General features: G+C 46.0%; 47 protein-coding genes and 1 riboswitch (1 of these 48 running past the window's edge). Of the genes, 29 read left to right on the top strand and 18 right to left on the bottom strand.

All coding sequences use genetic code 11. The annotated features are described in order from the left end of the window. Both QUA50_RS18265 and ntrB read right to left on the bottom strand, forming a co-directional pair. A protein-coding gene (locus tag QUA50_RS18265) for an ABC transporter substrate-binding protein (RefSeq protein WP_333265341.1) crosses the window boundary here: on the bottom strand, positions 1 to 1,181 show its 5' portion. 250 nt of this gene lie to the left of the window's left edge; 1,181 of the gene's 1,431 nt are visible here — the first part of the coding sequence; it begins with the start codon at positions 1,179 to 1,181; its stop codon lies beyond the left edge, outside the window. A 159-nt stretch (positions 1,182 to 1,340) separates the two neighbouring features. Further along, entirely contained in the window at positions 1,341 to 2,189 is an 849-nt protein-coding gene (ntrB, locus tag QUA50_RS18260; protein WP_333265343.1) for a nitrate ABC transporter permease, read from the bottom strand. Between the two features lie 99 nt (positions 2,190 to 2,288). Further along, positions 2,289 to 2,501, bottom strand: a riboswitch (cyclic di-AMP (ydaO/yuaA leader). A gap of 169 nt (positions 2,502 to 2,670) precedes the next feature. Here ntrB and QUA50_RS18255 point away from each other — a divergent pair. Then, positions 2,671 to 3,864, top strand: a complete 1,194-nt coding sequence (locus QUA50_RS18255) for a sensor histidine kinase (protein WP_333265345.1) — start codon at positions 2,671 to 2,673, stop codon at positions 3,862 to 3,864. 257 nt (positions 3,865 to 4,121) lie between these two features. On the opposite strand, the gene QUA50_RS18250 is transcribed toward QUA50_RS18255, so the two are convergent. Next, complete coding sequence (locus tag QUA50_RS18250) at positions 4,122 to 5,459, bottom strand: ArsB/NhaD family transporter (RefSeq protein ID WP_333265347.1); 1,338 nt, start codon at positions 5,457 to 5,459, stop codon at positions 4,122 to 4,124. Positions 5,460 to 5,665: 206 nt separating this feature from the next. Between QUA50_RS18250 and QUA50_RS18245 the strand changes: the two genes are divergently transcribed. Together QUA50_RS18245 and bchD are read left to right on the top strand one after the other, a co-directional pair. After that, a complete protein-coding gene (locus QUA50_RS18245) occupies positions 5,666 to 6,949 on the top strand; it encodes a HAMP domain-containing sensor histidine kinase (RefSeq protein WP_333265349.1) in 1,284 nt (427 codons plus the stop codon). A 34-nt stretch (positions 6,950 to 6,983) separates the two neighbouring features. Then, positions 6,984 to 9,092 carry a magnesium chelatase ATPase subunit D gene (bchD, locus tag QUA50_RS18240; RefSeq protein WP_333265351.1) on the top strand — a complete coding sequence of 703 codons (2,109 nt, stop codon included), beginning with the start codon at positions 6,984 to 6,986 and terminating at the stop codon, positions 9,090 to 9,092. A gap of 82 nt (positions 9,093 to 9,174) precedes the next feature. Here the strand turns inward: bchD and QUA50_RS18235 are convergent, their stop codons facing one another. Beyond that, positions 9,175 to 9,498, bottom strand: coding sequence for a PEP-CTERM sorting domain-containing protein (locus tag QUA50_RS18235; RefSeq protein WP_333265353.1), 324 nt, complete (start codon positions 9,496 to 9,498; stop codon positions 9,175 to 9,177). Positions 9,499 to 10,031: 533 nt separating this feature from the next. On the opposite strand from QUA50_RS18235, the gene QUA50_RS18230 reads away from it, so the two are divergent. The 4 genes from QUA50_RS18230 (at position 10,032) to ppk1 (ending at position 17,441) form a co-directional block, all read left to right on the top strand. Next, positions 10,032 to 10,760, top strand: a complete 729-nt coding sequence (locus QUA50_RS18230; RefSeq protein ID WP_333265355.1) for a Bax inhibitor-1 family protein — start codon at positions 10,032 to 10,034, stop codon at positions 10,758 to 10,760. Between the two features lie 246 nt (positions 10,761 to 11,006). Beyond that, positions 11,007 to 12,590 (top strand): tetratricopeptide repeat protein, encoded by a 1,584-nt coding sequence (locus tag QUA50_RS18225; RefSeq protein ID WP_333265357.1) that lies wholly within the window; start codon positions 11,007 to 11,009, stop codon positions 12,588 to 12,590. A gap of 9 nt (positions 12,591 to 12,599) precedes the next feature. Beyond that, positions 12,600 to 15,023 (top strand): HEAT repeat domain-containing protein, encoded by a 2,424-nt coding sequence (locus tag QUA50_RS18220; RefSeq protein WP_333298780.1) that lies wholly within the window; start codon positions 12,600 to 12,602, stop codon positions 15,021 to 15,023. A 237-nt stretch (positions 15,024 to 15,260) separates the two neighbouring features. Further along, positions 15,261 to 17,441, top strand: a complete 2,181-nt coding sequence (gene ppk1 / locus QUA50_RS18215; RefSeq protein ID WP_333265361.1) for a polyphosphate kinase 1 — start codon at positions 15,261 to 15,263, stop codon at positions 17,439 to 17,441. Positions 17,442 to 17,809: 368 nt separating this feature from the next. Here the strand turns inward: ppk1 and QUA50_RS18210 are convergent, their stop codons facing one another. After that, on the bottom strand, positions 17,810 to 17,980 hold the full coding sequence (locus QUA50_RS18210) for a hypothetical protein (protein ID WP_333265363.1): 171 nt from the start codon (positions 17,978 to 17,980) through the stop codon (positions 17,810 to 17,812). A gap of 213 nt (positions 17,981 to 18,193) precedes the next feature. Further along, positions 18,194 to 18,454, bottom strand: a complete 261-nt coding sequence (locus QUA50_RS18205; protein WP_333147807.1) for a hypothetical protein — start codon at positions 18,452 to 18,454, stop codon at positions 18,194 to 18,196. Between the two features lie 9 nt (positions 18,455 to 18,463). Here QUA50_RS18205 and QUA50_RS18200 point away from each other — a divergent pair, with 9 nt between their 5' ends. The 4 genes from QUA50_RS18200 to QUA50_RS18185 all read left to right on the top strand — a co-directional run bounded on the left by QUA50_RS18200 (position 18,464) and on the right by QUA50_RS18185 (position 21,358). Beyond that, positions 18,464 to 18,670 carry a hypothetical protein gene (locus QUA50_RS18200; protein WP_333298779.1) on the top strand — a complete coding sequence of 69 codons (207 nt, stop codon included), beginning with the start codon at positions 18,464 to 18,466 and terminating at the stop codon, positions 18,668 to 18,670. Positions 18,671 to 18,918: 248 nt separating this feature from the next. After that, on the top strand, positions 18,919 to 19,470 hold the full coding sequence (locus QUA50_RS18195) for a DUF2854 domain-containing protein (RefSeq protein WP_333265365.1): 552 nt from the start codon (positions 18,919 to 18,921) through the stop codon (positions 19,468 to 19,470). 211 nt (positions 19,471 to 19,681) lie between these two features. Beyond that, positions 19,682 to 20,752: an FAD-dependent monooxygenase gene (locus tag QUA50_RS18190; RefSeq protein ID WP_333265366.1), complete on the top strand. Its 1,071-nt coding sequence runs from the start codon at positions 19,682 to 19,684 to the stop codon at positions 20,750 to 20,752. 114 nt (positions 20,753 to 20,866) lie between these two features. After that, positions 20,867 to 21,358 (top strand): hypothetical protein, encoded by a 492-nt coding sequence (locus tag QUA50_RS18185; protein WP_333265367.1) that lies wholly within the window; start codon positions 20,867 to 20,869, stop codon positions 21,356 to 21,358. Between the two features lie 100 nt (positions 21,359 to 21,458). On the opposite strand, the gene QUA50_RS18180 is transcribed toward QUA50_RS18185, so the two are convergent. After that, complete coding sequence (locus QUA50_RS18180; RefSeq protein WP_333265369.1) at positions 21,459 to 21,803, bottom strand: DUF779 domain-containing protein; 345 nt, start codon at positions 21,801 to 21,803, stop codon at positions 21,459 to 21,461. Positions 21,804 to 22,016: 213 nt separating this feature from the next. Further along, positions 22,017 to 23,537, bottom strand: a complete 1,521-nt coding sequence (gene exaC, locus QUA50_RS18175; RefSeq protein WP_333265371.1) for an acetaldehyde dehydrogenase ExaC — start codon at positions 23,535 to 23,537, stop codon at positions 22,017 to 22,019. A gap of 301 nt (positions 23,538 to 23,838) precedes the next feature. Here exaC and QUA50_RS18170 point away from each other — a divergent pair, with 301 nt between their 5' ends. Together QUA50_RS18170 and QUA50_RS18165 are read left to right on the top strand one after the other, a co-directional pair. Then, a complete protein-coding gene (locus QUA50_RS18170; RefSeq protein WP_333265373.1) occupies positions 23,839 to 24,576 on the top strand; it encodes an A/G-specific adenine glycosylase in 738 nt (245 codons plus the stop codon). A 531-nt stretch (positions 24,577 to 25,107) separates the two neighbouring features. Beyond that, positions 25,108 to 26,292: a phytochelatin synthase family protein gene (locus QUA50_RS18165; protein ID WP_333265375.1), complete on the top strand. Its 1,185-nt coding sequence runs from the start codon at positions 25,108 to 25,110 to the stop codon at positions 26,290 to 26,292. Positions 26,293 to 26,663: 371 nt separating this feature from the next. Here QUA50_RS18165 and QUA50_RS18160 read toward each other — a convergent pair whose 3' ends face one another. The 4 genes from QUA50_RS18160 to QUA50_RS18145 form a co-directional block, all read right to left on the bottom strand. Beyond that, entirely contained in the window at positions 26,664 to 30,116 is a 3,453-nt protein-coding gene (locus QUA50_RS18160; protein WP_333380174.1) for an AAA-like domain-containing protein, read from the bottom strand. Positions 30,117 to 30,152: 36 nt separating this feature from the next. Then, complete coding sequence (locus QUA50_RS18155) at positions 30,153 to 32,456, bottom strand: AAA-like domain-containing protein (protein ID WP_333265381.1); 2,304 nt, start codon at positions 32,454 to 32,456, stop codon at positions 30,153 to 30,155. A 414-nt stretch (positions 32,457 to 32,870) separates the two neighbouring features. Next, a complete protein-coding gene (locus QUA50_RS18150; protein WP_333265383.1) occupies positions 32,871 to 34,250 on the bottom strand; it encodes a serine/threonine-protein kinase in 1,380 nt (459 codons plus the stop codon). Positions 34,251 to 34,279: 29 nt separating this feature from the next. Further along, entirely contained in the window at positions 34,280 to 36,853 is a 2,574-nt protein-coding gene (locus QUA50_RS18145; RefSeq protein WP_333265385.1) for an ankyrin repeat domain-containing protein, read from the bottom strand. A gap of 650 nt (positions 36,854 to 37,503) precedes the next feature. Here QUA50_RS18145 and fbp point away from each other — a divergent pair. The 14 genes from fbp (at position 37,504) to QUA50_RS18075 (ending at position 51,162) form a co-directional block, all read left to right on the top strand. Next, the gene (fbp, locus tag QUA50_RS18140) at positions 37,504 to 38,577 is read left to right on the top strand and encodes a class 1 fructose-bisphosphatase (protein ID WP_333265416.1); all 1,074 of its coding nucleotides are present in this window, start codon (positions 37,504 to 37,506) and stop codon (positions 38,575 to 38,577) included. Positions 38,578 to 38,772: 195 nt separating this feature from the next. Next, entirely contained in the window at positions 38,773 to 39,927 is a 1,155-nt protein-coding gene (gene tal, locus QUA50_RS18135; RefSeq protein ID WP_333265386.1) for a transaldolase, read from the top strand. 213 nt (positions 39,928 to 40,140) lie between these two features. Continuing rightward, complete coding sequence (locus QUA50_RS18130; RefSeq protein ID WP_333265388.1) at positions 40,141 to 40,947, top strand: hypothetical protein; 807 nt, start codon at positions 40,141 to 40,143, stop codon at positions 40,945 to 40,947. 3 nt (positions 40,948 to 40,950) lie between these two features. Then, positions 40,951 to 42,480, top strand: coding sequence for a glucose-6-phosphate dehydrogenase (gene zwf, locus QUA50_RS18125; protein ID WP_333265389.1), 1,530 nt, complete (start codon positions 40,951 to 40,953; stop codon positions 42,478 to 42,480). Between the two features lie 192 nt (positions 42,481 to 42,672). After that, positions 42,673 to 44,037: a glucose-6-phosphate dehydrogenase assembly protein OpcA gene (opcA, locus tag QUA50_RS18120; RefSeq protein WP_333265391.1), complete on the top strand. Its 1,365-nt coding sequence runs from the start codon at positions 42,673 to 42,675 to the stop codon at positions 44,035 to 44,037. Positions 44,038 to 44,421: 384 nt separating this feature from the next. Continuing rightward, positions 44,422 to 45,909, top strand: coding sequence for a cobyrinate a,c-diamide synthase (locus QUA50_RS18115; RefSeq protein ID WP_333265393.1), 1,488 nt, complete (start codon positions 44,422 to 44,424; stop codon positions 45,907 to 45,909). Between the two features lie 217 nt (positions 45,910 to 46,126). Then, on the top strand, positions 46,127 to 46,624 hold the full coding sequence (locus QUA50_RS18110; RefSeq protein ID WP_333265395.1) for an ureidoglycolate lyase: 498 nt from the start codon (positions 46,127 to 46,129) through the stop codon (positions 46,622 to 46,624). 93 nt (positions 46,625 to 46,717) lie between these two features. Beyond that, on the top strand, positions 46,718 to 47,638 hold the full coding sequence (locus QUA50_RS18105; RefSeq protein WP_333265396.1) for an FkbM family methyltransferase: 921 nt from the start codon (positions 46,718 to 46,720) through the stop codon (positions 47,636 to 47,638). A 62-nt stretch (positions 47,639 to 47,700) separates the two neighbouring features. Continuing rightward, a complete protein-coding gene (locus QUA50_RS18100; protein WP_333265398.1) occupies positions 47,701 to 47,907 on the top strand; it encodes a hypothetical protein in 207 nt (68 codons plus the stop codon). Between the two features lie 36 nt (positions 47,908 to 47,943). Further along, entirely contained in the window at positions 47,944 to 48,354 is a 411-nt protein-coding gene (locus QUA50_RS18095; protein WP_333265399.1) for a hypothetical protein, read from the top strand. 11 nt (positions 48,355 to 48,365) lie between these two features. Beyond that, the gene (locus tag QUA50_RS18090) at positions 48,366 to 48,818 is read left to right on the top strand and encodes a hypothetical protein (protein ID WP_333245796.1); all 453 of its coding nucleotides are present in this window, start codon (positions 48,366 to 48,368) and stop codon (positions 48,816 to 48,818) included. 98 nt (positions 48,819 to 48,916) lie between these two features. After that, the gene (locus tag QUA50_RS18085; RefSeq protein WP_333265401.1) at positions 48,917 to 49,378 is read left to right on the top strand and encodes a KGK domain-containing protein; all 462 of its coding nucleotides are present in this window, start codon (positions 48,917 to 48,919) and stop codon (positions 49,376 to 49,378) included. Between the two features lie 119 nt (positions 49,379 to 49,497). Beyond that, entirely contained in the window at positions 49,498 to 49,674 is a 177-nt protein-coding gene (locus QUA50_RS18080; protein ID WP_333123882.1) for a DUF4089 domain-containing protein, read from the top strand. A gap of 24 nt (positions 49,675 to 49,698) precedes the next feature. Further along, the gene (locus QUA50_RS18075; RefSeq protein WP_333265403.1) at positions 49,699 to 51,162 is read left to right on the top strand and encodes an AtzE family amidohydrolase; all 1,464 of its coding nucleotides are present in this window, start codon (positions 49,699 to 49,701) and stop codon (positions 51,160 to 51,162) included. An 11-nt stretch (positions 51,163 to 51,173) separates the two neighbouring features. Here QUA50_RS18075 and rpsU read toward each other — a convergent pair whose 3' ends face one another. The 3 genes from rpsU to QUA50_RS18060 form a co-directional block, all read right to left on the bottom strand. Beyond that, positions 51,174 to 51,368 (bottom strand): 30S ribosomal protein S21, encoded by a 195-nt coding sequence (gene rpsU, locus QUA50_RS18070; protein ID WP_006632476.1) that lies wholly within the window; start codon positions 51,366 to 51,368, stop codon positions 51,174 to 51,176. 172 nt (positions 51,369 to 51,540) lie between these two features. Then, a protein-coding gene (prfB, locus tag QUA50_RS18065; RefSeq protein ID WP_333265405.1) for a peptide chain release factor 2 occupies positions 51,541 to 52,675 on the bottom strand; the annotation gives its coding sequence in 2 pieces (ribosomal slippage) (positions 51,541 to 52,602 and positions 52,604 to 52,675; 1,134 coding nt in all). Positions 52,676 to 52,741: 66 nt separating this feature from the next. After that, positions 52,742 to 52,924 (bottom strand): hypothetical protein, encoded by a 183-nt coding sequence (locus QUA50_RS18060; protein WP_333265406.1) that lies wholly within the window; start codon positions 52,922 to 52,924, stop codon positions 52,742 to 52,744. 17 nt (positions 52,925 to 52,941) lie between these two features. On the opposite strand from QUA50_RS18060, the gene QUA50_RS18055 reads away from it, so the two are divergent. Then, positions 52,942 to 53,115, top strand: coding sequence for a hypothetical protein (locus QUA50_RS18055; RefSeq protein WP_333265408.1), 174 nt, complete (start codon positions 52,942 to 52,944; stop codon positions 53,113 to 53,115). Positions 53,116 to 53,135: 20 nt separating this feature from the next. Here QUA50_RS18055 and QUA50_RS18050 read toward each other — a convergent pair whose 3' ends face one another. Continuing rightward, entirely contained in the window at positions 53,136 to 53,354 is a 219-nt protein-coding gene (locus QUA50_RS18050; RefSeq protein ID WP_333055754.1) for a helix-turn-helix transcriptional regulator, read from the bottom strand. 299 nt (positions 53,355 to 53,653) lie between these two features. On the opposite strand from QUA50_RS18050, the gene QUA50_RS18045 reads away from it, so the two are divergent. Beyond that, positions 53,654 to 54,124, top strand: a complete 471-nt coding sequence (locus QUA50_RS18045; RefSeq protein WP_333265410.1) for a hypothetical protein — start codon at positions 53,654 to 53,656, stop codon at positions 54,122 to 54,124. A gap of 105 nt (positions 54,125 to 54,229) precedes the next feature. On the opposite strand, the gene QUA50_RS18040 is transcribed toward QUA50_RS18045, so the two are convergent. Both QUA50_RS18040 and QUA50_RS18035 read right to left on the bottom strand, forming a co-directional pair. After that, positions 54,230 to 55,618: a UDP-glucose/GDP-mannose dehydrogenase family protein gene (locus QUA50_RS18040; RefSeq protein ID WP_333265412.1), complete on the bottom strand. Its 1,389-nt coding sequence runs from the start codon at positions 55,616 to 55,618 to the stop codon at positions 54,230 to 54,232. A 221-nt stretch (positions 55,619 to 55,839) separates the two neighbouring features. After that, positions 55,840 to 56,778 (bottom strand): UDP-glucuronic acid decarboxylase family protein, encoded by a 939-nt coding sequence (locus tag QUA50_RS18035; protein ID WP_333265414.1) that lies wholly within the window; start codon positions 56,776 to 56,778, stop codon positions 55,840 to 55,842. Between the last annotated feature and the right edge of the window lie 893 nt (positions 56,779 to 57,671).

Genomic DNA, 57,671 nt, shown 5'->3' with positions numbered 1-57,671 from the left:
TGAGTCATCAACCAAATACTCTGAGACTGCCACATAAATGTTGAATGATTTCCCGGTATTTGAGGCAAATTCTTAGGAATGTCATAGAAAATAGTTGCATCTTCGGATTGCAGGGTGCGGTCTTTTCCGTCAAACCCTCCATAGTTGTAGTCGCCAACTATTGCCGGCCTCGTAAATTTGTCGATCGCCCCTTTTTTCGGTTTCGCCCCCGTAAACGATCTCTCAGTCAGCAGCGCCGATATTTCACTGCGATTTTCCGGGTTGCTGCAATACTGACAAGCTTCCACCATTGCCTTAACCAGCGAGTAATAAGTCTTCGGATTTTCCTCAATGAATGATTGCATTACTCCCAAAAGGCGATCGGGATGTCCCAGCCAAACTTCCTTGCCTTGCACGAAGGTAAAACCCACTCCCAAATTGCCTTGAATTGCCCGCGTATTCCAAGGTTCGGCCACCATGTAAGCCTGCATCGCGCCAATCCTGATATTAGTTACCATCTGCGGCGGCGGCACAATAATTACCCGAAATTCTTTGAACGGATCGACACCTGCCGCCGCCGATATGTAGCGGACAAAGTATTCGTAAATCGCAGAACTCAGCACCACTGCCCAAACCCTTTTTTCCGGCGGCTGACTGTCAAAAAAGGCTCGAAATTGTTTGCCAAATTCTTCCAAATTGCCGTTGTATTCGTGCCACGGGCGCAAACCGAAATCCCACATAGCTTTGTTCATCGTCATGGCGTTGCCGTGGCGGTGAATTGTCATTGCCGCGCACAGGGGTGCGTGGCGCGCTCCTTCTGCGCCAATTCGGGCGTTGGTGACGGCGCCGGATACGACAGGGGAGGCGTCGAGGCGGCCGAAGATTAGGCCGTCGCGGGATGTTGCCCAGCTTGCTTCGCGGTTGAGTTGGACGTTTAAACCGTATTTGCGGAAAAAGCCTTTTTTCCAGGCGATCGCAAATGGCGCACAATCGTTAACGGGCACGTATCCTACGGTTAAATTTGGTTTTTCTAAGGTTCGGGAATCGACAACCGGCTTTACGGCTGAGGCTTCTTCAGTGAGTCCTTTTGCCGATCGATCCGCGCTAATTGCACAACCCGATAAAGCTATTCCCGCCGCCGCCAAGCCCATTCCTTGCAAAAACTCTCGGCGCTTCCATTCATTGGAAAACTTGTCACTCATACAATTTTAGATTTTAGATTTTAGATTTTAGATTTGAAGTTGTAGTTGTAGGGTGTGTCGCCACCAACCATCACAAACAAAAATCGACCATCAATGAGCGACGCACCTTACAGTTAACAATTGATAGTTAACTGTTCGCTGCTGACTAATGACTAATGACTAATGACTCTGGATCGATCGATGCGTTACCAATTCCTGAACTTTGTCAACTGCCGCGTCGAGCAACAGTCCAGTTAAGCCAATTACAAACACCGCTAAAAATACCGAACTCAGGTTCAAACGGCTCCATTCATCCCAGACAAAAAAGCCAATTCCTACACCGCCTGTCAGCATTTCCACCGCCACAATCACCAGCCAAGCAATTCCCAAACTAATCCGCAAACCTGTAAAAATGTATGGCAAACTCGCCGGCAAAATTATTTTGGTAATCCGCCTCCAGCGCGGCATTTCCAACACTCGCGCCACATCCAGATAATCCTGGGAAACGCTAGAAACTCCCAAAGCTGTGTTGATAATTGTCGGCCACAAAGAGGTGATGAATATGACAAAAATTGCCGATGGTTCTGCTAAATTAAAAATCGATAACGCTATGGGCAGCCAAGCTAGCGGCGACACCGGTTTGAAGATTTGAATCAGCGGATTGAGCGCCATCATTGCTGGTTTCGACATCCCGATTGTAAATCCCACGGGAATCGCCACTGCTGCACCCAGGAAAAATCCCACCAACACCCGACGCAAACTCGCTAGCAGCAGCCAGCCAATGCCTAAATCTCCAGGCCCGCGCTGATAAAATGGATGGAATATGTAATCTAAATTCGCTATTAACGCCTGATACGGAGTGGGTATCAAATCTCTGTTGAAGCTGGCAACAATCCACCACACACCGAGAATTCCCAAAAAACCAGCCGCCGGCAACAAAACTGCATCTCGGATGACAACGGGTTTTACCCGCTTCCACGCTGCAACTCCTGCAACTGCGATCGCAGATAAATTAAGCTGTATGAACATTTCAAACTCCTTCAGAGTCAGGGCAGGTACAAGAATCTTGAACAATACCAACCTGAGACACTGACGAAGCCAAACTATCTTGTTCAGAAATTTGGCTTTTCAGTCTCTTCTCAATGCCTGCGAAGTTAGCTGACGGGCTAGGACTGAGAGATGTCCTTCTCCTTAGATTTCAAAATCAAAAATTCAACTCTAATTTGGCAATTTTTAACTTTGCTTTTTAATTCTGTAGAGATTCGCCCCGAAATTTGGTTCCTCCGCTCCAGCCACACGCTTGGTTCGATCGCGCGGTGCTCGATTAGGCTTGACTTTTTAAGCCAATTTCAATAATTTTAGCACGCGCATTTGATTTTGTCAATACGTCTTGAGGAGTAGCTATTGGCGATCGGCAAAGCTCAAAAGTTGAGAGAAAATTCAAAAAGTTAACTATTAAACTAACCTGGAGATATAAAATACGATCGCTTACTTGATTTATATAAAAGCAATGATAGATTTTAGCCAAGCGCTACAAGATAAAATTGACATAATTGTCCAAAACTGGATCGAAGCTGTTCGCGCTGACGAGCAAATCGAAACCGCCAAGCAACTCACCTACACTTCCGTGCGCGACAGCCTTCCCATCGCACTGCAAGCGATCGCAACTATGCTGTCCCAATCCCAAGACAGCGACATTATGACACTCGTAGAAAAAGGTCTAGAACACGGGACTGTCAGAGCAAAACAAGGCTACGATGCCGAAGAAATTGCGCGGGAATACCGCTTGCTGCGGAGGGTAATTTTCGATGCTTTAGAGCCAGAATTGCTAAAAGGCTCAGCCGCTGAAGTGAACCGAGCTTATCGCTTGATTGACAGCGCCCTCGACGAAGCAATTGCTGACTGTTTTCAAACCTATACCCAGGCAAGATTCCAAGAACTACAGGAGTTGCAAAACCAATTGCAACTTACAAATCAAGAGCTGAGTCGCTTACTTCGCGCCAGTCAAGAGAATCTATCTCACTTAGCTCACGAATTGAAAACTCCCCTCAACTCTATTATTGGTTATTCAGAATTGTTCTTGCGCCAAACAAACAATTCTCGACTTAAAGATTCTGCTCCCAATTTGGCACATATTGATAAAGTCCTCAGCAACGGCAGGCAGTTACTTAAATTAATTAACGATAGTCTCGAAATCTCGCGGTACGACGAGGGACGCATAAAATTGCAGTTAAGTGCGACAAATGTGCGATCGGCGATCGCCACTGTTGTCGAGATAATCGAGCCTTTGGCCAAAGCAAAAAATTTAGAGATCGCCCTTGAGTGCGATCCGGTTCTCGATCGAGTTATGACAGATTACTTGCGCTTGCAGCAAATTATCACCAACTTGGCGAGCAACGCCATTCGCTACACCCAAGCTGGTACTATTACCATAAAAACCGAATTATTGTCAGACAAACATTGGAGTATCTGCATCACGGATACAGGAATTGGCATTCCTTCAGAAGACTGCGATCGGATTTTTCAACCCTATTTTCGAGCCGACAACTCCCTGAGTTTTGGCATTCATGACAGCACCGGTTTAGGGCTGGCCATAGTCGCTCGATTGGTCAACCTTTTGCAAGGTAAAATCGAATTAGTTTCTCAAGTAGGAGTTGGCTCGTCCTTCACTGTAATTTTTCCCTTAGAATTGGATGTATTTTAGATTCAGGAATCACTTCAATCTCTATATTTAGGCTGCAACCTAAGCGCCTTACTCCTTCTTTATTCCTGTCGCAACAAAACTAATGACTAATAACTAATGACTGATGACAATTCCCGCATCCAGGATACCCGCCACGCGATTCATCCGTCCAGAAATAAAAAACCTGTATCCGATGAAACTTGCCGAACGTATTTATCCGTGCGGTCAATTCTAAAATCTAAAATCTAAAATCTAAAATCTAAAATCGATTGACTTCTTTAAATCAGAAACCGAATAGTTACATAAACAGCCGCAGCCACCAATTGCAACGCCATCACAGGAAATCCGTAACGCAGAAAAGTTTGAAAAGAAATCCGGCGCCCGTGCTGCTCGGAAATTCCCGCCGCCACTATATTAGAAGAAGCTCCTATCAAACTGCCATTTCCCCCTAAATTTGCCCCGTACATCATCGCATAAAATAGCGGCAGCACTTCGATTGGAAACTGCCCTGCAAAATCTGGAGCCAGGATTTCTGCCGGTGCGAACCCGACATTGACAACGTATTGTTTTAGCAGTGGCACCATCGCCACCACCAGCGGAATGTTGGGTACCACGCTCGACATCAAACCCACAACAAATAACAAACCTAAAGAACCCAAAAAAATATTTTTTCCTAAAATAACTGCTAAAAAACCTGACAGATGACCGATAATCCCGGTTTTTTCCAAACCGCCAATTAGCACAAAAAATGACATAAAAAATAGCAGCGTGCTCCAATCTAAATCCCGCAAAATATTATTAACAGAATCAATTTGGGAATGGTGAGCTAAGAGCATTGCCAATGCAGCCCCCAACAAAGCAACCGCCGCCGGTGAAATAGGCACGGGCAGAGACTCTCCTATTACAAAAAATGTCAGCACGAAAGCTATAATTACACCGCCCACTGCTAAGACTCGCTGGTGATTAATTTTTGGGTGCGGCAAGTTATCCAAATCTTCTAATTTTTTGTTCCAGATTTCGGGAAACAGCCAAGGTAGGATCGCCACTAAGACTGCTACTGAGATCGCCCCGCCCAAACTTAATTGAGCTAGGTAATCTGCAAAGCTCATGTTAATAGCATCGCCAACAATAAATGTCGCCGGATCGCCTACGATTGTCAGCAGTCCCGAACTGTTAGCCACAAATACCATTAAAATCAGTAAGGGTACAAAATCTACCCCGACTTCTTCGGCTATTGGCGGAATTAATGGTGCTAGCAGCATGACTGTCGTAGCATTGGGCAAAACTGCACAAATTGGCGTAGTAATTGCGACAATGCCCAGCAATAAATTTTTGCCTTTGCCTTTAGCCAAAATAACTATTTGAGTTGCCAAATATTCAAATACTTTGGTAGGCTCAAAGGCTCTCACCATTACCATGACTCCGAAAAATAAGCCCAGTGTTGCGTGACTCCGACTGATATATTCGATCGCGTTGTTTAACGTCATCACGTGGGTAAAAACCAGAATTACCGCTCCCAGAAATGCCGCAACTGTTAGGTGTATCCATTCTGTAATTATTAAGAAAACTACACATATAAATGTTGTTGCAGCAATCGCAGCTTGTACGTTTTCCATTTATTCCCCTGAAAAATTTAAAACTTAAAATTAAAAACTATTAGTGTGAGGCAATCTACTACTTTATGGCTCTTCTGTCAATAGGTTGAACGGCTGATTATTGTAGCAACAAGCTGGGATCGAGCCCTAGAGAGAGATCCGGCACTGCGAAAAAATCACTTCAAAACTACTTCTTTTGGCAGGGTCGCGATCGCCAGAAGTTTGGTATGGCAATCTGGCGAGCGCTCAACTACAATGAAGCATGGGCAATATCTGCCAAACTCAACCCCCACGCAGACATCATGGACTACAGCCAAGTGCTCGCCGAGAAAACCGATACTATCGTCAAGAAGTGGATTGAAGCAGTTCGTCAGGATCGGAAAATTGAAAGCGCTGACGCCTTACCGCACTCAGCAATCGAAAATCACATACCTCACTTGCTGGAGGCGATGGCCACTGTGCTTTCCCAATATCAACACAGCGAAATCAAACTAATAATTGAAGCCAGCTTAGATCACGGATTTCTCAGAGCAGAACAAGGCTACGACGCAGCAGAAGTAGCCCGGGAATACCACTTATTGCGTCAAGTAATATTCTCGCAGTTAGAATCAGAATTGCTAGCAGGAACCACCGCCGACGTATTCAGAGCTTTTAGGCTGATAGATGCCGTAGTAGACGAAGCAATTGCCCAGTGTTTCAACAGCTACGTCGCTCAGAGGCTGCAGGAACTTCAACAAATTCAAACTCAGTTAAAACTCACCAATCAAGAACTCGCTCGCCTCGTCAGCGTCAATCAAGAACACGTCTACCATTTGGCTCACGAACTCAAGACTCCTCTCAACTCCATTATTGGTTATTCCGAACTGTTTTTGCGCCAAGAAAAATGGCAATCTGAAATCAAAGATACCCTCCCCGGCATCGAACACATCGAGCGAGTATTGCGTAACGGCAGACAGTTGCTTCGCATGATTAATGACACACTAGAACTTTCTCGCGCCGAAGCCGGAAAAATTAAACTTAACTTGCGGCCAACTAATGTACGATCGCTAATTAACACCGTAGTAGAGATAATGCAGCCAATTGCTGATGCTAAAGGATTAAAGCTCGCTGTTACCAGCGACTGCCGGCCAACACAAGTAATCTCTGACTCTGGGCGGCTGCAACAAATTCTGATCAACCTGTTGAGCAATGCCATTCGCTATACAGAATCTGGTAGCATTGAATTAAGTTGCCGCCCTGCTGGAGAAGGAAATTGGGCGATCGCAATTACAGATACCGGCATTGGCATCGCCCCCGAAGATACAAAGCGCATCTTTGACCCCTTCTTTCAAGCAGGAGAAGCCGGCAAACAGCTCTTTCCCACCGAAAGCACTGGTCTGGGATTAGCGATAGTATCGCGGCTCGTCTCGCTGCTGCAAGGCAAAATCGAGTTAGTATCAGAAATAGGAGTTGGCTCAACTTTTACCGTGATTCTACCGCAAGAAGTTAAAATACTCCAAGAAGTAAGCTAAACATTAAGTTCAAATTTTTACATCCGAAAATCCTATGCCCGCAGCCAACCTTAGCCCTTCCACCACAGCCTTTCCCCTCACCGCCGTAGTCGGGCAAGAAGCAATCAAATTAGCCCTGCTGTTAGCAGCAGTCGATCCCGGATTGGGAGGAGTTGCGATCGCAGGCCGCCGCGGGACAGCAAAATCAGTAATGGCCCGCGCCTTGCACTCCTTACTGCCACCCATTGAAATTGTTAAAGATTCTTTTTGCAACGCCGAACCTCATGAAATTCTTGCAGAACAGGCATCAGGCTTGTTGCCAGAAAATGGCGGGCAAGATGCCCACACCAGCGATACTAATTCCCCAAATACAGAAATAATTCCCACACCCTTCATTCAAATTCCTTTGGGTGTCACCGAAGACAGACTCTTAGGTTCAGTCGATGTCGAACAATCAGTGAAATTCGGCCAAACCGTATTTCAACCCGGACTCTTAGCCCAAGCAAATCGAGGAGTCCTTTACGTAGACGAAATTAACCTCCTCGACGACAACATTTCCAACCAATTGCTAACAGTATTAACCGAAGGGCGCAACCAAATAGAGCGCGAAGGCATTAGCTTCCAACACCCCTGCAAACCTCTATTTATTGCCACCTACAACCCCGAAGAAGGGCCGCTCAGAGAACATTTGCTCGATCGGATCGCGATCGTACTTTCAGCCGACGCAGCACTCGCAATAGAAGAAAGAGTCTATGCAGTAGAACAAGCTTTATCCTACTCCAGCTCGCCCCAAGAATTTCTCAATCAATACAGCGAAGATACCGACAACCTCAAAACCCAAATCATCCTAGCCAGAGAATGGCTCAAAGATGTCAGCATTAAACGCGAACAAATTGCCTACCTAGTAGAAGAAGCCATCCGGGGTGGCGTTCAAGGACACCGCGCCGAAATATTCGCAGTCCGCGTAGCCATTGCCGCCGCCGCCATCGAGGGACGCACAGAAGTTAACGCCGAAGACCTGCGCCGCGCCGTAGAATTAGTCATCGTACCCCGCGCCACCATCATCCAAACTCCCCCAGACGAAGAAAACTCTCCTCCTCCTCCCCCCCCACCGCCACCGCCACCAGAACAATCGGAACAAGAACAAGAAGACGAGGAAGAAGAAGACAAAGAAGACGAACCTCCAGAAGAACAAGAAGAAACCAGCATTCCCGAAGAATTTCTCTTCGACCCCGAAGGCGTCATTCTCGACCCCGACGTGCTGTTTTTCGCCCAAAATGCCAACCGCCAAGGCAAATCGGGCAGCCGAAGCACCATTTTCTCCGAAGATAGAGGCCGTTACGTCAAGCCAGTATTGCCCAAAGGCCCCGTCCGCCGCATCGCCGTTGACGCCACCCTCAGAGCCGCCGCACCCTACCAAAAAGCCCGCCGCGACAGGAATTCTCACCCCCCCCAAGCTTCGGGGGGGCAACAGACGAGTCAACCCCCCGGTCAAGGGGGGGTTCAGCGCAGTGTATTTGTGGAACAGGGAGACATTCGGGCGAAGCGCTTGGCCAGAAAAGCTGGAGCTTTAGTCGTCTTTGTCGTCGATGCTTCCGGTTCGATGGCCCTCAACCGAATGCAGTCGGCCAAAGGTGCAGTCATGCAGCTACTGACAGAAGCTTATCAAAGCCGCGACCAAGTTGCTCTCATTCCCTTTCGGGGAGAACAAGCAGAAGTGCTGCTACCGCCGACTCGTTCCATAGCCTTGGCCCGCAAGCGTTTGGAAAGACTCCCCTGCGGCGGCGGTTCCCCCCTGGCCCACGGTTTGACTCAAGCCGTGCGCGTGGGAGTCAACGCGCGTCAGTCTGGAGATATCGGTCAAGTTGCGATTGTCGCCATTACCGACGGACGCGGTAATATTCCTTTGGCTCGTTCTTTGGGCGAACCGATTGTAGATGGAGAAAAGCCTGATATTAAGCAGGAATTGTTAGAAATTGCTGCCAAAATTCGCGGGTTGGGAATGCAGTTGCTGGTGATTGATACCGAGAGCAAGTTTATTTCGACTGGCTTTGCGAAGGAATTGGCCAAGACTTCTGGAGGGAAATACTATCACTTGCCGAAAGCTAGCGAACAGTCGATCGCAGCTATGACTAAAAATGCTCTGCGCGACGCGATCGGCTAAAATCCTGATATCCCGATTTATCTGCGTTTATCCGCGTGTATCTGCGGTTAAAAATCCAAAAATTAGACTTTGGGCAAAAAGTCTAATTTTTAACTCTCACTTTCCGGCGAGTCAGCGCCAGCGAACCCGCAACTAAACCCAACCCTACCACCGCCGAAGGTTCAGGAATTCTTGCCGGGAGAGGCTCCGGCTTTGCCGGCCCCCGGCTCGGTATTCGAGAATTTGCTTGGGTGAATTGCTCGGTATTTTTAGCCAGCAGCAAATTTTCTGAACCCTGCCCAGAAGTAGCGGTATAAACGGCTCGGACATTAGCTGCAACGGCAGGTTGACCGCCGGAAATAACGGCGGCAGCCAATAAAATTCCGGCTGTAGGTGGCAATAATTTGAGCTCAAAAAATGTGGGCATTGGACATTACCTATTTAGCAGTTTTTCGATAGAACTCGATCTATTCATTAATTTTCTGGGTATCCTCTTTCTGAGCTACCTTAGTAATTAACGGAAGCGCTTTTTGATTTTCGACGATTTTAAATTATTAAAGTTTCTGGTCTCTAGTTTAAACTAAGTCGCCAATCAAAAACCTAAAATTAACTGCGATCCCTGACTCTAGCATATACTCCTTAATCCCCAATCGTAAATCCCCCATCCCAAATGGATTTACATCCGCTATCTGCGATTTTATCGACTTTAAGGTAGCCCTTGACCGCAGATAGCGCCGACCGTTTAACCTCAATTATAGCTTTGCCGCGACGCGCAACGGTGCGAGAGGGCGACACGGCACAGACCTGTACGCAGTCGATTATAAACAATCGATCCCTGCGTTGGAGCGATTTCACCTCCGTTCTTTATCAAATCTTTAAACTCTTTCAGGTTTTGCAAACAAAGTGTAAAGCTGTCAAAATGATAGATAGCAATTCTCAGCCAAAATTAGGTAAATCCTCGTGAGTAACACTAGCAATTTCCGCGAAGCCGTGCGCGAGGCCAAAAACCACGCGCTGGTAGGCCCCAACGTCATCTCCAACGCTCTCCCCTTCGTGGGCGGCGGACTTGTCTTAACTGCTGTCGGCACCTACGGTGGCCTCGGAGTGATCCGCAACTATCCCGGAATCTTCTTTCCCACGTTCATTGCCGCGATCGTCGTAGAATTAATTCTATTCTTCGTCGCCCGCGGTGCCGCCGAACAAGGCAACAAAAACACCGCTTTGCCCCTCCTGGCAACCTACAGCCTGCTTTCGGGCTACACCCTCAGCGGATTGGTATTTACAGCCCTCAGAACCCAAGGCGTCGGTATCTCTGGCATCGCTTTTGCAGCCCTCGGCTGCGGCATTACCTTTATCGCCGCCCGCCAAATTGGCTCCAACCTTTCTGAACAAGACGGCATGGCCCTCACCAAAACTATCAGTTTAGGTGTGATTGCTTTGTTAGTCGTCGTTGGCGGCCAGTTTCTGCTCTCTCTATTTGGCGTCTACACCCCAACCTGGTTGGAAATTGGCATTTCTGGCATCGGCGTGTTTATATTTGCCGGCGCTGCGATCGTCGATTTTTACATATTACCCCGCAGCTACCGCGACGACCAGTATTTGCCCGCCGCTCTGTCGATGTACTTGACCTACATCAACTTGTTCATTTTCATTCTGCGCCTGCTGATTGCTCTCAACGGCCGGGATTAATTGAAACTTTAGCTTAAAAAAAACTGCGGCTCGATCGACATCCGGCCGCAGTTTTTTTTATTAAGATTTGGAATCAAGATAGTCGTCATCCCCTCGTCTGTAACTCATACAAAAAACTTATATCATGTTCGCAGCCTGCAGGCATAAGGTATAATCGTAGTTTTTAATCACTAAATCAAACCTCTTGTTATCTAATTGTGTCGATCGCGATTTCAATATTAATTACAAATTAATCGGGGAAAACTCATGTACTTAAAATATGAAGATATTAGGAGAGTCAGCGTAGAAATTACCTCCAGGTGCAATGCAGCTTGTCCCCAGTGTCCCCGCACCGGCAACCCGATTTTGCCGGGGGCAGAATTAAAGATAGAGGATATTGAGAGAATTTTCCCACAAGAGTTTTGCTCTCAGTTGGATTTGGTGTATATGTGCGGCAACTACGGCGATGCTATGACTAGCAATACCACAATTCCCGCGATCGAGTATTTGCACCGCATGGGAGTTCCTCATATCAGCCTGTACACCAACGGTAGCGGACGCAATCCCGACTGGTGGCAAGCCCTGGCAAAGGCGATGACAGGAGAACACGATCGCGTAATTTTTAGTATCGACGGGTTGGCCGATACTAACAGCATCTACCGCCAAAATACCAACTGGGACAGGATAATGCAGTCGGTTAATGCCTTTATCCAAGCTGGCGGAAAAGCTGTATGGCACTACTTGATATTTGAACACAACCAGCACCAAGTAGAATCAGCGCGGGATTTAGCCCAACAATTAGGATTTGTCGAGTTTGTACCGAAAGCTACTTCTCGTTTTGTGGCCAAAGAGATTTATGACAAAGAGTCAGCCAATCAACAGCCCCAGAAGGCAGAAAACTCTCAGGTACAAGCTAACAGCGATCGCCCAAACCAAACAGCAACAGCTAATGTAGCAGCCCCTCAGCATCAAGAACAGGCCGCGCTTCAGTTCCACCGACAAGCTGAGGAATGCTTGAAACAAGGAAAGCTCTCAGAGGCGATCGCCGCCAGCCAACAAGCCCTAAAAAATCAACCTAATTTTGCAGCAGCATGGAAAACTTTAGGCAATGCTGTTCAAGGTTTGGGGAAGATGCAAGCAGCAGCAGACTGTTACGCAAAAGCCCTCAAAATTCAGCCTAATTTTCCAGAAGTTTATGCTAATGTCGGCAGTCTTTATGCCCAACAGCAACAGTGGCAGCCAGCTAGTGCTTATTACCAAAAGGCGATCGAGCTTAAACCAAATTTTGCAGGAGCTTATCGCAATTTAGCTAAAGTTTTGACGCAGTTGGGGCAACCAGAAAAAGCCAATTATGCTTGGTATCAAGCTATAGCTATCGAAACGTCTCAAGCACCAGAAGCAACTCCTTCTGTCCCATCAAAGCCAGCCAGGGAAGAACTCCAACCCCCATCGTTGGAACAATATAAAAATCCCCAGGGAGACCAATTTATCCAAGCTGTAGAAACATTTGGTAGCCTAAACAATTACTACCGCAATGTAGAAATTAGCTGTCAAACTCAAGCCAGCAAAGAGATTTTCATCAGTTTTGAAGCGGAACTCTGGCCTTGCTGTTGGGTCAGCCATACTAAATACGCTGTTTACAACCACACTTACAGACCGCAAATGCTGGCTTTAATTGAAAAGTATGGAAATGGCTTTAATTCTCTCAGAACTCAATCGGTGAAAGATGCGATCGCCAGAGATTGGTTTCGCGAAGACCTCACCAAAAGTTTTTCCTGTTCCAAAAGGTTGGACGTATGCGCTCACGAATGCGGTAAAACTTTCAATTCAACAGGTTCGCAGTATATATAGCAATCCTAAATGAATCGTAAATTTTTTACCCCACCCCAACCCTCCCCTTATCAAAAGGTTTGTGTGTACACGCTAGCCTTAGCAAGGGGGGCTGGAGAGGATCTTTCTCAACAGCTACGCGAAGCATTAGCAGCATCGGGAAAAGAGCGAATTCGAGATTTAGTGAAAAATCCCCTGAGATGTTCCCTGCTGTGCGGCACTTCGCAGTCGTTCGATGGGGATTTACCGGATACTAAGGCGAAGCTTTATCAACGATTTGTGACAACTTTGTATCAGTGGAAAAAACCGCGCCTGAATTGGATTCAGCAGCAGGAATTGAATGCTGCTTTGGGGAAATTGGCACTTTCAGGGATGTTAAATGAAACGTCCCGGTTTCAGTTGCGAGAAAGTGCGGGATATCGGGTGATGGGTGGATCGCAGTTTGAGTTAGCTTGTCGTTTGGGTTGGCTGAATTTAGTGGCGAGGGATGCGGAGACGGCGGAGGGGATTTATGCTTTTTACCATCCGACGTTTCAAGAATATTTTGCGGCGTTGGCGGTTGAGAATTGCCACTTTTTCTTGAATCACATTCCTAAGAATCCGCAACATCCTGATGCTAGGTATCGCATTTTTGAGAAGCAGTGGAAAGAGGTTATTTTGCTGTGGTTGGGGCGTGACGATGTAGGGAAGGAGGAGAAGGAAGCGTTTATTAAGGCGTTGGTTAAGTTTAAGGTTGGGTGGGATAAATTTTATGGATATCGGGCATATTTTCTAGCGGCTGCGGGGATTGCTGAGTTTAAAGATTGTAGTCTTGCTGATGAGATTGTGTCGCAGATTGTTATTTGGGGATTTGGTTATTTTAATAAGCAAAAACAGGATTGGCGGACATTTGTCGATCCAATTGTCGAGAGGGCAAGGGAAGTTCTGAAAGAAACAGATCGCCAAAGGGCTATCTGCGCTTTAATCGAGTTAATCCGCAATTCAGGTGATGAATATACCCGGAGGGAAGCGACAAGAAGTTTGGGGGAAATCGGCAAAAATTGCCCAGACACGATCGCCGCTTTAGTCGAATTAATCAATACTTCTCAGGATGAAGTTACTCGGTGGCAAGCGGCAGATATCTTGGGTAAAATTGATAAAGATAGCCCAGTAGCGATTTCCGCTTTAGCAGAGTTAATTCACACTTCAGTTGAGAAAAACACCTGGAAGCGATCGGCATATAGCTTGGGGGAAATAGGAAAAGATAGCCCAGAAGCGATCGCCGCTTTAGTCGAACTAATCCGCAATTCAGTTGAGAACGGTTTCTACCCGGTTTTCGGGTGGTCTAACGTACCTACCTGTATAATAGTGGCATATAGCTTAGTGAAAATAGGCAAAAATAATCCAGTTGCGATCGCCGCTTTAGTCGAGTTAATCCGCACTTCAGATAATAAAGTTACTCAATGCTTCGCGGCAGAAATTTTAGGTAAGATAGACAAAGATAACCCGGTAGCGATCGAAACTTTATTGGATTCAATCCGCAACTACCGTCCTAAAGATAATCGTTATCAAGCGGCAGAAAGATTAGCAACAATCGGCAAAAATAACCCAGTTGCGATCGCTGCTTTAGTCGAGTTAATCAGCACTTCCTGCAATCAAGTTACCCGGTGGCGAGCCGCAGAATGTTTGGGGAAAATAGACAAAGGTAACACAGTAGCGATTTCAGCTTTAGGCGATTTGATCCGCAATTCAAACAATAAAATAACCCAGTCATCAGCAGCAGAAAGTTTAAACAAAATAGGCAAAAATAGCCCAGAAGCAATTTCCATTTTAGTCGATTTTATCCGCAATTCAGGTGATGACTTTACTCGGCGTTTAGCTGCAGGAAGCTTGGGGGAAATCGGTAAAGATAGCCCAGAAGCGATCTCCGCTTTAGTCGAGTTAATCGCTAATTCTCAGAATGAAAAGACCCGACGGCAAGCAGCAGAAAGCTTGGGGAAAATCGGCAAAGATAGCCCGGAAGCGAACACCGCTTTAGTCGAGTTAATCCGCAATTCAGGTGATGAACATACCCCGTGGGAAGCAGCATCTAGCTTAGGGACAATAGGAAAAGATAGTCCTGAAGCGATCGCCATCTTAGTCGAGTTAATCCGCAATTCAGGTAATGCAGATACCCTGTGTCGAGCGGCATCTAGCTTAGGGAAAATAGAGAAATATTACACAGTTGCGATCGCGACTTTAATAGAGTTGATTCCTAATTATCACCCTGAATATTCTATTTTTGACCCGGCAGATAGCTTACTGAAAATTGTGACAGGTAAACATTTCGCTACCGCAGTTTCAGGTTTAAAAAAATGCCTAACTTCCGAAATCTACAAAAATAATTTGGGTCGCAATGAGAAGTGCTACGGAGTCATCTGGGAGTGTGCCGAAAATATGACTTACCCAGAATTTTATCAAGCATGGCACGCTTAACCCACCGCTGGAATTGTCCTTAACAGGTTTTCCGCCAAATCAAGAGGACTTGCCGAATGCGGTACAGAATTGGATGGGAGGGATGGGTTCGCGATCCAGGGGCCGGACACGGCAATGCCGTTTCCCTACAGGTATTACAAAAACGTGCGATCAAAAGCAGATGCGAACCAATCCTTTAACCTACAATACTATTTTTAGAGATGCCATCACCGAGCCTCCCAAAGACTCCCCCAAACCATGCCCAAACCAAAAAAGACCCCCGCCAAAACCTACACTGAAATCAACCTCAGCGACCCCCAATATTACTTCAACCGAGAACAAAGCTGGCTAGAATTCAACAACCGCGTGCTTCACGAAGCTCTCGACCCCCGCACGCCCATCCTAGAAAGGCTCAAATTTCTAGCTATTTTTAGCTCCAACCTAGACGAATATTTTATGGTGCGCGTGGCCGCCCTCAAACAGCAAGTACAAGCAAAAGTCAGCAAATTGACTTCCGACGGCAGCACCCCTCAACAACAGCTAGATGCCCTTAACCAGCGACTTTTGCCAATGGTTTCTCAGCAACACTCTTATTTTGAGCAAACCCTGCGGCCGAAACTAGCAGCAAGCGGCATCTACATTCTTGACTACATTGACCTCAATCAAGAACAGCGGAATTACTTGCACCGCTACTTCAAAGAACAAGTATTTCCCGTACTCACTCCCCTAGCAGTTGACCCCAGCCACCCATTCCCCTACCTTTCCAATCTCAGCCTCAATTTAGCAGTAGTAGTCAGGGACCCCGACACGCGGGAAGAATTATTTGCCCGCGTCAAAGTACCGCAGGTTTTGCCGAGGTTTTTGCCGCTGCCGGGGGATTTGCAGTGGCAGCAGAGGGGCAAATCTCCGGTTTGGACTGGCGTGCCCCTAGAACAGGTGATTGCCCACAATTTAGAAGCTTTGTTTCCGGGGATGGATATTCAGGAATATCACCCGTTCCGCATTACTCGCAATTCCGATTTGACGGTGGAGGAAGATGAGGCGGAGGATTTGCTGTTGGCAATAGAACAGGAACTCCGCAAGCGCCGATTTGGAGGTTCTGCGGTGCGAATGGAAATTCAAGCGATTATGCCGCCTGCACTGCGAGATATGCTGATGGAGGAGCTGGATCTCGGTGAGCAAGATGTTTACGTCGTAGAGGGGCTGCTAGGCCTCAAGGATTTGATGTCTTTTGTGGGGCTGCCGGTGCCGGAACTGAAAGACCCGCCTTGGACTCCGGTTGTGCCGCCCCGTTTGCGGAACTCGGAATCACCAATGATTTTAGGCAAATTAATGTTGGATGCTGAGGAGGGCGAGGATATTTTCACCGCCATCCGTCAGGGAGATTTGATGCTGCACCATCCTTATCACTCGTTTGCGGCGACGGTACAGCGGTTTATTACTGAGGCGGCGCACGATCGCTCCGTGTTAGCGATTAAGATGACTTTATACCGCACTTCGGGAGATTCGCCGATCGTCAGCGCCTTAATTGAAGCTGCAGAAAACGGCAAGCAGGTAGCCGTTTTAGTAGAGCTCAAAGCTAGGTTTGACGAAGAAAATAATATTAATTGGGCTCGCAAGTTAGAACAAGCTGGAGTCCACGTAGTTTACGGTTTGGTGGGGCTCAAAACCCACACCAAAATTGTGATGGTAGTCCGTCGCGAGGACGATTACATCCGCCGCTACGTCCACATCGGCACCGGCAATTACAATCCCAAAACAGCCGGACTCTATACCGATGTGGGTTTGTTGAGTTGTCGCGAGGATTTGGGATCGGATTTGACGGATTTGTTTAATTATTTGACGGGTTATTCGCGGCAGGTATCTTATCGCAAATTATTGGTGGCACCGGTCAATATGCGCGATCGATTTTTAGCTTTAATCCGCCGCGAGGCAGAATTCTGCCGCTTGCAGGCCGAAGGCGGCACCGGTAGCTGCGGCCGCATTGTCGCTAAAATGAACGCTTTAGTTGACCCTCAAATCATTGTTGCTTTGTACGAAGCTTCGCAAGCGGGAGTGAAAATTGATTTGATTATTCGGGGGATTTGCTGTTTGCGTCCCGGCGTTGAAGGTGTTAGCGAAAATATCAGAGTTATCAGTATTATCGGCCGCTTTTTAGAGCATTCTCGGATGTTTTATTTTTTCAACGGTGGCGACGAAGAGGTGTATATTGGTTCGGCTGACTGGATGCAGCGCAATCTCACCAGACGGGTTGAGGCCATAGTTCAAGTGGAAGACCCGACAATTGCCAAGGAATTGCAAGAAATTTTGGGGGTAATGCTGGCCGACAACCGCCAAGCTTGGGATTTGCAGCCCTCCGGACACTACTCTCAGCGGCGGCCGCCTGCTAATTGCCCGGAGGTGAGTTCTCAGCAAATTTTGATGGATATGGTTCTGTGATGAATTAGTCATTAGTCATTAGTCAGTAGTCAAATTTGCAGTTAGCAGTGTAGGTTCTTGTTAGCTATTAAGCTGTACTGCATTTGATTTTAACTTTTTGGGCGGGCTAGAAGCCCACCCCACCAGATTTTTACTAACATGACTATAGCAATCCTTGCATGATTTGTGGGATGGGCTTCTAGCCCGTCCCTCCCAGTTGTGGGATGGGCTTCTAGCCCGTCCCTCCCAGTTGTGGGATGGGCTTCTAGCCCGTCCCGACTAGAAACCCAAACCACGTTTATAACTGACGAAATGATTGCTATGTGCAAATTAAATGCGCGACAGCTTAGCCAACCACTGACAACTAATGACGAATGACGAATGACTGCTTAACTGTTAAAAGTACGCTTGAATTCTTCTAAGAGATCGTCAATTTCTTCGATCGCCTGACTCACATCTATTCTCAGAGATCCCAAGTCCGATCGATCTAACAGCCGCACGAGGGATTCCCGCTTGACTTCGATCTCTGCTACGCGCTCTTTGAGTGTTTGTGCATCCATGATTTTTTGCCTTTGCTACTATTAACAAAAATATTTGACATTCCCCTCTGCGAACAGACGGAAATTCTTAATTCACCGACATACCCTTTTGGGCAAATCCTTCACTGTTTTTATATGGTAAGTGATGAACTTGCTCGGTTTTTTTGTCTGTGTTATAGTTTGATTGTACATCAAAACCTCAGCCAAACTTCAGCCACATTTTAGCGCAAAATTTTAGCGCAAAAAAGGCGGACGTTTGCTATCTGCGGGTTTATTTTTCATCATTCCAGCTAAAAATCGCTTCAGGGCTTTCTCCCGGTTTTTCATAAAAGCAGCCCAAAATCCCGGTTGATATTCATCCATTGTCTTGGCTAGAGCCCAGACATCGATCGCTAAGATATTATAAAGCCTTTCATCTTCGCGCTTGAGCGAGTTAATCTGCTCCAGAACCGCCTTGTTTGCTCCAGCAGTTTGCTTGTCTTCGTCTTTAATCATGTCCGAAAAATGGTTGAAAGGGCAAGAGTGTCGATCGCGATCGCCACTCTGTATACTTTGATGATACTGCCGATCTCGATTGCCTTATGGAACCAACGCCGCGCAATTAACACGGATATTTACCGATGGCGCGCCCGGGCGAGTCCGGCTGGATCGGCTTCTGAAGCTAGAGACAAGACTGTGGATGCACACTGCTCCCGCGCTCATAGATGCTAGCAGTTTTTGCAGGTCTTTTGGCAAAAAAACTAAATTTATTCCAGACTTTTTCACAATTCCCGCATCCAGGATACCCGCCACGCGATCGATCCGTCCATAAATAAAAAACCTGTATCCGATAAAGTCGCCGAACGTATTTATCTGTGGGGTCGCCTCTAAAATCTAAAATCTAAAATCTAAAATCTAAAATCGATTGACAGATAATAATTAAAGTATATTATTTCTGTCCGACTACTTACCTCACTAATATGTTACGCAAAATTTCTTTAGCAAACCTAGCCTTAGTTGTGGGCGGTATTATAGCAGCAGTCGGGTTCGGAGCCTACTTCACAGACAGACCTACCCTGAACCTAGCCGGTTTTTTTTATGGAATTCCGCTGTTGCTGGGAGGTTTGGCCCTGAAAGCGGCCGAACTCGAACCCGTGGAGTTCACCGAACCGACTTCTGGGGAAGTTCTTCTCCTGCGAGAAAGTCAGGCCACAGATACTCAAAACCAAGTCCGCAAAGATATCACCCGATTTCGCTACGGCCAACCCGCGCACTTAGATGATGCTTTGGAGCGCTTGGGCTTGGCGCCGACAGACGAGGAACGGCCCCTCCTGCAAGGGTTGAGGGAAGTTGATGTTGATGGTGCTTATGGGTTAATTTTAGAGTTTTATTCGCCACTACTGCCGATCGACTTATGGGAAGAAAAGCAAGACAAAATAGCTACTTTTTTTGGGCCGGGTTTGCGCGCAGAAGTGACTCAAAAGGCTGGTGACAAAATAGAATTGGCTCTAATTAAAAATACTCAAGCTTAAAGTCTTCTGAAGTTTTGAGTGCCAAAATTTTGCAGCCATCAATTAACAATTAATTCTGCACCGGATCGGATACTGATTTTAGCGACAGCGTGAAACCTGTCGCTATCAACAAAAGCTCAATCCGCAATTGAGCGATCGCCCAAACTTGATTTCCCTTAATTAAAATAGTAGTTGAGAACCGACCGGCAATCTTAAATCAGGAGAAGCACAAATGGTTTCGTCCCAAAGCAGGATAGGTATTATCGGCGCAGGAACATCAGGAGCTTATCTGGCAATTCTGCTCATTCAACAAGGGTTTCAAGTTGACTTGTTTGAAAAAGCACCCCATCCGCGCACCGATGGCTGCGGTATCCTGATCGTACAAGCAGGTATGGAAGCGCTGCATCAAGGAAATCCTCAACTCACCGAAAAAATTATCAACTCAGGCGATCCGGTTAAACTATTCGAGTTTCGCAACCTCCGCGGCGGTGTCATCAATTCCGAACCCGTCACCTACGAAGAAAATGAACTCCCAGGAATGCTGGTACACCGCAAAGCTATTCTACAAGCACTCCTCGACGAGTTACCGCCTGAGTGCATTCATTTTAATGCAGAATTAGCATCGATCGCCCAAACCGAGCACAGTGCGATCGCCCACTTTAAAGATGGCCGTAAATGGGAAGGCGATCTTTTAATCGGTGCCGATGGAATCGTCTCAAAACTTCGTCAATATATAGTTCCCGGCGTTGAACTATTCTATTTAGGCGACATAGTCTGGCGAGGAATTGTCGAAGACCGCAGCTTCTGTCCAGAAGGAAACTTTTTTGTTTATGTACGCGGTAGGGGAATTTATGCCAACTTCTTTCACATAGGCGGTGGTCGCACTCATTGGGGTTTCTTTATTGAAAAAGAGCGGGCAGACTCCGAACTAGGGAAACTACAACCTAATAATATTACCATTCCTCCCCAAGAACTAGCAAAACTACCAGAGGATGCGCGCAAAGTGATTGAGTCAACCCCTTTAGAAAATATTGTCTGTCGTTTTTCCTATGACATTGACCCCCTACCAAAAATCTATGATGGCCGTGTTATTTTAATTGGAGATGCGGCCCACGCCAAAAGTTCCACACGCGCTAGAGGTATGACTTCCGGTTGGGAAGATGGTCTATATTTAGCAAAACATCTCAGAGATAGTGCTAACATTGCCGAAGCGCTAGAAAATTTTCAATCCGAAAGATTACCTATTGTCCACGAATATCAACGCACTAGCCGTGAAATGAGTCTGAAAATAGGTCGCCGCTAGCCCAATCAAAAATCGTCAATATACCGAGATACCCGACTTTTTGAATAAATCGGGTATTTCAGAAAAAAGCATTTTACTCGATCGCGTTTTGCAGACAAACTGGAGCCTGATTTAATGAGTAACGATCCTGTAATTCATCAAGATACCGTCACCCCTGTGAACTCTCCCGATTTAGAGAAAGTTCCTGAGATTTTTACCCGTCATCTTGGCACTTGGCAAGGTGAGTATATTAAGACCGATACTCGCGGACATTTTTCTCGCAGCTTCTTCGGTAATTTTACCATCTCGATTGAGGGAAGTCACTACCGACAAGTTAACAATTATGAATATTCAGATGGTTCTCGCCTGCAGCTCAATTTTCAAGGCGAGTTTGAAAACCGAATTCTGAAAATGTCTTCTAGCAGTTATTCTGATTTTTCCGCTATTGCCTGGGATGCAGGGCAAGAAACCGTTTGCTTTCGGGCAACTAAAACTCAAGATAACGCCCTGATTACTTTTGTGGAAACAATGACATTACTCAGCGAAACTCAGCGAGTTCGCAGCACTCAAGCCTTTAAAAATGGCATTTTCGATGGTATCTCATTTATTGAGGAAATACGTTTGTAGTCGAAAGCAACAAATACATCTTCTTCTTTCTCTTCCTTCGCGTTCGCGTGCCTCGCGGTTCATTTAATCTTAGTCCGTAAGCCATTGGAATAAAAAAAGGTTAATCAGCATTAACAAACAAGCGGGAACGAGTAATAAAACGCTCTCCCTCCGGCCCTTCCAGCGAAAAATCGCTGCCTCCTGGCCCCGATGCCACGTCTATAATTAACTGCGTGTGCTGCCAATATTTGTATTGCTGCGCTGCGATATAAAAGGGGCAACCGCCTATTTCGCCCAGCAATACGTCACCATCACCGATTATCAATTCGCCATCGGGAAAGCACATGGGGGAACTACCGTCGCAGCAGCCGCCGGATTGGTGAAACATCAATTCTCCGTGTTCAGTTTTGAGATGGCTAATTAATTTTAAAGCGGCTTCTGTTGCGGTGACTTTTGCAGTTTCCATGACAGTCTGTTTAGAACAATCTCTAGTTATTATTATGAGTTTGCAGTAAGCTATCGAGCATCTAAATTGTATTTTTGGGCGGGCGGGACGCCCAACCCCTACTCCCCAAAAGCAGAAAATTCACTCTTTGTGGAACAGGCATCTTGCCTGTTCCTGACAGAATTTAATAGTTGAAGGACGTTATTCCTGACTACAAACCAATGAGTGAAGACTTTAGAAGAAACCTAATGCTTTGGGGCTGTAGCTGACCAACAAATTCTTAGTTTGCTGGTAGTGATCCAACATCATTTTGTGATTTTCGCGGCCGATACCGGATGATTTGTAGCCGCCGAATGCTGCGTGGGCTGGATATAGGTGATAGCAGTTTGTCCACACGCGGCCTGCTTGAACGGCGCGGCCGATGCGGTAGGCGGTGTTGATGTCGCGAGTCCAAACTCCGGCACCTAAACCGTAGAGGGTATCGTTAGCAATTTCTAATGCTTCGGCTTCGTCTTTGAAGGTGGTTACTGCTAATACTGGGCCGAAGATTTCTTCTTGGAAAATTCGCATTTTGTTGTTTCCTTTGAAGACAGTCGGCTGGAAGTAATAGCCGTCTTCCAAGTCGCCGGATAAGATGTTTCTTTCGCCGCCAATCAGGCATTCTGCGCCTTCGGCGCGACCGATTTTGACGTATTCGGCGATTTTTTCCATCTGGTTGACGGAGACTTGCGCGCCGAGGGCTGTTGTCGGATCTAGGGGGTTGTCTTGTTTGATTTGGCGGATTCGGGAGAGAGCTTTTTCCATGAATCGATCGTAGATTGACTCCTGAATTAAGGCGCGGGAGGGACAGGTGCAAACTTCGCCTTGATTGAAGGCAAACATGACTAATCCTTCGACTGCTTTGTCGAGGAATTCGTCGTCTCGGGCGCAGATATCTTCAAAGAAAATGTTGGGGGATTTGCCGCCTAATTCTAGGGTGACGGGGATGACGTTTTGGGAGGCGTATTGCATGATTAGCCTGCCGGTGGTGGTTTCGCCGGTGAAGGCGACTTTTGCAATCCGGGGACTGGTGGCGAGGGTTTTGCCGATTTCGGCGCCTGGCCCGTTAATCACGTTGATTGCGCCGTCTGGTACTAAGTCGGCGATGATTTCCATCAGTACCAAGATTGAGGCGGGGGTGGGGCCTGCTGGTTTGAGCACGACGCAGTTGCCCGCGGCGAGGGCTGGGGCGAGTTTCCAGGCGGCCATTAATATCGGGAAGTTCCAGGGTATGATTTGTCCGATGACGCCTAGGGGTTCGTGGAAGTGGTAGGCGACTGTTGTTCCGTCTAGTTCGCCGATCGACCCTTCTTGAGCTCGGATGCAGCTTGCGAAGTAGCGGAAATGGTCGATCGCCAGCGGTATGTCTGCGAATGTGGTTTCGCGAATTGGTTTGCCGTTGTCCCAGGTTTCGGCGATGGCGAGGCGATCGAGGTTTTCTTCGATGCGATCGGCAATTTTGTGCAAAACCCGCGCCCTATCGGCTGGGGAAGTCTTGCCCCACTTGTCTTTCGCGGCGTGGGCGGCATCCAGTGCCAATTCTACATCCTCCGCGCTCGATCGGGGGACTTGACAAATTGATTTTCCGGTAATTGGAGAGAGGTTTTCCGAATATTTACCTTTCACCGGTGGCACCCACTTGCCGCCGATAAAGTTGTCGTAGCGAGTTTGAAAAATCGACTGACTGCCGGATTGAACAGGTGCTGCTACTACCATTTTATTACCTGATTAAAATTTGTTTTCGCGGGCGATTGAAATTTCTTGCATATCAACTATCGTTTATTTTCGATAACTTCGGTCATTTTATATACAAAATTTTACATTTTTCAAATATTTGAAATCAACTTTGTTTCTAGGTTTCGGGGTCGGGCTGGTGGTTAATAAGATTTTTTTATTAACCGCAGAGTACGCAGAGTACGCAGAGAGAAAAAAAGCAGAAGAAGAGAAAATCACACATTATTTAAATGTGCTATTATATAAACATAAATCTTGGCGAATTCTCAAACATACCAATCAAATGTCTGCATTAAATTCTGTTGTTTTTGATTCTGATTGCGAGCCTGGGTCAACGCCTTTGAATGCAGCGAAAGTTCGGTGGTTCCGCCGCAGGCTGAAAGCTTGGGCCGAGCAAAATTTCCGCGATTTTCCTTGGCGGCGTACCTGCGACCCCTACGCGATTTTAGTGGCTGAGTTCCTGCTGCAAAAAACTACTGCCGCTACAGTGGCTCCGATTTATCAAGAATTTGTCGGTCGGTATCCGACTCTCTCCGATCTGGCGGCCGCGCCTGCGGAGGAAGTTGCTAGTTTGTTGCAGCCTTTGGGTCTTTTTTTTCGGGCGCAAAAGCTGCGGGAATCGGTGTTGGTTATCTTAGAACATTATCAGGGAAACGTTCCCCGCACGGAAGCTCAGTTGCTGGAACTTCCCGGAGTTGGCAAGTACATTGCGCGATCGGTTTGCGCTAATGCTTTCGGACAGCCAAAAGCGGTGCTGGATACGAATGTTGCTCGGATTTTGCAGCGTTTTTTTGGGATTGACGGCGGTAAGGTAAAATCGCGATCGCCCGAACTTTGGGAAGCCGCAGAACGAGTTGCTCCCAAACAGCAAGTCGGGCCGTGGAATTTAGGAATGCTGGACTTTGGGGCGGGAGTTTGCACTGCAAGAAACCCCCGCTGCGGCGAGTGTCCGCTGCAACAGCAGTGCGAGTACAAAATTAGCAGCGAAATCAATTCTCGGCTAATTTGCGAACTGAATTGACAAATATTTTACAGCATTTGTAGGGGCGGGTTCACCAACAATCTCAGGCTAAAACCAACCATCTCAAAAACCCGCCCCCACCCAACGGTAAATACTATTAATCAACTGCGACGCAGCGGAACTTCTATCTGAGTTTTAGTACCTTTACCAAGTTCCCCAAAACACTTTAACTCTCCTTTGTCCTGCTCTACAATTATCCGATAGCTGAGAGCAATTATTGACGAGATAGCTGGTTATGCCAACCAACAAGGGAGCAGAAAGTGGCGCTGTGAGATACAGCGGTTCGAGCGAAATATAAGGTACGTAGTTGGGCTTCAGCCCTCTTAGTTTCAGTGGTTATATAAGCTGTTATTCATACCTCATCTTTTTGAGAAAGGCTATATTTGCTAATTCCCATAAGCTGCTGTGCATTTTAAATAGGGTCTGAGGATTTAGTGAAAGCGAACAGGGAACGGGCAACGGGCAACCGACAATATTTAATTTAAACGCACAACAGCTTAGCACCACAAGCAATAAAGGTTAAAAAACTCAATGTCTGCTCAAGGGTTTTACCGTCGTTCACTCCCAGATTCTGCTATTGCCTTTTCCTCCGTAGAGGGAAAGCAAATATTTCGAGAAGCGTTGGCATTGGGAGGTATGGAAGGGTATTTTGCTCTAGCGGAACAGTTTCACACTCAAGCAGAACCCGCTTTTTGTGGATTGGGTAGTTTAGTTGTTGTTCTTAATGCCTTATCCATCGATCCGGGTCGCATTTGGAAAGGGGTGTGGAGATGGTATGGAGAGGAATTTTTAGACTGTTGCTTACCTCTTTGGGTCATTAAAGAAAACGGTATCACCTTTGATGAGTTTGTCTGTATAGCACGTTGCAACGGTGCTGTTGTAAAACCTAACCGTTACCACCAAAGCAGCTTAAAAAACTTTCGGCAAGCAGTTGAGGAAGTGACTGCGGCGTCAGGTGATATTCATCTAGTTGTTTCCTACAGCCGAAAGGTATTGGGACAAACGGGTGACGGTCACTTTTCACCAATTGGTGGCTATCATCCACAGCGGGATCTAGTTCTTCTGTTGGATGTTGCCCGTTTCAAATATCCACCTCACTGGGTTTCTCTGCCTTTGTTATGGCAAGCATTTGAACCTGTCGATCCGGTCACTAATCAAGGTCGAGGTTATATTTTATTGCAGAAGAGTGAAAGGTTGCCAGAAACCTTTTTTCATGTTGCTTGTGATTTACATCAGTGGCGTAGTGTTGCTCCTTACTTTGCAGAAATACTCCCCGATATTGTGAGAAAAGAGCAACCAGATTCAATTGCTTCATTTGTCAGTACCATCCTGCACCATTTGCCTGTTGAATTCGCAACTATGGTGAATACCTCGTCAGAGACGGCAGAAACACTTGAGAAATTACGGGCAGCTATTGAGTTAAATTCACTGTTTGATATTGTTCACCAATGCTTGTCAAGCGATGAGGGGGATGCAATTTCTGTTGTAGGGAAGTGGCCGCAACAGCCATTCGTAGCAGAGATAATAACAGCAATATTACTCTCCTGTCCCGAAACGCTCTATGCAACTCTCAAACCCGAGTTACGACTGTGGTTTCGTGAGGTTCGCCACCTTGAGAAACTACTCCCTCCCTGGGATGTAGAGATATCTAGATTGAGAGAACAAATGTCAGCACTCCAGGAGTTTTACACTTTACAGCGGATTCCAGGTTTATAAAGTACACCCCAGAAACCGGGTTTCTTCTGGATTTATCGCCAGAAACCGGTTTTATTCAAGAAACCCGGTTTCTCTGTACTTCACTTACCTGGAAAGTGCTGTATATTCAAAGGGACATCAGTGCAATATCCCTCAGAGTTAGCACCTACCGCCTTTTGATCTCCCCAAACCTCGCCTAACTACAAAAGTGAAAATTAAATAGCAAGATTTAATAATCCGATGCTGGTGGCGGTTGTGGATGAAGATTCGCCGCAGCGAAATATTAGGGTTCTGGCTGATGCGAGTGAGAAATGGACAACGGAAAAAGTGGAAGTGGTGGTGAAAAAAATGTAGGGCGAACATCTGGCTGACTGGCGGTTTTTGCCTAAGTCCTATTTGATTGACAGTTGACTGAGGTAATCAGCACACATCTGTTTATCCTCTGCTGTCACTTTCGGGTTGGTTCTGAGATAATCGCCGAGCCAGTTGCAGCCAAATGCCATCAGTTTATCGAAATCCCAAGTCCACAGTTTGATGGTTTTGTCACCGCTAGCCGAAGCCAAAGTTTTGCCATCGGGACTCCATGCGACGCTATAGACCGGATTTCTATGCCCGGTCAGGCTAGCAATGGGTTTTTGGCTTTCGAGGTGCCACAGTTTGATGGTGCAGTCACTGATTGCAGAAGCCAAAGTCAACCCATCGGGACTAAAGGCGACACTCAAGACCGAATTGCTATGCCCGGTGAGGGTAGCCATGGGTTTTTGGCTTTGCAGATGCCACAGTTTGATGGTGTAGTCACTGCTTGCAGAAGCCAAAGTAAACCCATCGGGACTAAAAACAACGTTATAGACCGGATTGCTATGCCCGCTGAGGGTAGCGATGAGTTTTTGGGTTTCGAGGTGCCACAGTTTGATGCTCTTGTCGCTGCTTGCAGAAGCCAAAGTCAAGCCATCTGGACTAAAGGCGATGCTCCACACAGAATCGCTGTGCCCGGTCATGGTAGCGATGGGTTTTTGGCTTTGCAGGTTCCACAGTTTGATGCTCTTGTCGCTGCTTGCAGAAGCCAATGTCTTTCCATCTGGACTAAAGGCGACGCTCAAGACCGGATTGCTATGCCCGCTGAGGGTAGCGATGGGTTTTTGGGTTTGCAGGCTCCACAGTTTGATGGTCTTGTCACTGCTTGCAGAAGCCAATGTCTTTCCATCTGGACTAAAGGCGACGCTCAAGACCGAACTGCTATGCCCGCTGAGGGTAGCGATGGATTTTTGGCTTTCGAGGTTCCACAGTTTGAGGGTGTGGTTGCTGCTTGCAGAAGCCAAAGTCAAGCCATCTGGACTAAAGGCGACGCTCAAGACCAAAGCCCTATGGCCAGTGAGGGTAGCAATGGGTTTTTGGCTTTCGAGGTTCCACAGTTTGATGGTGTTGTCAAAGCTTGCAGAAGCCAAAGTTTTGCCATCTGGACTAAAGGCGACACTATAGACCGGATTGCTATGCCCGGTGAGGGTAGTTATCGGTTTTTGGCTTTCGAGGTTCCACAGTTTGATGGTGTTGTCAAAGCTTGCAGAAGCCAAAGTTTTGCCATCTGGACTAAAGGCGACACTATAAACCGAACTGCTATGCTCGGTGAGCGTAGCGATGGGTTTTTGGCTTTCGAGGTTCCACAGTTTGATGGTGTTGTCGTTACTTGCAGAAGCCAAAGTCAAGCCATCTGCACTAAAGGCGACGCTTCTGACCGGAGTGAGATGCTCGGTGAGGGTAGAGATGGGTTTTTGGCTTTCGAGGTTCCACAGTGTGATGGTGTTGTCACTTGCAGAAGCCAATGTCTTGCCATCTGGACTAAAGGCGACACTATTGACCGGAGTGCGATGCTCGGTGAGGGTAGCGATGGGTTTTTGGCTTTCGTCGAGGTTCCACAGTTTGATGGTGTTGTCACTGCTTGCAGAAGCCAATGTCTTTCCATCTGGACTAAAGGCGACGCTATAAACCGAATTGCTATGTCCGGTAAGAGTACCGATGGATTTTTGGCTTTCGAGGTTCCACAGTTTGATGGTGTTATCCTCGCTTCCAGAAGCCAATGTCTTTCCATCTGGACTAAAGACGACGCTATAGACCGAATTGCTATGCCCGGTGAGGGTAGCGATGGGTTTTTGGGTTTGCAGATGCCACAGTTTGATGGTGTGGTCACTGCTTGCAGAAGCCAAAGTCAAGCCATCTGGACTAAAGGCGACGCTTCTGACAGAATTGCTGTGCCCTTCCAAATAATTCCGCTCTTTGACTGCGGACGCTGCTTGTTGCAGCGCAGCTATCACTCGTCCTCTCATATGTTTTGTCGTCTCGGCTGAAGCATCTAGTTGTTTGAATGCTTGCCCTGCATTTAATGCCTCCAACAGTGCTTGGAATGTCTGTCCTGAACGAAATGATTCATTAGAAAAAGCAGTTTCCTGGATGACATTTGCTAAATTCTGGGCTTGAGTGATTTTATATGTGGCCAATTCCTGCGCTTTAATTAACGTCTGATTGGCTTGAGTCAAAATTTTATTCGCTTGTTTTTGTGCTTCTAACTCTCGTTCAACTTCCCGCTGTTGGACTTCCCGACTGGCATTTAAAAACTGATAATCCAAATCGCTCAAACTTTTATCGCCTGCCCAAGTTTGAGCATCTTGCAAGGCTTGACCCCGCAACAGCCGCGATTCATCTTGGCAATCAGACTCTATCCAAGCTTTTAAACTTTCGCTGTAAGGGCGGAGATTCGCTAATTGCTTTTCCACCCAATCTAGGTTAAAAACCGATTGATAAATCCGGTTATAAACTTTAAGTCTTCCCGACTGCTTAACCACCAAACCCGTTAACCGCAGTTCCATTTGTTCGGGACTATCATCCGTCGCTATTTCATTGTGCTGCAAAACTTGCTGATATAGTCCCAATAACCGACTGGCACGGTGTTCGCTGCGTAAAATGCGATCGCGAATCGTCTTTAAATGCTCTGGTTCATCCTGCCCTTCCCAATTCTCAATCACCTTTTCTCTAACTAAATTCCCTACCCACTCAGCGGGAGTTTGCATAAATGCAGAGTTGGCGCGATTGAGCAGCAATCTACAAATTTTTTGAGTTAAAAACGGCTGTCCGCCAGTCCAATATAACACAGCTTCTAACAAGGATTGCGAATTGTCTGCTTGACTCTCTAACCCAACTGCCAAAGGTTGGGCTTCTGCTAATTGAAACCCCGTTAACTCTATTCCTCGACCAATATTAAAAGGAGTGCGTCGCTTGTCTTGAATTAAATCTGAGGGAGTTGCCACCCCTAACATCGTAAATGTTAATCGACGATACTCTGGTTTATCAGCTCGATTATTATAGCAATCACGAATCACAGCAAAAAAATCTTCAATTTTAAAATTCAAACTGATTAAACTGTCCGATTCATCGACAAATATTACTATATTTCCTGAGATATGCTTGAGCAATACTTCTTCAATAAATTTACTGAATCGTTTAACATTCGAGAGTAACCTATTCTCCTCCCACCATTCATCTAAATCAAAAACGTCATACAAATCTAATCGGCTGACGATGCTATCAATCACGCCTGCATACCACTCTTCTGGGGTAATATCAGAAGTCCCAATTTCTGTGATATCAATGCTACTACAGGCGATGCCCTCTGCTTGTAACCGCTGCATTGTCCGCACTCGCAGGGATGATTTTCCCATTTGTCTGGCATTGAGAACATAGCAGAATTCTCCGGCTTTTAAAGCTTGATAAAGTTCTTCATCCGCCTTTCTAGTGACATAAGTTGGAGCGTTTGCCGGCAGGCTCCCTCCAACTTGATATTGATAATCCTTCATAGGTCATTGTTAATTCACAGGTGGAAAATCCGAGGGTCAAGGAATCAATTTGTACAGCCGTACAGGTTCAGGAATTCCTTTTAAGTGTTGCATACCTAAGTCAATCACATTTAAAGATAAATGGGTTTTAACGACTTGATAAACTGTTTCAGAAATACAGATTCCTCCTGGCTCTGCTTTCCCTTCTAAACGAGCAGCTAAATTTACACCAGCCCCTCTGATATCATTATTAAGAGAGAATATTTCCCCCAAGTGAATACCAATCCGGTGTTGCAGGACATGACTCGGAGGTAAGCTTGTAGCAGCTTCGGCGAAATTTCGCTGTATTTCTAGCGCACAGGCGACTGCTTTTACGGCACTTTCAGGAAAGCAAATTAATAAACCATCGCCCATTTCTTTAAGGACTTTGCCTTGATGTTTAGCGCAGATGCCTCGGATGATGTTGAAATCTCGATTCACTAATTCTAGTGTCAGCTTTTGGTTGGCAACTGATAAGGCGGTGGAATTAACGACATCTGAGAAAATAATAGCTGCTAAATTACTCTCTACGTGCAAGCTTGATTGGTTATTAGTTTGTTGCACAGGAGTCATATTCTGTTGGGGAGAGGCTAGGCGATGGCGAAAATATTGACGGTACAAACCACACAATGGCATGACAGCATTTCCCTGAAATTTGATCAACCCCATGCTTCGCAATTTAAAAGCCTCTCCGGTGTGAATCTCTACAGGTTTTTCGCTGTTAATCACTTGTCTAATTGTTGCTGCTAGTTCTGCATCTTGTTCCAAGTTAACTAAATGCCGTCGTAAATGATCGTAGTAAGGGCCTTCTTCAGTAGGAGCAACTTTTAGCAACCTATCTAAGGTAATTCTTCCCCTGGCAACTTGGTAGAAAGCAACTCGAACTAAATAAGGATGACCGCCCACCATTTCCATCAGGTCACAAATCTCTTGATTTGACCAATTTAATTGGTGTCGATTCACTAAATCTGTTACCTGTATCTGATTGAGTTCAGGTAATTCTACGGGCAATCCCACGTTAAATGGCGACTGATTAATATTGAGAGGAATATAAACTTCTTGAGAGTGAGAAATGACTAACCTCAGCTTTTTCCAAATCTCCTCATTTTTTCCCCGCTCGTGCCAAGCTCGTAATAATCCAAAGAAGTCGGTGGCTATTTCGGAATGCTCAAAAATGCGATCGACTTCATCTAACCCTAAAACAACAGGCCGATCGCTGTCAGATAGTAGATAACGTTGGAAATACTTGGTGCTTTTATTTTTACTGCCGAGAACGCCTTTCCAATATTCCCCTAACCTGTCTTCTAAATTTAATTCATTGGTAATCTCACCACAAAACCACTGCAACAACTCATCAAGATTGGTGAGAAAACTGCCATCAGCCCATTGAAAGTTTAAATAAGCCGTTTGATATCCCTGTTGCTTGGCGCGGTATAAAATTCGCTGTACTAAGGAAGTTTTTCCCATTTGCCGGGGGGCTTTGATTCGGATTAAAGCTCCGGGTTTGACAATAGTTTGGTAGCAGTCCGACTCGATGGGAGGTCGATCGATATATAGGGGTGAATCTAAACTAACAGAACCTTCGGGGTTGTCTAAGTTGAGAAGAGAAAGGGGAGGTGCGGCGATCGATTCCCTACGGGATAGCTTCGCTTCACGCGCATTTTCCACCGCAGGCGACAACTCCTCCACGATATCGCTAACAGAAGCATCGCGCGATCGCTCTGCTGCATCCAACTCAGAAAAATCAGACGTTTTCTTTAATACCGGCGTAAGTTCTTCGGGAATCCCTGCCATGCTGATGCTAACGCAACCCAATTTATAGGCACGTTCGATCGACTCCCCCGCCGCCAACGTATCGTAAAAACCTACAGCAAATTCCCGTGCGGCCCGATCTCCCACCGCTTGGTTCATGCCGATCACATAGGGAATGTGACGCGCGATCGCCTCAGCTTGCACTTCTGAATAGCAAGCGTTGAGTATGACGCACTCCACGTACTCCTTAAACGCCTCAAACAAAGCTGCCAAAGCTTTGGTATTTACCAGCTTAATTTGTCCCGCCTCATCTTCCAACGCTAAACCGCTTTCTCCTGCACCATGCCCAGAGAAATGCACAATCTCTGGTTTATAATCTAATATGGCTCGCTGCATTTCTCTGGGTGTCACCGCGCACTGTTGCTCGAGTTGAAACTTGTCGGCCTTTTTAGAGCGTTGCAACCCCTCTGCAATTTCCTTCGCCTCTTTCTGTAAGTCCACAGGAGTTGTGTTTTTGGGGTTGGCTGCCAAAAACAGGATAGTTTTTTTATTTCGAGTAGAAATACTCATCAATGGAACCTTCACGCTTAGGAGATACAGCAGCTTAACGACACTACCCCAGTCAGGGCGAGATATTTCTTGCCTTGACGGTATTTAAGCACAAATATCTTTATTTTTGTTGTCAGTAAACTTGCAGAAACGATCGCCCTGATTCCAGCATAACCAATCGAAAAGGCGATCGCTACTCTCAACTACTCATTGGAGCTCTGTATTCAAAAAGTGCGATCGGCTTCCCCTTTTGCAGTCCTATTTCATAAATATCGAGATTCTTTATAGTTTTATTCTCATGCCAGATCGAGGATTTTTTGATGATTATTATTGCCTAAATTAGTACATAAAATTTTCTATACTTTCGCATTTATTAATCCACGCCCTCCGAAAAAAAACGTTTTTTTTATCAAGTCTGTGGATATCAACAATGATTTATTTTAGTTTACTTAAACAATTGTTCAATTCCCCTACCAACCATTCTTTCTCAGCTTGCGGCAAAAATAAGCCAAAACAATAGTTACGCGATTTGGTGCAAATCAGGCAAAAAGTTATCGATATTTTGAGTAATGGCAGATGAATTCCGCTCAACTTTACCCGCTGGATATGTTGAGGACTGATTTGAATTTTCCGAGCGAATCGATGATAAACAATCCTACACAAGCACCTACACAACCACATCAAAGCATAAAATAGGGTAAAGGTTGTTATAGCCAGGATTGATATAAGGAAAAATCGCTCAAATAATGTAAATATCCAGTCGGTTGAAGTGTATTCAAACAAGATTTCAAACAAGCTAAATACCAAAAATAGCAAAAATCCCATAATCAAAGAGAATGGAAGTAAAACTTTATAACTAAGATGAACGAATTGGAAAAAACCTTTGAGTGTGCTAGGTGAACGATCGGGGTGTATCTTGATGAATAACCACCATTTAGTGTCAATTAAAGTAATTCGTGATAGGGGCGATCGCTGAAACATTTTGTCTGGATTAATCCCGCTTGGCTGTTCCCCTCGCAGCGCTGACAAAGCATCTTTTGCTGAGTTAAATCGATCTTCTATAGCAGGTTCAATTACCTTCTCTAACCAGTCGGCTAACTCTGTAGAAATAGAGACAATCTCGCGGAATTGTACCTTCAGCTTGTGTCTGGGTAAATCCGATGGAAATTTCTGGGTTAACAAGAAAAGCAGCGTCGTTCCCAATCCATACAAATCTGTTGATAATACAGCTTTTCCTCTGAATTGTTCAGGTGCCATGTAACCGTAGGTTCCGACAACGGTACTGCCTCCTGTAACGGTATGATGGTAAGTATTTTGAACTGCGCCAAAATCAACTAGGAAGACTCGCCCATTTTTTTGCAGAATTATATTTTGAGGTTTGATATCTCGGTGGATAGTAGCAGGTAATAGCGATTGCAGATAAACTAGAATTTCTAGCAATTGAGAGGCGATATGACGAACTTGAGCTTCATTTGGTTTCCAGCCATTTTCTACCAACTGTGCGAGAGATTTTCCCGGTGCGAGTTGTTGGGCGATATAAAAACAACAATCTTGGGAAGTATCAACTTGAAAGCAGTCAATGTAGCGAGGAATTCCCGGATGATTCAATCCCGATAAAGTTTTTGCTTCTCGTTCAAATAATTCGACTTTCTTCCATTCAGTTGTCAGGCGTAGGGATAAAGCTTTGAGTGCAACTTTTTGATTGCTGTTTAAATCTACAGCAGCATAGGTGATTCCAAGTCCGCCCTGTCCTAATTTACCGATTATGCGATATCTTTCAGCAATGATTTTTTCCGATCGTTGTAGTGTTTCCATATTTTTATGCCTGGGTTAATTGTGGATAATTAATAGGTTGCACCGCGATGTTTGAGTATTTTAACTGTTGGCTTTTGGTCGTGACTCCAGTTAGTTTTTGCTATCTCTATCGGCGTGTGACCGTAGCAGTTTGTAGTTTCAATTATTGCACCTTTAGCAATCAGTAATTCTAAAATTTCAACAGTGTCATAATGTGCGGCTTTGTGGAGTGGAGTTGTGTTACACATATCTCTATTGTTAACATCTGCACCGTTTTTAATTAGCAGTGCAGCAATATCATTGTGTCCGATCGCGATCGCTTGATACAATGGAGTTTGACCGTTCGCATTTCTAGCGTTAACCCTTGCGCGATTAGCAATTAGCAGTTCAGCGATATCTTGAGATCCTTGAGCAACAGCAAGATGCAGGGGAGTTTGAAGCAAGTTATTTTTGGCATTAACGAATGCACCTTTGGCAATGAGTTGTTTGGCTACATCCTCAAGTTTGAAATCGACAGCGATATGCAGTAACGTTCTGCCTTCTTTGTCTTCACTATTAACATCTGGGTTTTTACTAATTAGCAGCGCCACTGTATCCTGAAGTTTCAGGTCTACGGCGATATCCAGTGGAGTTTTTATTTGATTATCCTGGATATGAATTTCTGCACCTTTAGCAATCAGCAATTTTAAGATTTTTACAGTGCCATAATGTGCGGCTTTGTGCAGTGGAGTTGTGCCTGATCCATCTATATTATTGACATCTGTACGGTTGTTAATTAGCAGTGCAGCAATCTCATTGTGTCCGATCGCGATCGCTCGATACAATGGAGTTTGACCGTTCTCATTTCTAACGTTAACCCTTGCACCATTAGCAATTAGCAGTTCAGCGATATCTTGAGATCCTCGATCGACAGCTAGGTGTAACGGAGTATTTCCAGATTCGTCCTTAGCGTTGATATCCTGCATTAGCAAAGCAGCAACTTCTTTTGTTGTTGCATAGTGCAGTGGAGTTTTTTTGTTGTAATCCCTGATAACAACATTTGCGCCGTTGTTAATTAGCTGTTGTACCAACTCCTTAAAACCTATTTTGGCTGCATTATGTAATAAAGCTGTATTCTTGCCATTTCGGGAATTTTCTTCTTTGATGTTAATTTTTGTGCCCGCTGCAAGTAGTATCTTTGCGATATCCTTCGATTTCGTTATATGTAGAGGAGTTAAGCCATTTTTGTTTTTGGCATTGACGTTTGCGCCTTTAGCAATCAGCAACTTGGCTATTTCAGGCGATCGCGCAAAGAACAGAGGAGTTGTACCCATACTATTGTCAGGTAAAAACCTTCGCAATTTATAAGTCCATATAGAATTCGACACATCCCAATCAAGATGAGGTGCGCTCTGGGCGTTAATATCTGCACCTTTAGCAATTAGCGTCTGTGCTACTTCTATGCGATCGAATGCAGCAGCAAAGTGTAACGGGGTAAAGCCAAATGTATCCTTAGCTTTGACATCTGCACCATTAGCAATTAACAATTCTGCCACCTCTTTTGAGCCAGCAAAGTGTAGTAAATTAAGATTATTTATCCTGGTATTGGCACTAATACCAAGCTCCAAATAATGCTTAACAGTTTTAGGATCTCCCTGTTCAACAGCCTTGACAACTGCATTGGGGGTAAATCCAATCTGATTGAGGATGGGATATTTAAAGTGATTGAGAACAGCAACAGTAGCCACAGCAGCAATTCCTATTTTGAGGCGTTTTTTCCATTGCGTCGTATGGGATTTAACGCTAACTATTCGAGGATTGCGTAGCAATTCAAGCGCTTCTTTTGCCGATCGAAAGCGGTTGTCTAAATCTGGGGCGATCGCTTTTTCTAACCAATCGGCAAATGCTGAAGAAATCTGAATTTGAGAGCGAAAATCTCTCTCTAGCATATTTGTTGGTAATTCGGCTGGGGAACGGTGGGTTAGTAAATACAACAACGTCGCTCCTAAACCATATAAATCTGTTGCAGGTACGGCTTGTCCGAGAAATTGTTCGGGAGCCATATAACCATAGGTTCCAACTACGGTACTTCCTCGTATTAAGGTATTGTAATAAGTGTTTTGCACTGCTCCAAAATCTACTAAGCAGACTTCCCAGTCTTTTGGTTTGCGGGAATTGATGGGGGAGTTGAAAACAATATTTTCTGGTTTAATATCCCGGTGGATAACAGGAGGTGTCTGTGAATGGAGATAAACTAATATCTCCAAAATTTGTGTGGCAATACCTTTAATTTCCGATTCGCTAGCGTGCCAGCCATTTTCGACTAAACTTGCGAGAGATTGCCCTGCTGCCAGTTCTTGTACTATATAAAAACAACGGTTATCGGGAGTATCGACATAAAAATAATCCAAATAACGCGGAATTCCCGGATGATTCAATTTTGATAAAACATTGGCTTCTCGTTCAAATAGTTCCAGGACTTTCCAGTCATTCATCTTCTGTAAAGACAAAGCTTTGAGTGCAACTCGCTGGTTTGTCTTGAGGTCAATGGCTTCGTAAGTTGTGCTACTACCGCCTTCTCCGAGGAGATTTTTAATCTGATAGTGTTTTACTGAGTTATGGGGAATTTGTTCGACAATATCCATAGCGTTATCCTGGGTTGATGAGTACCAACAAACATTTTATATTTGGGTTTTTGTAACCCAAGCTTTGAAAAATTTATGCAAAGTAAGTTGAGTGTTTGCGTATATTTCAAACAAGTCAATAGAAAAGTCAATGACTGACTCTGTTTATTTGCTTAAATTTCAATTACCGTATTTCTATGGATAGCTTACCCAGGATTTTGGAGTGTCATATCACCTTTGGCGAAAATTTACGTACGGGATCTGGATCGCAATCAATCCGATAATCATAGTCGGCGCGATCGTAAATACCTGCGAACAATTCTGGTAAGTTAACAATAGGTTCTACTACAGAATCCGTTGCCGAACTTCTTTCTGCTATAGACCAAACCTACATCCCGAAGCCAACACTTTCTCCCTCTGCGCCCTCTGCGTCCTCTGCGGTAAATCAAAAAATTAGTAATTTTGAATACAATTTCCCACTCAACAGTCGATCGAACTGCTCAATTTTGTGTGGGGATCTAAAATTCACCTAAAGTTCGACGCCCTTTCGCAAAACCCTCCCTAAGATAGAAGTTAGGGGACGATCGGTCTAATAGCCGATTCAGGGGCAAGTGTCAAGCACTCCACCGCACCCAAATTTAGAGCAGCAAGACAGGGAGGACATCAAAATCATGGTAAACGCGCCGACAGGAGAAACCCGCCTGAGTCCGATCGATCAGGTGCAAGCCCTAGACCGCGATTGCACAACCCTATCCCGTCACGTACTCCAGCAACTCCACAGCTTTTCAGCCGATGCTCAGGATCTCAGCGCCCTGATGAATCGCATCGGGCTGGCGGCCAAGCTGATCGCGAGGCGGCTCAGCAGGGCCGGGTTAATGGAAGATGCTTTAGGGTTTACAGGGGCTGTAAACGTGCAGGGAGAATCCGTCAAAAAGATGGATATCTATGCCAATGAAGTGTTTATCTCGGTATTCCAGCAAAGCGGACTTGTCTGCCGTTTGGCTTCCGAGGAAATGGAAAAACCATACTACATTCCCGAAAACTGTCCGATCGGACGCTACAGTCTGCTCTACGACCCCATAGACGGTTCTTCCAATCTTGACATCAATCTCAATGTCGGTTCCATATTCAGCATCCGCAAGCAAGAGGGGGACGATGCAGACGGTTCTGCTTCCGACTTGCTGCAACACGGACGCAAACAAATCGCGGCTGGCTACGTGCTCTACGGCCCCAGTACCATGCTGGTTTATTCGATCGGTCAGGGCGTTCATTCCTTTACCCTCGATCCGAGTTTGGGCGAGTTTATTCTAGCTAACGAAAACATTAAGGTTCCCGATCGCGGCCCGATTTACAGCGTTAATGAAGGCAACTTCTGGCAGTGGGAGGAATCTTTGAGAGACTACATTCGCTACGTACACCGCAGCGAAGGCTACACCGCCCGGTACGGCGGGGCTTTGGTGGGAGATTTCCACCGGATTTTATTCCAGGGAGGCGTGTTTTTGTACCCCGGAACAGTCAAACAACCCGAGGGCAAATTGCGTTTGCTCTACGAATCGGCTCCTTTGGCGTTTTTGATGGAGCAAGCCGGCGGGCGCGCCAGTACGGGGACTCAAGACATCTTAGACGTTGTGCCGACCAAACTGCACGAGAGATCGCCCTTGATTGTCGGCAGTAAAGAAAATGTAGCGATGGTGGAGTCTTTTATTCAAGATCGATCGCGCAATCCTAGAACAGTCCAAGAGTGAAGGAAGTTCGGCAACGGATGTAACGGATGTAACGGATGTAAAGGATAGAAGGAAGAAGGAAGAGGGTTTTAACTTATAAGTTTCGACTCCCAATTGCCAATTCCCCATTGCCAATTTTCAATTACCAATTACCAATTTTCAATTTCCAATTTCCAAGTCCCAATTAACAGCTATCAAATTGTAGGAGTTACAGTAATGACAGCAACACCAACGAATCACCTGTTAGAAATCAAAGAAATTGGCCAAAGTATCTGGATGGACAATTTGACTCGCGATCTGATCGAGTCCGGCGAACTCAAACAGATGATTGAAAGTCGGGGACTGCGCGGGATTACATCTAATCCGGCTATTTTTGAGAAAGCGATCGCGGGTAATGTGATTTACGACGCGGATATCGAAGCGGGCATCCGGGCGGGTAAATCTGTAATGGAGATTTACGAATCTCTGGTATTTGAAGATATCCGCAACGCTTGCGACATCTTCGCCCCAGTTTACGCAGAGTCGAATGGTTTGGACGGTTACATTAGCATTGAAGTGCCACCGACGATCGCCAACGACACAGAAAGCACGATTAGCGAAGCCCTGCGCTATTACAAAGCCATCGGCAAAGAAAACGTGATGATTAAGATTCCCGGAACCGCTGAAGGTTTGCCCGCAGTCGAGCGAGTCATCAGCGAAGGCATTAACGTTAACGTGACTTTGCTGTTCTCGGTGGACAGCTACGTAGAAACTTTCTGGGCTTACATTCGCGGTTTGGAAGCGCGGGCGGCTAAAGGTTTGGATGTGAGCAATACTGCTTCTGTTGCCAGTTTCTTCTTGAGCCGGATCGACATCAATGTCGATGGCAAGATTGACGAGAAACTCAAAAATGTGACAGATATTTCCACCAAAGCCAAACTGGAAGCGGTGAAGGGGAAAGTTGCGATCGCCAATGCGAAGATAGCTTACCAGAAATATAAAGAGATCGTAGCGAGCGATCGCTGGCAAGCTTTAGCTGCCAAGGGAGCGAAAGTACAGCGGCTGCTGTGGGCTTCCACCAGCACCAAAAACCCCAACTACAGCGATGTCATGTACGTCGATGAACTAATCGGCCCGGACACCGTTAACACTTTGCCGCCTAACACCGTGGAAGCTTGTTTCGATCACTGCGATGTCGCACCCCGGATAGAGAACAACGTTGCAGAAGCTTACACGCTGATCGAAAGTCTCAAAGATCCCGACATCGACATCAACTTGGACAAAGTGATGGCAGACTTGCTCCTCGACGGGATTGAGAAATTCGTCAGCCCGTTCCAATCCCTGATGGATTCCTTGCAAGAGAAAGTGCAGAAGTTGTCACCCGTCGCTTAGGCAGATATCTGTATCCTGAAAGGCAGAAGCATTTAGGAGTCGGAATAGATAATTGTTTTGGTTCCTAAATGCTGAGTTTTAAATCCTCTCTAGGAATTTTGTGTCCAATTGGACACAAAATTCCTAGAGAGGAAAATCAACTCCGTCCTCTAGCAGGACTCTCCCCAGAAGATCCAACTCGACTTGTTAATCTCCGACCGCTGAGGAATTGCTATGCAAACTACCAATACTCTACTAGAGAGCGAGTATGCCACCGCCCAACTTGATGTCGCTGAACAAAGGAGACTTCAAGAACTCGAATCAATTGTGGAACATGGACTTCAGACATTTTACGAAGTCGGAAAAGCCCTTGATGAGATTCGCGAACAAAAACTGTACCGGGAAACCCATAAAAGTTTTGAGGCTTATTGCCAACAGAAGTGGGGTATAGCAAGGCGGACAGCTTATCGATTTATTGACGCCGCCAAAGTAATGGATAATTTGTGTCCAATTGGACACAAAATTCCTACAAAGGAAAATCAAGTCCGTCCTTTAGCAGGACTTCCGCCAGAGCTACAACTCGAAATTTGGCAAGAGGCGTTGGAGTCATCGCCCAATGGTATGCCTACAGGTGCAGCAGTTCAGCGTTTGGTTGAACAACGATTTCCATCACTAGGAAGTGGGAAAACTGCCAAGGATAGTGTTTCAGAATTAGAGAAGTTGCGATCGGACAACAAGCGGCTTAGAGAGGAAATCCGAGAACAAAACAGAGAGAGGGATCGGCGTGCTGCTGCTGTGGCGTTGGAAATGGAGCAACTTCGAGCAGAAAACAGGCAGTTGAAAGCTGAACTGCTACAGCGCGATCGAGATTGGGAGATCCGTCTGGCGGTTGAGAGAAGAAAAATTCGAGAAGAGGTGAGGGCAGAACTCAAGGCAGAATACGAAGGACAGATCAACTCGCTGACCCAACAACTGGCAGAAATGACCGCAAACTATCAATCTGTATTGGCAAGACTCACAGCTTTAGAAGGAGCAAAATAAATAATGGTAACGCTACTTGAAAATCCGCTGCGGGTAGGTTTGCGAAAAGAACGAGTGCCGGAACCACAAATTCTGGTAATCTTCGGAGCTTCTGGGGATCTCACCCAGCGCAAACTGGTACCTGCAATTTATCAGATGAAGCGCGATCGGCGCTTGCCACCGGAAACTACCGTAGTGGGAGTAGCCCGCCGCCCTTGGAGTCACGATTACTTCCGAGAGCAAATGCGCGAAGGCATTGAAGAATTTGGCGGCGGCATTGGCAATGAAGAATTTTGGCAAGATTTCGCTAAAGGTTTGTACTACTGTCCGGGCGACATTGACAACCCCGAAAGCTATCAAAAACTCAAAGCTTTCTTAGCGGAACTCGACGAAGACAGGAGAACTAGGGGCAATCACATATTTTATCTCTCGGTTTCCCCGAACTTTTTCCCCGAAGCAATTAGGCAACTGGGCGCGGCTCAAATGCTGACCGATCCGGCAAAACACCGCTTGGTAATTGAAAAACCCTTCGGCCGCGACTTGAGTTCGGCAAAAGCTCTCAACCGAGTCGTGCAGAAGGTTTGCCAAGAACAGCAAGTTTACCGGATCGACCACTATTTGGGTAAAGAAACTGTTCAGAATTTAATGGTATTTCGGTTTGCCAACGCGATTTTTGAACCGCTGTGGAACCGGCAATTTGTCGATCACGTACAAATTACAGTTGCAGAAACAGTAGGCGTAGAAGACCGGGCCGGTTACTACGAATCCTCTGGGGCGTTGCGGGATATGCTGCAAAACCACTTGATGCAGATTTTCTGTCTGACGGCGATGGAACCGCCGAATTCCTTGGACGCTGACAGCATCCGTACCGAAAAGATGAAAGTTCTGCAAGCAACTCGCTTGGCAGATTTGAATAACTTGGACTTCTCAGCGATTCGGGGTCAATATTCCGCGGGTTGGATGAAGGGCAAACAGGTGCCGGGGTATCACGAAGAACCGGGCGTTGCTCCCAACTCGACAACGCCGACTTTTGTGGCGATGAAGTTTACTATCGACAACTGGCGCTGGCAGGGAGTGCCTTTTTATCTGCGAACCGGCAAACGGTTGCCGAAAAAAGTCAGCGAAATTGCGATTCAGTTTCGCGAAGTGCCCCTGATGATTTTTCAGTCGGCGGCCCAACAAACTACCCCCAACGTTTTGACTATGCGCGTGCATCCCAACGAGGGGATTTCGCTGAGGTTTGAGGCGAAAATGCCGGGGCCGGATTTGCGGACGCGGACGGTGGATATGGATTTCAGTTACGGTTCTTCCTTTGGGGTGACATCTTCGGATGCTTACGATCGCCTGTTAATTGACTGTATGCTGGGCGACCAAACTTTGTTTACCCGTTCTGATGAAGTGGAAGAAGCTTGGCGGGTGGTAACGCCGGCGCTGATGGCTTGGGAATCGTCCAACGAACAGGAGTTGGTTCCTAAATACGAAGCGGGTACTTGGGAACCGGCGGAAGCAGAACTGCTAATTAACAGAGACGGTCGCAAGTGGCGCAGACTTTAAAAGTGATTAGTCAGCAGTCCTCAGTCAGCATTCCTTAGTTTATTGGTCAGCATTAGTCATTATTGATTAGCTAAGAACTAATGACTAATGACCAATGACTAATGACTAATGACTAATGACTAATGACTAATGACTAATGACTAATGACTAATGACTAATGACTAATGACTAATAAGAAAGGAGAGAAGATTTATGACGATGACACCGATGAAAGCTCCGCCTCTGGTTTCGCTACAAAGTCCTAAAGATGTGTCGATCGACCAAATAGAGGCCGAATTGAGTCAAATTTGGGAAAGTTACAGAGAATCGGGGTCAAAGGGCGATGTTCCGATCGCTAGTAGGGCAACAACTTTTACTTTTGTAGTCTACGAACCGGAAGAAACTCAGCGGTTATTAGCGGATCTGGGGTTTTACGACGGGCCGGTGGACGGTATTACCGGGCCGATGACGGCATCTAGCATCAGGGCGGCTCAAAAAGCTTACGGGCTGCCGAGAACAGGCAAAGCTAACGCTGAATTGCTGGCGACTTTGCGGGAAGAAGTGGCTCGCAAAAATTCCAGTGGTGAGGAGATGGGATCTAGTGGCTTGGGTTCCGGGGGTTCGGGGGTGGCTGACGCGATTGTGGCTGCCAATCCCTGCCGGATTATTGCTCTGTGCCCGACGGCGGGGGAAGATACGGGCGTGCAGGCTCAAGTGGCTGCTTATTGTCCGGTTCACCAGCGCACCACTGGCAATCTGATCTGCTGCGAATACATTACGCTGCGGGGTACGGAAGCTGCTTTGGAACGGGTTAGCGGCATCGTGACGGCGTTGACTATCGCTGATTTGCCGACGCTGCTGTGGTGGAAAGCGAACCCGGATGCCGATCGAGGTTTGTTCCAGCGGCTGGCGGCAATTAGCAGTTCTGTGATTGTTGACTCTAGCAGCTTTGCCGAGTGTGAAGCGGAATTGCTGTTGATGCACAGTCTGACCGAGGAGGGAATTCCGATCGCGGATCTCAATTGGCGCCGGCTGGCCGCGTGGCAGGAGTTGGCTGCGGAGGCTTATGACGCCCCGGAACGCCGCGCTGCGATTCGGGAAATCGATCGGGTGACGATCGATTACGAACAGGACAATTCTACTCAAGCGCTGATGTATTTGGGCTGGCTGGCGAGCCGGCTTCAGTGGCGTCCTGTTGCTTTCAAACAGGAAGAGGGCGATTACCAAATCAAGCGAATTAAATTCGCCGGACCCGACGAACGGGTTGTAGAAGCGGAGTTGGCTGCTATTCCTACTGCTGATACGGGCGATGTTCCGGGCGATTTGATTGCTCTGCGTTTGAGTTCTACGAACGAGAAGGCTGACTGCGGTACGGTTCTGTGTTCGGAAGTGGGCGGCTGTATGCGGATGGAAACAAAGGGCGGCGCTCAAACCGATCGGTTTAACCAGGTGAGTCCTCTGTTCGATCAGGTGACGGAACAGTTGCTGGGCCAGCACTTGCAGAGTTGGGGCCGGGACGTGCTTTACGAAGAAAGTTTGGCAGTGACGGCTCAAATGCTGAAGTTGGCTAAGCGGTAAAGAGAAGTTCGGCAACGGATTGTGTAGCGGATGTAACCGATGTAACGGATGGATGGAATCAGGAGAAAGGAGAAAGGAATAAGCAAGACGGATTGAGTTAACATTCAGTGGGGCAGGCAATGTCTGCCCTGCTTTTATTCTTCTCTTTTCTTCTGGTTCTTCGCGTCTTAGCGGTTCGTTAAATAGTTATTATTTGAGCGGTTTGAGAGCTATACTCAGCACTTTATCAACTGTCTGTTTTTGCGAGGAAAAATTGCATAAATCTTTGATGGATACAGAAACCGCAGATGCAAGGCAGATTAACACCGATAAACGCAGATAGTTTCCTGATTGGAAGGCGACTTTGGCAATCTTATCTATTATTTATTTTAACTAACTAGAACTATGGCTTTAGTAATTGCTGGCGAACGCAGCGGTGCGGGAAAGACTACTGTAACGATCGCCCTTTTAGCTTATTTAATGCGCCGAGGCTTTAATGTTCAGTCTTTTAAGGTTGGCCCGGATTACATCGATCCGATGTTTCATGCTTTTGTTACTGGTCGGCCCTGTCGGAATTTAGACCCGGTATTAACGTCTGAATCTTATGTAAAAAAGTGTTTTTCTCGTCATATTCAAGATGTCGATTGTGCCTTAGTTGAAGGGGTGATGGGACTATTTGATGGAGTGAGTCGAAAAACTCAGGAATCAGGAAGGCAGGACACGGATACAGGGATTAATTATCGAAAAGAAGAAGGTAATTATGATTTTTCCTTTGCTTCTACGGCTCATGTTGCTTATTTGCTGAATTTGCCGGTATTGTTTGCGATCGATTGCAGCAGGCTGTCTGGTTCTGTGGCTGCGATCGCCCACGGTTTTCGTTCTTTTAACCCTGACCTTAAATTCGCTGGTTTGGTGCTGAATCGGGTGGCGAGCGATCGACATTTGGAACTGCTTCAAGATGCTCTCAAACCGCTCAATTTACCTATTTTGGGGGTTTTGCGTAGGGATGAGGCTGTTACTATTCCCGATCGACATTTGGGTTTGATTCCGGCTGAGGAGTTGCCGAATCTTCATGCTGCGATCGATAAGTTGGCTGATTTGGCTGCTGTTAGTTTTGACTGGGAGCAACTTTTGCCTTTGTTGGCTGCTACTCGAAATGGGGGGGGTGAGGGGTCTGAGCAACTTTTGGGTAGGCACGGTCTCCCTTCGGAAATTATAACTAAAAAAGATGATGTTGTCAACTCTTTGGGAAAACAATTTGGAGTGAGGATTGCAGTTGCGCGCGATCGGGCTTTTAATTTTTACTATCAGGACAATCTTGATTTGTTGGAAGAGTTGGGTGCCGAGTTGGTATTTTGGAGCCCGCTTGATGACTCGGTTTTTCCCGACAACGTGCAAGGGTTGTATTTTGGCGGCGGTTTTCCCGAAGTGTTTGCTCAAAAATTGAGCGGTAATGTTTTAATTCGGGATGCGGTAAGAAGTGCGATTTTTTCGGGAATGCCGACTTATGCTGAGTGTGGCGGTTTGATGTATTTGTGCGATTCTATTGTAGATTTCGACGGCAATTCTTGGCAAGGGGTGGGTGTGTTGGAAACTGCTGCTGCGATGGGAAAGCGTTTGACGCTGGGATACCGAGAAGCTGTGGCGGTGAGGGATAGTTCGGTGTTAACTGCTCTTGATGAGGTTTGGGGACATGAGTTTCATCGATCGCATTTAACTGTGGAACCGAGTAATCCAGTTTATCACAGTTGGAGGTATGGGAAGCGGGGGGAAGTTGAGGCGGTGGCTGAAGGTTGGGGAGTTTGTCGGGTACACGCTTCTTATTTGCATTTGCACTGGGGTGCTCGGCCTGATATTCCGGCTCGTTTTTTGCAGCAGTGTGCTGATGCGTGATTGTAAGGTTGATACAGAAACCGCAGATGTCAGGCAGATAAACACAGATTAACGCAGATAAATTTCAATAAGGGCGATCGAATGAAAGCAATCTTGTTTATTTTTTGTGGGATGAGTCGAAAGGTTGGTTTTTAGCTGCACCCAAGGTAGAAATAAAGTGGTCTTACTATTTATATTAGAATACTTATGACTGAAAAAGCTAGGGATGTTGGAATTTATGAGCGAATCAATTTCAACTAAGCAGTTGTTTGCACAAGTGGTGACACCGGAGAATTTTCGGCGTTACGGTCAAGTTATCTTTGCGGCTGTTGATGGCAAGTCTTTCGATGCTGAGGATGCTCAGTTAAACTTGCAAAATGGTATTCCTAGATTTTACATTATGCGGCTGCACTATAAAGGTCGCAAGTTTGGCAAAATTACACGGCACGTTCAATGTACTCAGTGTTTGGGTTCTTTGGATGGGAAGGATTGGTTGATGGCGGTTGCGCCTCCTGGGGATAGCTATAAACCGAGTTTAGAGGATATGGCTGCTTTTCGGATTCCGGGCAATTGTTTTATTAAGTTAGATGTGGGGACTTGGCACGCTGGGCCTTATTTTGATGCGGATTTTGTTGATTTTTACAATCTGGAATTGAGCGATACTAATGTGGTTGACCATTTTTGCTTTGATTTTGTGAAAAATCACAATCAGGAATTTGAGATTGTCTGGATTTAAGAAAAATTTATCGTAGAATTTTGATAGTATATCCACTAAGCTGATTGTACCTGCTTAACCGTTTTTAATAGTTTGGGGAGAGGTCTAATAATTATGAATTATCCACTCTATTCTCTTTTGATTTTACCATATACGCGCCGGGAACTCCCTGGATGGGGAAAATTGATGACACTCACAGGGGTGTACCGGGATGATTTGTGGAAAAATGCTCCTATACGGGAGATTCGAGGCAAGTTCCACGGTTATCGGATGGCGATGGATCTTTCCAAGTGGAACGATCGCATGAGCTATTTTTTAGGCCGTTATTATGACTTGCCCACGCAACTTTTTATCCAAAATGCTGTACAGCATGGGGACAGTTTTATTGATGCGGGGGCAAATACGGGCATGATTACTCTTTTGGCTGCTTATCATACAGGAACCACGGGATGCGTACACTCTTTTGAACCAAATCCTCTGGCGTTTCAAAAATTAAAAGCTGCGGTAACAGACAATGAATTGCAGAAAGTTTCTCTGCACCAGTGCGGGCTTTCTAACGAGCGAAATGAACTGACACTGACAGTACCTACAGATGTTACTGGTTTGGGTACTTTCGCTCAACTCCCAGAAAAAGATCGAAGTCTAATTTCTAATCAGTATCGAGTACCTGTGTATCGCGGAGATGAAATGCTCCCAGATAATCTTCCTGGTGCTACTTTTATTAAAATTGATGTGGAGGGGTTTGAGGTGAATGTGATTAAAGGTTTCTCCCAAACGCTGCAAAAGCTTCGCCCTGCGGTGTTGACAGAAGTTGTAGGAAGTCATCTGGAACGGGCTGGTTCAAGTGTAGCAGAACTTTGCTCTGTGATGGGTGACTTTGGCTATGAAGCTTTTAACTTGGAGGCGAAACGGGAAGGTTTTGGCCATCGGTTACAATTGTCTAAAGCGCAAGGAGAAAAGATGACTGATGATGTGGTTTGGCTGTATTCTGAGAGTCCTTTATTTTCTCGCCTGCAACAGTGGATGACACACTGATATTGCAGAGGATAAGAATTGCAAGTGCAGGGAAATCTAGGCTGATTTCCCTTTGTTTTAATATGATCGCTGTCAACGGTGCTAAAACTCTCAATCTGGGAGATGATAATTATGGGATAGAGGCGGGTCAACCTGCAAATTTGATTGTGTTGGATGCTGAGGATTGTTATGATGCAATTAGGAGGCGCGCTGCGGTTAGGTATGTGATTTCGCGGGGTAAGTTGCTGGCGGAAACTGCATCTGCTAAGATTAGTTTTTATGGTATTTGACAAACAATATTTTACGCTGTTAAATTGTGAATCAAGGTGCTAAGCTGTTGTGCATTTAAACTGCACAGTGAAAATTTAGTCAAGTTCTTGTGGGGAGTAGGGGTTGGGCCAGAAAGCCCGCACAAAAAATGCAATTTAGATGTCGAACAGCTTATTCCCGATGAGAGTCCGAGAAATTTGCCGGAGCAACTTCTGTTGCAAGATGCTAAGGCTGGTAATTGTAGAGCAATTCAGGGCGGGCCTGACGATATACTAGGGGATGTTTCCAGATTGGTTGCCCTCTATGGAGGTAATCCCGAAGACTGGTACAAAATAACTAGCATTCAGGCTTTTACAATTAATGTAGCTTCCGTACAAGTCCACTGGTTTGAAAATGCAAAAATTTTCCAACAAGTTGAATTAAAGTTTAAACGACAATATCCTAAAATAGCACCTAAGAATTTATAGGTAGACAAGTTATGATTGTTCGCTGTATTGCTAATACTGGGGAAGTTCTACCGGAAAATTATATCGATCCGGCAAGAGGTTATACTAAAAAGGTTGAATTGCCGTTGACTGTTGGCAAGGAATATGTTGTTTATGCAATCCGATCGTGGCAGGGAATAGTTTGGTACTATATTTGTGATGATAATTACAGTTATTATCCTATACAGACTCCGGCACCGCTGTTTGAAGTAGTTGATAACCGAGTTTCTAAGTATTGGCAGTTTATGCTTGACCCGAATGGGGTGTTAAGGTTTGCTTTTGAGCAGTGGTTTACTGACCCTTGTTTTTATGATAAGCTGACGGATCAAGAAGAGGCGGAGGTTGAGATTTTTGAGAAGGTTAAGGAATTGATGGATGCTGAGGACTTTGCTTTGCCTCCGCTGGATGTGGCCGTTGAGAAGTTGCGGGAAACTGTCAGTGTTTGAGTGGAAAAGTGCGAGAGTCAATTTATTTTGTTAACCAGCTTGACTCACACACCTCCAAATAGTATAAAATATCAAGTAGCAGAATCTTGTGAAATAAAATGGACGAAAAAGTTGAAATCAATAGAAGCTATGAGACACTAGACGGCGATGATGATGTTTTGTTATTGGGTCAAGCTACTTTTACGGTTCGCCGATTTAAAGAGCTAGCCTCCAGTAAGTTTAACAAGATAATGCTTCAGACTTATGTAGCAGAAACAAACCAACGTGAGAAATCGATAATTCAGTGGATACAATATCTGTCGATTAACGAAGAAACAAAAATTATGGGAGGGGATATAAACTGGAAATCGCCTCCAGAAGGAATTGATTGTCAAATTCTAAGAATTGGTTCCAAGGGTTGGCAAAAAGGAAAGCTTCAAATAGAACTTAATCAAACTTTGCAGTCTTGGCAAACGCAAGTCTGTATAAAGTTTTGTCCTGATGAACCACCCGATCAAAAATCGCCTCTAGATGATATCAGACAATCCGAGGAATACAAAAAACTGCTCGAAAATAACTGACAACCAGACGTGGATTAGTCTAAAATAATCGATCGCACTTATATCTGAACCTTAGATTTTCAACCGCAGATGAGGGCAGATGTACGCGGATGAACGCTGATGTTGTTTGGGATGGACTAATGACAAATATAGAAGAATATGTCGATCGCACTGCCGAACTGATAAACTTACCCTTAGACCCGGAACACCGCCCCGGTGTTGTGGTAAACTTCGAGAGAATAGCTGCGATCGCCCGACTCGTTACTGAATTTCCTTTACCTCCAGAAGTAGAAGTCGCGCCGGTGTTTGAACCTTAGATTTTTAACCGCAGACGAGGGCAGATGAACGCGGATGAACGCAGATGTTTTTTAGAGAGGGCTGATGCGGTTGCTACGGCAGCGGCTGTTAAATGTGGTAAGGTTACGGCAGCAGAGGCGGTAAGTGCTGCTTTGGAACGGATTGCTGTTAAGGATAAAGCTTTTAATTGTTTTACTGCTACCGCTGCATCAAGCCCACTCGCAGCGGCCGAAAATATAGATAATTCCATCGCAAATAACCAAGACCCAGGCCCTTTAGCAGGCGTTCCCTTCGCAGTTAAAAACCTGTTCGATGTCGGCGGAATTACTACTCTAGCTGGGTCAAAAATCAACGCTGACAATCCTCCGGCTACCCAGGACGCGGCGGTGGTCGCCCGACTCAAACAAGCCGGGGCTGTCCTCGTAGGTACTCTCAACATGGATGAGTATGCCTACGGTTTCGTCACGGAAAACAGCCACTACGGGCCGACTCGCAATCCCCGCGATACTGCGCGCATCGCCGGCGGTTCCAGCGGCGGTTCCGCAGCAGCAGTCGCCGCCGGTTTTGTACCCATCACCCTCGGTTCTGATACTAACGGTTCCATCCGCGTACCGGCTGCTTTGTGCGGTGTCTTGGGGTTTAAGCCTACTTACGGCCGTTTGTCCAGGGCTGGCGCTTTTTTATTTTCGAGTAGTTTGGATTGTGTGGGGCCGTTTGGGCGATCGATCCGAGACATCGCGCTGCTGTACGATATCCTGCAAGGCCCTGATTCTCGTGACCCAGTTTGCACTCAACGCCCGCCAGAACTTTGTTCGCCGCAGTTAAATCAAGGTATCGAAGGATTGCGAATTGCTGTTGCTGACGGGTATTTCGCCACAGGGGCCGAACCGGAAGCAATGGATGCTGTAGAAATAGTTGCTAAAGCCTTGACAAATGTCTTGGATTGTGGTAACGATACAGAAAAAACAACAAACCCCCCAAAAATAGGGGGGCTTGCAACTGTCAGCATACCGGAATCCGATCGCGCTAGGGCTGCGGCGTTTATCATTACCGCTTGCGAGGGGGGAAACTTGCATTTAGACAATTTGCGATCGCGCCCTCAAGACTTCGATCCGGCCACGCGCGACCGCTTTTTAGCGGGAACCCTGATTCCTGCGACTTGGTACTTGCAAGCGCAGAGATTCAGACAGTGGTACCGCGATCGAATTCGCGAAATATTCCAACAAACAGACATCATCCTCGCACCCGCAACCCCGATAGCTGCCCCTGAAATTGGCGTCGAGAAAATGGTAATAGCCGGACAAGAAATTTTAGTGCGTCCCAATCTCGGACTGTTCACCCAACCCCTATCATTTATTGGCTTGCCCGTTCTTTGCGTGCCCGTACAGCGGCCCGGCGCTTTGCCCTTGGGGGTACAAATTATTGGTGCTCCCTACAGCGAAGCGGTGATTCTCCGAGTCGCTGCGGTACTAGAATCGCAAGGCATTATATCTGCCGAATCAATTTAGTGCTAATAATTCTAGGGTTTGTTGTTGCGGTGAAAGCGTCTCTTAGTCCTTCTGGCAATAGCTTTGCGCTTCTGCTTTTCCAACGGGGTTTCAAAGTGGCGGTGCTTTCTCATGTCGGGGAAAATACCCGCTTTAGAAACTTGTCGCTTAAACCGTCGCAGGGCTGACTCAATCCCTTCATTTTCGCCTATTACAACTTGGGTCATTATTTCTCCTTTTGTTCGGTAGATCAAGTTTTATCATATCAAGGTTTTTGGCCGCGCGACCTGTTGAAGGTCGGGCGATCGACCAAAACCCCAAAATTATACCAAATCCTCTGCCATTACGGCTCTTGATTCTTTAGTCTGCACAGGCGGACTTTGTATGTCAAGGAGCGAATTAGATTCCTGCGGTTGAATCGGTTTGGGCTACCAACTGATTTTCCTGTCGCAGGTAAGCTTGAATAAACGGCTCTAATTCGCCGTTCATCACATCTGCGATGGCGGTTGTTTCCACTCCAGTACGCAAATCCTTGACCATTTGGTATGGGTGAAAAACATAATTGCGAATTTGGTTGCCCCAAGCTGCCTCCACCATGTCGCCGCGAATCTCGGCAATTTCCGAAGCGCGCTGTTCCTTAGCAACCACCAACAGTCTAGCCTTGAGTAATGCCAGAGCTTTTTCTTTATTTTGCAACTGACTGCGTTCTTCGGTGCAGCGGACGGCCAAACCAGTAGGAATGTGAACGATTCGGACTGCGGTTTCTACCTTGTTAACGTTTTGCCCGCCCTTGCCGCCAGCGCGGGAAGTCGTGATTTCCAAATCTTTTTCGGGGATGTCCAACTTGACGGATCGATCGAGAATTGGCATCACTTCGACGCCAGCAAAACTGGTTTGACGCTTGTCGTTAGCATTAAAAGGTGAAATTCTGACCAAGCGGTGAGTGCCTTTTTCCGATCGCATATAACCGTAGGCGTAGCGGCCGACAATTTCCAAAGAAGCCGATTTAACACCTGCTTCCTCTCCCTCGGAAATTTCCATTAAATGTACTTTGTAACCTTGACTTTCTCCCCAGCGGGTGTACATCCGCAGCAGCATTTCGGCCCAATCTTGAGCATCTGTGCCGCCGGCCCCGGCGTTAATTGTCAAAACGGCGCCGCCTTCATCGTAGGGCCCGGATAGTAATTGTTGCAGTTCCCACTGGTCGAGTTCGCGGGTTAACCGAGAAAGACTTGATGAGGCTTCTTGGAACAGGGACTCGTCGGCTTCTAACTCCAGCAGTTCTAAAATAGCTTTAGCATCTTCCAAGCTCGTTTGCCAGCCGCGATATTGGTCTAGATGAGATTTGAAGTCATTAAGTTCTTGGAGGGTTTCTTGAGCTCGATCTTGGTCTTCCCAAAATGCTGGTTGGGCGCAGATTTGCTCTAAGTCTTGAATTTTGGCTGTGAGTGCGGGGATGTCAAAGATAGTCCTGGGTTGCACCCAGTCGATCGGACAATGTTTCGATATTGTGTTTGATGTCTAGAACTTCCACTGTGAGTTCTCCTAGTTGTGGGGTGTATTTTTGAGTTTAGCTGAAATTTTGCTCTAAATGTGCAAATCAATTTTTCAGCAGCACACCAGCTTTGATAAATGAGTCTAGTTTGTCGCCCGTGCACTTCGGCGACTGCTGTTGTTTGGATTCCTGTACGGACATCCAAAACTTTGCCGGCATTTCGCGCTGTTGCTGGGCAATTGATATTCCCGAATTTGTTGGTTCTGGACTGTTTTTAGGATTTCGCACTGAATGTCTGCAAGCTGTTGAACTCCTGGTCTTTGCATAATAGCAAACAGTTTTGTTCTCCTGACGCGCTGCTGCAAGCGAGTTACTTTAATGATAGGCGATCGAGTTTGGTTGCGGGCGATCGACAATTGCTGAAATCATTACATCAAAACTTCGACGATCGCATCAAAAGTCGATCGCTACCACATTAGAATTTAAGCAAAACCTTCTACTATTTTTCTAGGATTACCACGAAATCCTCAATCATCACATCAAAAGTTTGAGCCAGCTTGTGAACTGCTGCAAAGTCAACCATTGCCATACCCTGAGAACGGGCATAATTGCTAATCGTACTGTAGCCCACGCCCGATCGCTCCGCAACCTCTTTGAGCGTCCATCCCTTCTGGGCCGCCAACTCTCGAACCCGCAACCTTACTAAGCCTTTGCTCATATTCACTATTTACAAAATTTTGGATTTAGTATAATATATCAAAAAGCGATCGCCCCCGGTCATTCGATTTTAGATTTTAGATTTTAGATTTTAGATTAACTCTAAAGATGAATCTGGTAGCTGGAACGTTGGTCGAAAATTTGGCGCCTCTCATGGCAGAAGTCGGGGCTTGTCTCCGTTTTGCGGCGGAGTCAACGAAACTAAAGACGATCGCGAGTTAAAATTAATCCCGACAGATAATTTCTGTCGGTCGCAATTAGCAGAGATAGATTTAGCTACCACCACCAGATGCAACTACAATGATATCAGCAAATCAGTTAAGAGCGTCAACGATCGGCGCATCAAAAATTATTCACAAATCGTCCATCGTCAATCCGCGATCGAGATTTGTCACCGAAGAAACAGTAGCACTCCTGTTCAACATATCACCGGAACAGATATACCGGATCGAATGCTGCCACAACGTGGTGTACGTTCATGCCAAAGGCCTGAGTCGATTTGTCAGCTACGCCGATTTCCCCCCAATCTTAGAAGTAAAACCGCCATGCGATCGAGATTTTGTCGCCTGGTACAAACGCTGGAAACGGACACAAGCACCAGAATTTTGGACTAAATTCTATACGTACAACTTCAAAGCGGCTGTTTCAGTTGACAGCTTGCTGGAGTGGGGTAAATTAGTAGCTACAGTTAAATCGGTAATTTCTGCCTCAGCGCTGCAACAGCTACGAGATGTTTACGCTCGAGAAAAAGCATTGATGGAAAATTTTTAAAGCAGGCGGGGCGGGTAAATCGGCAATTGTTGGCCACCAGCAAGATAAATGCAAGGTGCGCTTCGGCGCACCCTACGGGATAGAGGTTTTGATCGAAACTCTTCTTTACCTTCCAATCCCCACATATTGGAAACCAGCCGCTTCTAAAGCCTTCTTGTCTAAGAAATTGCGGCCGTCAATCATCACCGGATGATTCATCAACTTCGCCATTTTATCGTAATCTAAATTGCGAAACTGTTCCCAGTCAGTCACCAACACCAAAGCATCGCAACCGTCGGCCAACCTTTCCGGGTCAGTTTCTACCAAAACTCCCGACAAACCGTGACGCATCCCAGTTTGAGAAACAATCGGATCGTAAGCTTTAACTTTCGCTCCCAACCGATTCAAATTCTCGATTAAATTCAGCGAAGGAGCATCCCGCAAATCGTCAGTATCCGGCTTGAAAGTCAAACCCAAAAGTCCGACAGTTTTACCTTTGAGAATCTTCAAAACGTGCTGCAACTTTTCAATAGCAATCAACCGCTGGCGTTCGTTAACTTCCACTGCCGCTTTCAGCAAATGCGCCTCGTAGCCGTAATCGTCAGCAGTGTGAACTAAAGCCGAGACATCTTTGGGGAAACAAGAACCGCCCCAACCAATGCCAGCTTGCAGAAACTTGTTGCCAATCCGCGAATCTAAGCCGATTCCTTTGGCGACTTGAGTAACATCTGCACCGACACGATCGCAAATATTAGCAACTTCATTAATAAAGCTAATCTTCGTAGCCAAAAAAGCATTAGCTGCGTACTTAATCATCTCCGCTGAACTGATATCTGTCATCACCACAGGAACTTCGGGCAAAGACGGATTTTCTGCGAACTTGCGATCGACAATCGGCCGGTATAACTGTAGCATCATATCCATAGCCCGCCGAGAGTTGCTGCCGAGAACAATGCGATCGGGATTAAAAGTATCGAAAACAGCACAGCCCTCGCGCAAAAACTCCGGGTTGCTAACCACATCAAATTGAACACCTGTTTTTGCTGCGACTTCCTCACCAGTAGCCTCATCACCGCTGTGAGGTTTTTGACGTTCCGCCAAACCGTCTAGTACAATTCTTCGCACCCAATCTCCCGAACCGATGGGCACTGTCGATTTGTTTACGATTACTTTGTAATCGCCGTCGAGGTGAGCTCCTATTCCGCGAGCAACCGCTTCCACGTAGCGAGTATCGCTTTCCCCAGTAGGCAAAGGAGGCGTCCCCACCGCAATAAACAAAATATCCCCGTGAGACACTCCTGCTGCTAAATCCGAAGTAAATTCTAGATTGCCAGATGCAGATGCAGAGGACATTAATTCAGACAGTCCGGGTTCAAAAATGGGCGACTGTCCAGACTTCATCAATTTAACTTTTTCTTCGTTGTTGTCTACGCAAATCACGTGGTGGCCGATGTGGGCCAAACAAGTGCCGGTGACTAAGCCAACATATCCTGTACCGATGACACAAACTTGCATAGAAATCTCCTCAAAGCTAGTAAATAAATTAGATGGGATGTTGAAACAAGAAGGAAGAAGGGAGAAGGCTTTAGTTATCTAGGAGAGAAGGAAAAAACAGCTTGTAGGGGTAGTGCTACCCCTACTCCCCGTGCCTACCCCTAGAGGGCAACAACGGGGGGTTTGCCCCTACCAATTTCAGGGCCAACCACAGGGGTTTTGCCCCTACAAATCCCCACTCTCTACTTTTGGTTTCCCTCGATGCGATCGCGAAAATCTTTTATAGTCAACTCTAAACCTCGATCCAGCGGCACAGTTGGCTCCCACCCCAACCAAGTTTTAGCACGAGTAATATCCGGTTGTCGCTGTTTTGGATCGTCTTCCGGCAGCGGTTTAAAGATAATTTCCGCCCCTGGATTAATAGTGTTTTGAATTTTTTGTGCCAGTTCCAATATAGTGTATTCGCCGGGATTTCCCAAATTCATCGGCCCGATTTTGTCGCTATTCATCAAACGAATAAATCCTTCCACCAAATCAGAAACGTAGCAGAAACTCCGGGTTTGGGAACCGTCGCCGTATACAGTCAGTGGTTGATTCCGCAAAGCTTGAGCAATAAAATTGCTCACTACTCTGCCGTCATTTTCCAACATCCGCGGGCCGTAGGTATTGAAAATTCGGACAACTCGAATGTCTACCCCATTTTGACGGTGGTAATCAAAAGATAAGGTTTCAGCTACTCGCTTACCTTCGTCATAACAACTGCGAATTCCGATACAATTAACGTTGCCGCGATAATCTTCTGTTTGTGGATGTATGTCAGGATCTCCGTACACTTCGGAAGTGGAAGCGAGAAAGAATCTTGCTTTTACCCGTTTGGCCAATCCCAACATATTCATCGTGCCGATGACGTTTGTTTTAATGGTCTTGACAGGGTTGTACTGATAGTGTATTGGGGAAGCGGGACAGGCCAGATGGTAAATCTGATCTACCTCTAACCGAATCGGTTCCGTGATGTCGTGGCGGATCAGCTCAAAATACGGGTTGTCCAGCCATTTGAGGATATTGCGTTTAGTCCCGGTGTAAAAATTATCCAGACAGACTACCTCATGTCCTTGGGCCATTAAGCGATCGATTAGGTGGGAACCGAGGAAACCCGCACCGCCTGTGACTAAAATTCTCATTGTGGAAACTGCCGTTCTGTTTAGGGGTAGGACTGTGGTACAAAAATTCAGTCGCTAGAATGAAACTTACTAATAGAATAACAAAATTGCGATCCACAATGTAAACACTTATGCGTCACCTGCATAAAATCTTTAATTAACTTAGCATTTTCAAATAGTTTGAACAAAATGCTATAATTCGCAAATGTCTGTAGCAATTTTTATTTAATTTTCAATATTTCCACAAAAACACTGTTGACAATAATTCTGTTTTGAGTTAATAACTATTAATTGTTTGTTATTTGTGATTGGTGATGCGATCGCATAACGTCTTGAGTTATCTAAGAAAAGGCTGATTCCCTAGGCATGGCTACGCTTCACGGGCTTGTTTGAAAATAGGTTAATCCAGTTTATGTAAACAGGGCTGACGCGCGTCAATCGATTTTAGATTTTAGATTAAAGAATTGACTTGCGCGAGATAAATGCTCTTTTTTGAGGATTTTAGATTTTGGATTGATTCCACGGATAAATCACGTGGCGGGTACCACCTTTGAAATTCTTAGTCAGAGGCTAGAAACCTGGTTTATTCGTAGATATAGTTGAGAAAGCAAATATTTTTCCGAGAAACCCGGTTTATTTGGTCTTAGTCGCGATGAATCAACTGCGACGACGGGAATTAGAATTATACAGTATCGCTGTCTGCTCTGGGTGGAATCTCAGCAGCAGTTAAAGTCACGATTTTTCCGTCACGCCAGATTCTAATCGATTGTCCTAGTCTGCGGTGTTTTTCAATGGCTTCGGCGATGGCTGCTTTTACACCTGCGTCAATGCGATCGGATAAGTAGGTCGGTGCGAAAAAACCGAACTATGTTAAAATAAGTAAAGATAGGAAATACGTCTACCAAGGTAACTCA

This window comes from Microcoleus sp. M2_D5 (genome assembly GCF_036701935.1).
In the GTDB taxonomy this organism is placed as follows: Bacteria; Cyanobacteriota; Cyanobacteriia; order Cyanobacteriales; family Microcoleaceae; genus Microcoleus.
This window is presented reverse-complemented; position numbering and strand designations above follow the sequence as displayed.

What these genes read in the sequence shown, in the direction of transcription:
- ntrB (WP_333265343.1), bottom strand. Translation starts at nt 2,189, where the DNA reads ATGTTCATACAGCTTAATTTATCTGCGATCGCAGTTGCAGGAGTTGCA.
- QUA50_RS18255 (WP_333265345.1), top strand. Translation starts at nt 2,671, where the DNA reads ATGATAGATTTTAGCCAAGCGCTACAAGATAAAATTGACATAATTGTC.
- QUA50_RS18250 (WP_333265347.1), bottom strand. Translation starts at nt 5,459, where the DNA reads ATGGAAAACGTACAAGCTGCGATTGCTGCAACAACATTTATATGTGTA.
- QUA50_RS18245 (WP_333265349.1), top strand. Translation starts at nt 5,666, where the DNA reads ATGGCAATCTGGCGAGCGCTCAACTACAATGAAGCATGGGCAATATCT.
- bchD (WP_333265351.1), top strand. Translation starts at nt 6,984, where the DNA reads ATGCCCGCAGCCAACCTTAGCCCTTCCACCACAGCCTTTCCCCTCACC.
- QUA50_RS18235 (WP_333265353.1), bottom strand. Translation starts at nt 9,498, where the DNA reads ATGCCCACATTTTTTGAGCTCAAATTATTGCCACCTACAGCCGGAATT.
- QUA50_RS18225 (WP_333265357.1), top strand. Translation starts at nt 11,007, where the DNA reads ATGTACTTAAAATATGAAGATATTAGGAGAGTCAGCGTAGAAATTACC.
- QUA50_RS18220 (WP_333298780.1), top strand. Translation starts at nt 12,600, where the DNA reads ATGAATCGTAAATTTTTTACCCCACCCCAACCCTCCCCTTATCAAAAG.
- ppk1 (WP_333265361.1), top strand. Translation starts at nt 15,261, where the DNA reads ATGCCCAAACCAAAAAAGACCCCCGCCAAAACCTACACTGAAATCAAC.
- QUA50_RS18210 (WP_333265363.1), bottom strand. Translation starts at nt 17,980, where the DNA reads ATGGATGCACAAACACTCAAAGAGCGCGTAGCAGAGATCGAAGTCAAG.
- QUA50_RS18205 (WP_333147807.1), bottom strand. Translation starts at nt 18,454, where the DNA reads ATGATTAAAGACGAAGACAAGCAAACTGCTGGAGCAAACAAGGCGGTT.
- QUA50_RS18200 (WP_333298779.1), top strand. Translation starts at nt 18,464, where the DNA reads ATGGTTGAAAGGGCAAGAGTGTCGATCGCGATCGCCACTCTGTATACT.
- QUA50_RS18195 (WP_333265365.1), top strand. Translation starts at nt 18,919, where the DNA reads ATGTTACGCAAAATTTCTTTAGCAAACCTAGCCTTAGTTGTGGGCGGT.
- QUA50_RS18190 (WP_333265366.1), top strand. Translation starts at nt 19,682, where the DNA reads ATGGTTTCGTCCCAAAGCAGGATAGGTATTATCGGCGCAGGAACATCA.
- QUA50_RS18185 (WP_333265367.1), top strand. Translation starts at nt 20,867, where the DNA reads ATGAGTAACGATCCTGTAATTCATCAAGATACCGTCACCCCTGTGAAC.
- QUA50_RS18180 (WP_333265369.1), bottom strand. Translation starts at nt 21,803, where the DNA reads ATGGAAACTGCAAAAGTCACCGCAACAGAAGCCGCTTTAAAATTAATT.
- exaC (WP_333265371.1), bottom strand. Translation starts at nt 23,537, where the DNA reads ATGGTAGTAGCAGCACCTGTTCAATCCGGCAGTCAGTCGATTTTTCAA.
- QUA50_RS18170 (WP_333265373.1), top strand. Translation starts at nt 23,839, where the DNA reads ATGTCTGCATTAAATTCTGTTGTTTTTGATTCTGATTGCGAGCCTGGG.
- QUA50_RS18165 (WP_333265375.1), top strand. Translation starts at nt 25,108, where the DNA reads ATGTCTGCTCAAGGGTTTTACCGTCGTTCACTCCCAGATTCTGCTATT.
- QUA50_RS18160 (WP_333380174.1), bottom strand. Translation starts at nt 30,116, where the DNA reads ATGAAGGATTATCAATATCAAGTTGGAGGGAGCCTGCCGGCAAACGCT.
- QUA50_RS18155 (WP_333265381.1), bottom strand. Translation starts at nt 32,456, where the DNA reads ATGAGTATTTCTACTCGAAATAAAAAAACTATCCTGTTTTTGGCAGCC.
- QUA50_RS18150 (WP_333265383.1), bottom strand. Translation starts at nt 34,250, where the DNA reads ATGGAAACACTACAACGATCGGAAAAAATCATTGCTGAAAGATATCGC.
- QUA50_RS18145 (WP_333265385.1), bottom strand. Translation starts at nt 36,853, where the DNA reads ATGGATATTGTCGAACAAATTCCCCATAACTCAGTAAAACACTATCAG.
- fbp (WP_333265416.1), top strand. Translation starts at nt 37,504, where the DNA reads ATGGTAAACGCGCCGACAGGAGAAACCCGCCTGAGTCCGATCGATCAG.
- tal (WP_333265386.1), top strand. Translation starts at nt 38,773, where the DNA reads ATGACAGCAACACCAACGAATCACCTGTTAGAAATCAAAGAAATTGGC.
- QUA50_RS18130 (WP_333265388.1), top strand. Translation starts at nt 40,141, where the DNA reads ATGCAAACTACCAATACTCTACTAGAGAGCGAGTATGCCACCGCCCAA.
- zwf (WP_333265389.1), top strand. Translation starts at nt 40,951, where the DNA reads ATGGTAACGCTACTTGAAAATCCGCTGCGGGTAGGTTTGCGAAAAGAA.
- opcA (WP_333265391.1), top strand. Translation starts at nt 42,673, where the DNA reads ATGACGATGACACCGATGAAAGCTCCGCCTCTGGTTTCGCTACAAAGT.
- QUA50_RS18115 (WP_333265393.1), top strand. Translation starts at nt 44,422, where the DNA reads ATGGCTTTAGTAATTGCTGGCGAACGCAGCGGTGCGGGAAAGACTACT.
- QUA50_RS18110 (WP_333265395.1), top strand. Translation starts at nt 46,127, where the DNA reads ATGAGCGAATCAATTTCAACTAAGCAGTTGTTTGCACAAGTGGTGACA.
- QUA50_RS18105 (WP_333265396.1), top strand. Translation starts at nt 46,718, where the DNA reads ATGAATTATCCACTCTATTCTCTTTTGATTTTACCATATACGCGCCGG.
- QUA50_RS18100 (WP_333265398.1), top strand. Translation starts at nt 47,701, where the DNA reads ATGATCGCTGTCAACGGTGCTAAAACTCTCAATCTGGGAGATGATAAT.
- QUA50_RS18090 (WP_333245796.1), top strand. Translation starts at nt 48,366, where the DNA reads ATGATTGTTCGCTGTATTGCTAATACTGGGGAAGTTCTACCGGAAAAT.
- QUA50_RS18085 (WP_333265401.1), top strand. Translation starts at nt 48,917, where the DNA reads ATGGACGAAAAAGTTGAAATCAATAGAAGCTATGAGACACTAGACGGC.
- QUA50_RS18080 (WP_333123882.1), top strand. Translation starts at nt 49,498, where the DNA reads ATGACAAATATAGAAGAATATGTCGATCGCACTGCCGAACTGATAAAC.
- QUA50_RS18075 (WP_333265403.1), top strand. Translation starts at nt 49,699, where the DNA reads ATGAACGCGGATGAACGCAGATGTTTTTTAGAGAGGGCTGATGCGGTT.
- rpsU (WP_006632476.1), bottom strand. Translation starts at nt 51,368, where the DNA reads ATGACCCAAGTTGTAATAGGCGAAAATGAAGGGATTGAGTCAGCCCTG.
- QUA50_RS18050 (WP_333055754.1), bottom strand. Translation starts at nt 53,354, where the DNA reads ATGAGCAAAGGCTTAGTAAGGTTGCGGGTTCGAGAGTTGGCGGCCCAG.
- QUA50_RS18045 (WP_333265410.1), top strand. Translation starts at nt 53,654, where the DNA reads ATGATATCAGCAAATCAGTTAAGAGCGTCAACGATCGGCGCATCAAAA.
- QUA50_RS18040 (WP_333265412.1), bottom strand. Translation starts at nt 55,618, where the DNA reads ATGCAAGTTTGTGTCATCGGTACAGGATATGTTGGCTTAGTCACCGGC.
- QUA50_RS18035 (WP_333265414.1), bottom strand. Translation starts at nt 56,778, where the DNA reads ATGAGAATTTTAGTCACAGGCGGTGCGGGTTTCCTCGGTTCCCACCTA.